Source organism: bacterium, from assembly GCA_036382775.1.
Lineage (GTDB): Bacteria > Hydrothermota > Tepidihabitantia > SM23-42 > JAOAFX01 > DASVHD01.
The window spans coordinates 1-57671 of record DASVHD010000007.1 but is presented as its reverse complement, the minus strand read 5'-3'; the positions used below and the strand labels follow the sequence as shown (position 1 = coordinate 57671).

50 protein-coding genes, 3 tRNA genes and 1 pseudogene (1 of these 54 running past the window's edge) are annotated in these 57671 nt (G+C 50.9%); 18 read left to right on the top strand and 36 right to left on the bottom strand.

Translation table 11 applies throughout. From position 1 onward, the window contains the following. The 10 genes and pseudogenes from VF399_01540 to VF399_01495 form a co-directional block, all read right to left on the bottom strand. On the bottom strand, positions 1-2730 hold the 5' portion of the coding sequence (locus VF399_01540; GenBank protein ID HEX7319021.1) for an FAD-dependent oxidoreductase. Its footprint begins 519 nt before the window's first position; 2730 of the gene's 3249 nt are visible here — the first part of the coding sequence; its start codon is at positions 2728-2730; the stop codon falls past the left edge of the window. Then, on the bottom strand, positions 2727-5927 hold the full coding sequence (gene nuoF / locus VF399_01535; protein HEX7319020.1) for an NADH-quinone oxidoreductase subunit NuoF: 3201 nt from the start codon (positions 5925-5927) through the stop codon (positions 2727-2729). The genes VF399_01540 and nuoF overlap by 4 nt, the downstream gene beginning before the upstream one ends. After that, positions 5924-6430 (bottom strand): NAD(P)H-dependent oxidoreductase subunit E, encoded by a 507-nt coding sequence (locus VF399_01530; protein ID HEX7319019.1) that lies wholly within the window; start codon positions 6428-6430, stop codon positions 5924-5926. The genes nuoF and VF399_01530 overlap by 4 nt, the downstream gene beginning before the upstream one ends. Then, a pseudogene (locus tag VF399_01525) lies at positions 6410-6793 on the bottom strand (FAD-dependent oxidoreductase). Before VF399_01525 ends, VF399_01530 begins: the two are co-directional and overlap by 21 nt. Before the next feature lie 90 nt (positions 6794-6883). Continuing rightward, positions 6884-7762, bottom strand: a complete 879-nt coding sequence (locus tag VF399_01520; GenBank protein ID HEX7319018.1) for a CoB--CoM heterodisulfide reductase iron-sulfur subunit B family protein — start codon at positions 7760-7762, stop codon at positions 6884-6886. Between the two features lies 1 nt (position 7763). Further along, positions 7764-8264: a 4Fe-4S dicluster domain-containing protein gene (locus VF399_01515; GenBank protein ID HEX7319017.1), complete on the bottom strand. Its 501-nt coding sequence runs from the start codon at positions 8262-8264 to the stop codon at positions 7764-7766. 88 nt (positions 8265-8352) lie between these two features. Further along, positions 8353-9144 carry a response regulator gene (locus VF399_01510; protein HEX7319016.1) on the bottom strand — a complete coding sequence of 264 codons (792 nt, stop codon included), beginning with the start codon at positions 9142-9144 and terminating at the stop codon, positions 8353-8355. After that, entirely contained in the window at positions 9141-10286 is a 1146-nt protein-coding gene (locus VF399_01505) for a response regulator (GenBank protein HEX7319015.1), read from the bottom strand. The genes VF399_01510 and VF399_01505 overlap by 4 nt, the downstream gene beginning before the upstream one ends. Continuing rightward, complete coding sequence (locus VF399_01500; protein ID HEX7319014.1) at positions 10283-10480, bottom strand: hypothetical protein; 198 nt, start codon at positions 10478-10480, stop codon at positions 10283-10285. Before VF399_01500 ends, VF399_01505 begins: the two co-directional genes overlap by 4 nt. Positions 10481-10708: 228 nt before the next feature. Further along, positions 10709-12076, bottom strand: a complete 1368-nt coding sequence (locus tag VF399_01495) for a sigma-54 dependent transcriptional regulator (GenBank protein ID HEX7319013.1) — start codon at positions 12074-12076, stop codon at positions 10709-10711. Positions 12077-12351: 275 nt separating this feature from the next. On the opposite strand from VF399_01495, the gene VF399_01490 reads away from it, so the two are divergent. The 13 genes from VF399_01490 to VF399_01430 all read left to right on the top strand — a co-directional run bounded on the left by VF399_01490 (position 12352) and on the right by VF399_01430 (position 26198). Continuing rightward, positions 12352-12648, top strand: a complete 297-nt coding sequence (locus VF399_01490) for a lipopolysaccharide assembly protein LapA domain-containing protein (protein ID HEX7319012.1) — start codon at positions 12352-12354, stop codon at positions 12646-12648. Then, positions 12645-13775, top strand: coding sequence for a tetratricopeptide repeat protein (locus VF399_01485; protein HEX7319011.1), 1131 nt, complete (start codon positions 12645-12647; stop codon positions 13773-13775). The genes VF399_01490 and VF399_01485 overlap by 4 nt, the downstream gene beginning before the upstream one ends. Then, the gene (locus VF399_01480; protein ID HEX7319010.1) at positions 13730-14509 is read left to right on the top strand and encodes an SPOR domain-containing protein; all 780 of its coding nucleotides are present in this window, start codon (positions 13730-13732) and stop codon (positions 14507-14509) included. The genes VF399_01485 and VF399_01480 overlap by 46 nt, the downstream gene beginning before the upstream one ends. Positions 14510-14660: 151 nt before the next feature. Beyond that, complete coding sequence (gene mutS / locus VF399_01475; GenBank protein HEX7319009.1) at positions 14661-17108, top strand: DNA mismatch repair protein MutS; 2448 nt, start codon at positions 14661-14663, stop codon at positions 17106-17108. Positions 17109-17589: 481 nt separating this feature from the next. Further along, positions 17590-19179 carry a TonB family protein gene (locus VF399_01470; GenBank protein HEX7319008.1) on the top strand — a complete coding sequence of 530 codons (1590 nt, stop codon included), beginning with the start codon at positions 17590-17592 and terminating at the stop codon, positions 19177-19179. Then, complete coding sequence (locus tag VF399_01465) at positions 19180-20523, top strand: hypothetical protein (GenBank protein ID HEX7319007.1); 1344 nt, start codon at positions 19180-19182, stop codon at positions 20521-20523. 108 nt (positions 20524-20631) lie between these two features. Continuing rightward, a complete protein-coding gene (locus tag VF399_01460) occupies positions 20632-21393 on the top strand; it encodes a YebC/PmpR family DNA-binding transcriptional regulator (GenBank protein ID HEX7319006.1) in 762 nt (253 codons plus the stop codon). A gap of 72 nt (positions 21394-21465) precedes the next feature. Beyond that, positions 21466-21939 carry a crossover junction endodeoxyribonuclease RuvC gene (locus VF399_01455; GenBank protein ID HEX7319005.1) on the top strand — a complete coding sequence of 158 codons (474 nt, stop codon included), beginning with the start codon at positions 21466-21468 and terminating at the stop codon, positions 21937-21939. A 47-nt stretch (positions 21940-21986) separates the two neighbouring features. Beyond that, positions 21987-22547 (top strand): Holliday junction branch migration protein RuvA, encoded by a 561-nt coding sequence (gene ruvA / locus VF399_01450; protein ID HEX7319004.1) that lies wholly within the window; start codon positions 21987-21989, stop codon positions 22545-22547. A 10-nt stretch (positions 22548-22557) separates the two neighbouring features. Then, positions 22558-23580 carry a Holliday junction branch migration DNA helicase RuvB gene (ruvB, locus tag VF399_01445; protein HEX7319003.1) on the top strand — a complete coding sequence of 341 codons (1023 nt, stop codon included), beginning with the start codon at positions 22558-22560 and terminating at the stop codon, positions 23578-23580. A gap of 183 nt (positions 23581-23763) precedes the next feature. After that, entirely contained in the window at positions 23764-24615 is an 852-nt protein-coding gene (locus VF399_01440) for a hypothetical protein (GenBank protein HEX7319002.1), read from the top strand. A 147-nt stretch (positions 24616-24762) separates the two neighbouring features. Next, positions 24763-24835: transfer RNA gene (locus VF399_01435), tRNA-Ala, on the top strand. Between the two features lie 139 nt (positions 24836-24974). Further along, positions 24975-26198 (top strand): radical SAM protein, encoded by a 1224-nt coding sequence (locus VF399_01430; protein ID HEX7319001.1) that lies wholly within the window; start codon positions 24975-24977, stop codon positions 26196-26198. A gap of 4 nt (positions 26199-26202) precedes the next feature. Here the strand turns inward: VF399_01430 and VF399_01425 are convergent, their stop codons facing one another. The 4 genes from VF399_01425 to dacB are packed head-to-tail and all read right to left on the bottom strand — an operon-like array spanning position 26203 to position 29727. Then, complete coding sequence (locus VF399_01425) at positions 26203-27075, bottom strand: membrane dipeptidase (GenBank protein HEX7319000.1); 873 nt, start codon at positions 27073-27075, stop codon at positions 26203-26205. A gap of 4 nt (positions 27076-27079) precedes the next feature. Beyond that, the gene (locus VF399_01420; GenBank protein ID HEX7318999.1) at positions 27080-28168 is read right to left on the bottom strand and encodes a metallophosphoesterase family protein; all 1089 of its coding nucleotides are present in this window, start codon (positions 28166-28168) and stop codon (positions 27080-27082) included. Positions 28169-28213: 45 nt separating this feature from the next. Then, positions 28214-28363: a hypothetical protein gene (locus tag VF399_01415; GenBank protein ID HEX7318998.1), complete on the bottom strand. Its 150-nt coding sequence runs from the start codon at positions 28361-28363 to the stop codon at positions 28214-28216. Continuing rightward, positions 28360-29727 carry a D-alanyl-D-alanine carboxypeptidase/D-alanyl-D-alanine-endopeptidase gene (gene dacB / locus VF399_01410; GenBank protein HEX7318997.1) on the bottom strand — a complete coding sequence of 456 codons (1368 nt, stop codon included), beginning with the start codon at positions 29725-29727 and terminating at the stop codon, positions 28360-28362. Before dacB ends, VF399_01415 begins: the two co-directional genes overlap by 4 nt. Here dacB and VF399_01405 point away from each other — a divergent pair. Beyond that, complete coding sequence (locus tag VF399_01405; GenBank protein HEX7318996.1) at positions 29726-30238, top strand: hypothetical protein; 513 nt, start codon at positions 29726-29728, stop codon at positions 30236-30238. The genes dacB and VF399_01405 overlap by 2 nt on opposite strands. A 5-nt stretch (positions 30239-30243) precedes the next feature. Here the strand turns inward: VF399_01405 and VF399_01400 are convergent, their stop codons facing one another. The 21 genes from VF399_01400 to VF399_01300 form a co-directional block, all read right to left on the bottom strand. Further along, positions 30244-31485: an asparagine synthetase B gene (locus tag VF399_01400; GenBank protein HEX7318995.1), complete on the bottom strand. Its 1242-nt coding sequence runs from the start codon at positions 31483-31485 to the stop codon at positions 30244-30246. A gap of 87 nt (positions 31486-31572) precedes the next feature. After that, positions 31573-32034: a PTS sugar transporter subunit IIA gene (locus VF399_01395; GenBank protein ID HEX7318994.1), complete on the bottom strand. Its 462-nt coding sequence runs from the start codon at positions 32032-32034 to the stop codon at positions 31573-31575. Positions 32035-32056: 22 nt separating this feature from the next. Beyond that, the gene (locus tag VF399_01390; GenBank protein HEX7318993.1) at positions 32057-32452 is read right to left on the bottom strand and encodes a hypothetical protein; all 396 of its coding nucleotides are present in this window, start codon (positions 32450-32452) and stop codon (positions 32057-32059) included. Positions 32453-32478: 26 nt separating this feature from the next. Continuing rightward, a complete protein-coding gene (hslU, locus tag VF399_01385; protein ID HEX7318992.1) occupies positions 32479-33867 on the bottom strand; it encodes an ATP-dependent protease ATPase subunit HslU in 1389 nt (462 codons plus the stop codon). 106 nt (positions 33868-33973) lie between these two features. Beyond that, positions 33974-36406, bottom strand: coding sequence for an anaerobic ribonucleoside-triphosphate reductase (gene nrdD / locus VF399_01380; protein ID HEX7318991.1), 2433 nt, complete (start codon positions 36404-36406; stop codon positions 33974-33976). Beyond that, complete coding sequence (gene nrdR, locus VF399_01375; protein HEX7318990.1) at positions 36385-36861, bottom strand: transcriptional regulator NrdR; 477 nt, start codon at positions 36859-36861, stop codon at positions 36385-36387. The genes nrdD and nrdR overlap by 22 nt, the downstream gene beginning before the upstream one ends. Positions 36862-37095: 234 nt before the next feature. Further along, the gene (locus VF399_01370) at positions 37096-37911 is read right to left on the bottom strand and encodes a YihY/virulence factor BrkB family protein (GenBank protein ID HEX7318989.1); all 816 of its coding nucleotides are present in this window, start codon (positions 37909-37911) and stop codon (positions 37096-37098) included. Then, positions 37908-39437 carry an amidohydrolase gene (locus tag VF399_01365; GenBank protein HEX7318988.1) on the bottom strand — a complete coding sequence of 510 codons (1530 nt, stop codon included), beginning with the start codon at positions 39435-39437 and terminating at the stop codon, positions 37908-37910. The genes VF399_01370 and VF399_01365 overlap by 4 nt, the downstream gene beginning before the upstream one ends. 18 nt (positions 39438-39455) lie before the next feature. Then, on the bottom strand, positions 39456-39725 hold the full coding sequence (locus VF399_01360; GenBank protein ID HEX7318987.1) for a tetratricopeptide repeat protein: 270 nt from the start codon (positions 39723-39725) through the stop codon (positions 39456-39458). Then, positions 39722-40408 (bottom strand): TrkA family potassium uptake protein, encoded by a 687-nt coding sequence (locus VF399_01355; GenBank protein HEX7318986.1) that lies wholly within the window; start codon positions 40406-40408, stop codon positions 39722-39724. The genes VF399_01360 and VF399_01355 overlap by 4 nt, the downstream gene beginning before the upstream one ends. A gap of 173 nt (positions 40409-40581) precedes the next feature. Continuing rightward, a complete protein-coding gene (locus VF399_01350) occupies positions 40582-41928 on the bottom strand; it encodes a potassium transporter TrkG (GenBank protein ID HEX7318985.1) in 1347 nt (448 codons plus the stop codon). Between the two features lie 3 nt (positions 41929-41931). After that, entirely contained in the window at positions 41932-42393 is a 462-nt protein-coding gene (locus tag VF399_01345; GenBank protein HEX7318984.1) for a ribonuclease HI family protein, read from the bottom strand. Between the two features lie 46 nt (positions 42394-42439). Continuing rightward, entirely contained in the window at positions 42440-43144 is a 705-nt protein-coding gene (locus tag VF399_01340; GenBank protein HEX7318983.1) for a C4-type zinc ribbon domain-containing protein, read from the bottom strand. 157 nt (positions 43145-43301) lie between these two features. Beyond that, a tRNA-Val gene (locus VF399_01335) sits at positions 43302-43377 on the bottom strand. A 274-nt stretch (positions 43378-43651) separates the two neighbouring features. After that, on the bottom strand, positions 43652-46471 hold the full coding sequence (gene uvrA / locus VF399_01330; protein ID HEX7318982.1) for an excinuclease ABC subunit UvrA: 2820 nt from the start codon (positions 46469-46471) through the stop codon (positions 43652-43654). 51 nt (positions 46472-46522) lie between these two features. Next, positions 46523-48016: a T9SS type A sorting domain-containing protein gene (locus VF399_01325; protein HEX7318981.1), complete on the bottom strand. Its 1494-nt coding sequence runs from the start codon at positions 48014-48016 to the stop codon at positions 46523-46525. Between the two features lie 98 nt (positions 48017-48114). Then, a complete protein-coding gene (locus VF399_01320; GenBank protein ID HEX7318980.1) occupies positions 48115-48627 on the bottom strand; it encodes an adenine phosphoribosyltransferase in 513 nt (170 codons plus the stop codon). 18 nt (positions 48628-48645) lie between these two features. Beyond that, on the bottom strand, positions 48646-48915 hold the full coding sequence (locus VF399_01315) for an acylphosphatase (protein ID HEX7318979.1): 270 nt from the start codon (positions 48913-48915) through the stop codon (positions 48646-48648). A 313-nt stretch (positions 48916-49228) separates the two neighbouring features. Further along, the gene (locus VF399_01310) at positions 49229-49687 is read right to left on the bottom strand and encodes a TIGR00725 family protein (protein HEX7318978.1); all 459 of its coding nucleotides are present in this window, start codon (positions 49685-49687) and stop codon (positions 49229-49231) included. 313 nt (positions 49688-50000) lie between these two features. Beyond that, positions 50001-50074: transfer RNA gene (locus VF399_01305), tRNA-Pro, on the bottom strand. A gap of 96 nt (positions 50075-50170) precedes the next feature. Beyond that, a complete protein-coding gene (locus VF399_01300; protein HEX7318977.1) occupies positions 50171-50830 on the bottom strand; it encodes a protein-L-isoaspartate(D-aspartate) O-methyltransferase in 660 nt (219 codons plus the stop codon). 203 nt (positions 50831-51033) lie between these two features. Here VF399_01300 and VF399_01295 point away from each other — a divergent pair, with 203 nt between their 5' ends. The 4 genes from VF399_01295 (at position 51034) to aspS (ending at position 56401) form a co-directional block, all read left to right on the top strand. Continuing rightward, positions 51034-51585 (top strand): HDIG domain-containing protein, encoded by a 552-nt coding sequence (locus VF399_01295; GenBank protein ID HEX7318976.1) that lies wholly within the window; start codon positions 51034-51036, stop codon positions 51583-51585. A gap of 22 nt (positions 51586-51607) precedes the next feature. Then, complete coding sequence (locus tag VF399_01290; GenBank protein HEX7318975.1) at positions 51608-52537, top strand: glycine--tRNA ligase subunit alpha; 930 nt, start codon at positions 51608-51610, stop codon at positions 52535-52537. Next, entirely contained in the window at positions 52534-54600 is a 2067-nt protein-coding gene (gene glyS, locus VF399_01285; GenBank protein HEX7318974.1) for a glycine--tRNA ligase subunit beta, read from the top strand. Before VF399_01290 ends, glyS begins: the two co-directional genes overlap by 4 nt. A 91-nt stretch (positions 54601-54691) precedes the next feature. Next, positions 54692-56401, top strand: a complete 1710-nt coding sequence (gene aspS / locus VF399_01280) for an aspartate--tRNA ligase (GenBank protein HEX7318973.1) — start codon at positions 54692-54694, stop codon at positions 56399-56401. 300 nt (positions 56402-56701) lie between these two features. On the opposite strand, the gene VF399_01275 is transcribed toward aspS, so the two are convergent. Beyond that, positions 56702-57671 (bottom strand): S8 family serine peptidase (locus VF399_01275; protein HEX7318972.1); only part of this gene is annotated, 970 nt, incomplete at its 5' end.

The window sequence follows — 57671 nt, the reverse complement described above, 5'->3', positions numbered from 1 at the left end:
GCGCAGGATCGGCTCGTTGACGGTCAAACGCAGTTTTCCACCGCTTGATTCAAGGACCGGTTTGGACGTATCATCATACCGGATAAAAACGACCCCGGCTTCGCGCGCCTTGCGGTAATAGTCCTCGCGCAGGCCGTAGGTCCTGACGTCGCGGTACAGAACATAGACATTTGCCTGCGGGTCCTGCTCCAGCATGTGCAGGGCATTTTTTACGGCCTGGAAGCAGCAGATCCGGCTGCAGTATTCGTGTTTGTCGTCACGGGACCCAACGCACTGGATCATGACGATGTTTTTGGCATTCTTTTTTTCCAGTGCCGCCGGATCGTTCAGCAGTTTTTCGAACTCCCGCTGGGTAACCACCCGCTCATTAGACCCGTACATGTACTCGGTGGTGATGTGTTCATCCGCCCCCGTAGCTACGATGACCACGCCGTGGACCACTGTTTCCACGCCGCCATCGGCCCTTTTTATCCGGGATTCGTAGTTGCCGACGAACCCTTTAAGCGATTCGACCTCAGCCCTGGTGAACAGTTTGATATGCTTGTGGGCTTTTACGTTCGCGGTGAGACGGTCGAGATAACCAGCGACATTCCGGCCTTCGATCGTGTGGTAAATGTGCCGCATGTGACCGCCCAGGTCAGGCTCGCGCTCTACGAGGAAAACCTCAAAACCCTGATCCGCCAGGGTCAAAGCCGATACCATACCGGTCGCGCCGCCGCCAATCACCAACGCCTTTTGCGTGACATCGAGCTCGACACGCTTGAGCGTCGTTAAAAGGCGTGCTTTGGCGACAGCCATCCGCACCAGGTCCTTTGCCTTGACCGTCGCCTCGGCTGGTTCCTGCATGTGGATCCAGGAACACTGGTCACGGATATTCGCCATCTCGAACAAATAGGGATTCAACCCTGCTTCCCGGATCGTTTCCCGGAACAGCGGCTCGTGTGTCCGCGGTGTGCATGATGCTACGACCACCCGGTTCAGCTGATGCTCTTTTATCATCTCTACCATTTTTTTCTGGGTATCCTGAGAACAGGTGTAGAGATTGTTCTCCACATAGACGACACCGGGCAGGGTTTTGGCATATTCCATGACCGCTTTGACATCAACGTAACCGCCGATATTAATACCGCAGTGGCAGATGAAAGCGCCGATCCGCGGCTCCTGTGCGCTGACATCAAGCTCCTTGGCGTACTGTTTCTTTGACACAAGTGTGTTTCTGACGCTGGCTAGATTTGTCATCGCTTCACCTGCAGCCGCCGACGCCTGCGTCACGGTCTCAGGAATGTCCTTGGGACCTGCGAACGCGCCGCAGACATAGATACCGTCCCGGATCGTGTCGACGGGCAGGAATTCGCTGGTCTTGCAGAATCCATGCTCGTTCAGGTTAACGCGCAGTTTTTTCGAAAGTGCCTTCATGTCATCCTTAGGGACCAATCCGACCGACAGCACCGCCATATCGAACTCTTCCTCTTTTATTTCACCCTGTTCGCTCTCGTAATGGATGATAACGTTTCTGGTGACCGGATCCTGGTCGATCTTCGAGACCCCGGCCCGCACGAACCGCACGCCGTACTCTTTTTCTGCCCGTTGGTAATAACTCTCGAAACCCTTGCCAAAGGTCCTTATATCCATGTAGAAGATCGTCGTATCCAGTCCTCCTTTGGCGTGTTCCTTGGCGATGATCGACTCCTTGATCGCGTAGGTACAGCATACCGAAGAACAGTAGCTCGCGCCTGCCTGCGGGTCGCGGGAACCGACGCATTGAATAAACGCGATCCTCTGCGGTTCCTTGAGATCGCCCGGTCTCTTGATATGACCCTGGAAAGGACCAGAAGCCGAGAGGATGCGTTCGAACTCCATTGAGGTCACCACGTTGTCATGGCGGCCATAACCATACTCGCTCTTTCTTTTGGCGTCGAATTCATCGAAACCAGGAGCCAGAACAATGGAACCGACGTTCAGGTCCATGACCTCTTCCTGCTGGTCATACTTGATCGCCTTGGCCTCGCAGAACTCCTCGCAGACCTTGCATTTGTCGGTCAGGAAATGAATGCATTTTTCTTTATCGATTATTGCGAGATTGGGAACCGCCTGGGGAAATGGTATCCTTATAACCGGCCTTGGCCTGAGTCTTTCATCGAACTCATCGAGGATCGATCTCGACGGCTTGTCGCTGATCTTCTTCAACCGTTCATTGGCTGTTGGGCATACCGCGTAACATGCGCCGCACACCATGCAGGTCCTTGAGTTCACCTCGAAAGGTGGCGCGATCTTCCTTTTATCGCCGCGTTTTGAAAAACCGATCGCGCTTCGGTCCATTCGTTCCTTGCACATGCGGATACAAAGACCGCAGAGCATGCAATCTTCGTCTTTGATATGATACGGGCTCTCCTGTACTCCCAATTTCCGCGCCACGTCAATGATCTGTTGTGATTTCGGAGCTCGCGCCATGATCAGACCGATCATCGTGCGCCTGATATTCTGCAATTCGGGCGAATTGGTGACGACCTCGATATCGTTGTCAGCCGGATACAGGCACGAAGCCTGGATGGTCTTCCTGCCGGCCCTGTTGATCTCCACCACGCATAATCTGCATGCGCCGTAGGGACTCAATGCCTTATGATAGCACAGCGTCGGGATATCGATATTCAGCTTTTTTACTGCCTCAAGGATCGTTTTCCCCTTTTCGATCTCGACCGGCGTTTTATCAATATGGAGTTTTATCGTCATTTTCGCTCCTTGCACTTTTTCACAAATTCCTGACCCTGCGTGGTCTCCAGATCGCAATGCAAACACCGCCGGGCTTCCTTGATCGCCATTTCCTCGGTGTAACCATTATCGATCTCGGGGAATTTATTGATCCGGGGGGATACTGCCAGGCCGGGCATTTTGACGCGCTGGTAATCGGCCATCTCCACTTCGGTCATGGCAACCGGCTCGACATAGATCGACGGCCGTGTCACCGCATGTTTCCGCATCCACGCAGCTTTTTTCAAATAACTATCGATCGATTCAGCGGCCAGTTTGCCGTCGCGGATCGCTTCGATCGCCGTGCTCGGCCCGCGGATCGCGTCGCCGCCCGCGAAGATCTGGGGATGGCTGCTCTGAAGGGTCTCCGCATTCACGTCCACCGTTCCCCATTTGGTTAGTTTAGCGTGTTTAGCAAGAAACCCGGTCTGCGGCTGCTCGCTGACCGCTGCGATTATCGTGTCGAATCCAGTGGTGAATTCAGAGCCCGGTATGGGAACCGGCTTGCGCCGGCCCGAGCTGTCGATCTCGCCCAACGCCATGCGTGAGCACGTAAAAAGAAGCTTGCCGTTCTGCTCCGCGATCTTTTGGGGCGCAACAAGGTACTGGATCTTGACGCCCTCTTCGAGTGCCCCTTCGATCTCTTCAGGAAAAGCGGGCATTTCAGACCTGGTGCGGCGGTAATAGATCTCCACCTCGCATCCCAGTCTCAGGGCAACACGGGCAGCATCGATCGCGGAATTACCACCGCCGATCACGCATACCTTGTTGCCCAGATCGACCTTCTGACCGGTATGGACCGCCCGCAGGAATTTCATGCCCGGCAAAACGCGCGGATGGTCTTCTCCCACAACACCCATCTTGATGCTTTCATGAGCCCCGACCGCTACGAACACCGCGTCGTAGCCCTGTTTCAGCAGCTCGTCGATACTAACTTGCTCGCCGATCCTCACGCCATTTTTAATCTCCAGTCCTGCTTTTTTCATGTTTTGGATATCGAAATCCAGCACCGGCCTGGGAAGCCGGTACTCGGGGATTCCGACCAATAACATGCCGCCGGGTTTTTGCTCCGAGTCGAAAACTGTGACCTTGTGACCTTTAAGGCAAAGGTAATAACCGGCTGTCAAGCCCGCCGGTCCAGCGCCAACAATGGCTATTTTCTTGCCGGTGGCAGGCGTTTTGCCTGGAGGCTCGATATTTTTCTTCGCTGCGGTTGCCCAATCGATGACGAACCTCTTCAGACCGCGGATATTTATGGGCTCCCCGATATCACCGGCGCGGCACGACATTCTTTCGCACGGATGATGACAGATGCGGCTCACCGACGCCGGCATGGGGTTGTCCCTGGTTATCACCTCGAGCGCCTGCTCGAACTTTCTGCTGGCGATATACGACACGTATAATTGAGCCTCGGTGCCTATTGGACAGGTATGCTGGCAAGGGGACGAAACGATCTCCTTGCAAACGATCGCCGGGCATCTTTTATGCTTGATATGTTCTTCGTATTCATCCCTGAAATACCTTATCGTGGACAGGACCGGATTGGCCGCGGTCTGCCCCAGCCCGCACATTGAAGCCGATTTCACTACCTTACCCAGGTTCTCCAGGAGATCGATATCGCCTTCCTTGCCTTCTCCCCTGGAAATGCGGTCAACGATCTCATACATCTCCCGGGTTCCTTCACGGCACGACGAGCACTTGCCGCAGGACTCATCCTTGAGAAACTCAAGGAAATATCTTGCGATGTCCACCATGCAGGTGCGTTCATCCATTACGATCATGCCGCCAGATCCCATGATCGATCCGGCTTCGGCAAGTTTTTCATAATCGACAGGCTGATTGATATGGCTTAAAGGCAGACAGCCGCCTGAAGGTCCGCCCGTCTGAATGGCTTTGAACTTTCGGTTTTTGGGAATACCGCCGCCCATCTCGATGATCTCATCCAGCTTCATCCCCATCGGCACTTCTATTAACCCTGTATTTTCTATTTTTCCGACCAGCGAGAACACCTTCGTGCCCTTGCTCTTTTCCGTTCCGATCCGGGAAAACCAATCCCCACCGCGGGCGATAATGACCGGGATATTCGCCCAGGTCTCCACATTGTTTATATTCGTCGGTTTTCCCCATAATCCGGATTCGGCCGGGAATGGCGGCCTTAACCTTGGTTCCGGCGACTTCCCTTCGATCGAGCTTATCAGAGATGTTTCCTCGCCGCAGACAAATGCGCCCGAACCCTGCGCCATCTTTATCTTGAAATTGAAATTAGTGCCCAGAATGTTGTCACCCAGCAGGTTACTTTCCTCAGCATCGCTGATCGCTTTTTTGAACCGTTCGATCGCCAGCGGGTATTCAGTGCGCACGTAAATGTAGCCCTCTTGCGCTCCGATGGCATAGGCGCCGATCACCATGCCTTCAATGACCGAATGCGGGTCTCCTTCAAGGATGCTCCGGTCCATGTATGCGCCGGGGTCTCCCTCGTCAGCATTGCAGATTATGTACTTTGTCTCTCCCTTTGATTTCCGGCACAATTCCCACTTCAAACCTGTCGGAAAACCCGCGCCGCCGCGCCCCCGCAGTCCGGATTTCTTGACATCGCCGATCACCTGGTCGGCCGAATATCCCTTCAGTACCTGCATCAGAGAAAAATAGCCGCCGCGCGCAATGTACTCCTCGATATCTTCGGGATTAATGAAACCGCAATTTCGCAGGGCGATCTTGAGCTGTTTTTTGAAGAACGCGATGTTGTTATAGAGTTCTATCGACCGGACCGCGTCCGGTAGATCACGGGCGACGAGAGACTTCTTCTCGTTCAATATCAACCATTCATCTTCATCAAAACGCCAGGCTGCGATACTATTGTTTATATGGTCTTTTTTCAGATCATCAAAGATGAGTTTAGCCTTTTCTTCATTAACTTTGGAAAAAGTCACCCGCGGTAAGCCAGGGATCAGGATATCGACCAGCGGTTCTTTCTGGCAAAACCCAATGCACCCGACCGGGACAAGGTTAAACTTGCCGTTAGAGTCGATCTCCTTGCTGAAATAATTGTAGACCTGTTCGGCGCCGGTCGCCAGTCCGCATGTCGCCATCCCGACACTGATCCTCACCTTGTCCGGATAGAGCTTCTTTATCCCGCTATCCTTAAGCTTTTGCAGGTCTTCTTTGTTCTTTAGCTTCATAGTCTGTACTTTCTCAATATATTGCCGATCTCATTTACCCTGACATTACCGTAGGTATTACGACCAATGCGAACTGCTGGTGCTATGCTGCAACACCCGATACACCGGACGGTCTGCAACGAGAATAAAAAATCTTCGGTCGTCCCACCGTCACTGATGCCCAGCTCCTGTTCGACCTTTTCCTGCAATCTGCCCGAACCGCGGACATGGCATGCGGTACCGCGGCAGAGCGCGATCGTATACTTTCCCTTCGGCACGAGGCTAAAAGCGTTGTAGAACGTCGCGATGTTATATATATGGCTTAAAGGTATATCCAATTCCCTACCGACATAGCGCAGCAAGTCCATCGGCAGGTAATTGTACGTTGCGTTTATCTTCTGGAGGATCGGCATAAGGCTGCCTTCCTTGGACTTGTAATCACTGATGATCCCCTGGACCTTGGCAAAATCCTCGGGTTGCAGCTGTATTGTCTCCTTGTCGATATCAGCGTATGCGATCTGCATTACCGGGCAATTCGCCATGCAAAGCCCGCAGCCCGTGCACTTATCCTCATCAACAAACCGCGGTTTTTTCTGCACGGTCACGACGAAATTGCCGGATTCACCGCCGAGTTTTTCGATCTCGGCGTTAGTGATGATCTTTATGTTCGGATGTCTCGCGACACTGACCAGCTTCGGCGCCAGGATGCACATCGCGCAGTCGTTGGTGGGGAATGTCTTGTCGAGCTGAGCCATGACCCCACCTATGCTTGGACCCTTCTCGACCAGATAAACCTTGAATCCGGAATCTGCCAGGTCCAGCGCTGCCTGTATGCCGCCGATCCCGCCGCCGACAACCATCACCGCGCCAACCTTTCCGTTACTCATGGATCCTCCGCTTCAGAAACTGGCTTTTGACATTTGGAATTTGGGATTCATTTGGATCTTGATATTTGGTATTCTGCATTTTGTAAGCCTTCATCTAATCTTCTCCATCAATGCTTTTGTGGACACCCTGTTCATCCTCAAGCCCAGAGCTTTTTCATCCAAGCCCATCGCCAGACCAAGCAGTTGAGGATAGTACAGGACCGGGATGGTGAACACTTCATTGAATTTTTGTTCCATCTTCCGCTGATTATCATCGAACATGACGCTGCAGAATGGACACATCAGGACCATTGCGTCCACTGAATTCCGCTTGAGCGCGGTCATTTTCGGGCGGGCAACGGAATACGCCAGGTCCTCGCTGATCGCCAGGAGGCTGGCACCGCAGCATCGCGTTTTCTCGTTGTAGTCCAAAGGCACCGCGCCCGTGACGCTGATCAGTTCATCGAGGGATTTTGGATTTTCCGGATCTTCTGGAGTTTGATAAATGTCGGTTGGTTTCAGGTAATGGCATCCGTAGTGCGCCGCGACCTTGAGATTGGTAAGTTTTTTCTTTATCAACTTCGAGATCTCCGGGATCCCGATATCCTCGTACAGGATCTTGACAAAATGTTTGACTACGATATTCCTGCTGAGTCGGTAATCGAACCCGGCTTTCTTGAGCAGCGCGAGGGTCCTGGTCTTTTCCGGGAAATCATCGGAAAGATGCTTGCTGACCTCGGTCAGTGAGCTTGTGCAGGCACTGCACAGCGTGCAGACATCGAGATCTTCGTTCTCGGCGGCCAGCAGGTTGCGCGCGGCCAGGAAAAATGCGCTCTCCTGGTGAACTGACTTGATCGGGAACCCGCAGCATTCGAAATCGGCGATGTCCGTAAACTCAAGTCCGGTCTCCTTCGCCACTGCCCGTGCCGCCATTTCATAGTTCCTGCCCCTGCCTAATACGGTACAACCCGGGAATAGTGCGTACTTCATGTTAGGTTTTCCTCGCCAGGATCTTGTCCAATCCTGTGATTTCCAAAAGTTTGCGCGTGAATCCCTTGGTCTTTTCAACCTTTGGCAATCCGAACGAGACTCTTTTGTTGTTGTCGAACTCATCGATCTCATACAGGCGGCCGAATTGCTTTAAAAGCTCGACCTGTTGAACGAACGCGGGATGAATAAACCCTTCTTTTACGGCCATGTTCTTGATCGCGTTCATGACATCCGTGAACCGTACCCCCTGCGGGCACCGTTCTGAGCAAGAATAACAGGTTGAACAAAACCAGATGAAATCGTTCTTCAAAACCCGGTCTTTCATGCCCAGCAGGACCATCCTTATGATCTGCCGCGGATTATATCGCGTATCGATCTCTCGAATAGGACAGCTCGCCGTGCAGATGCCGCAAGCATAGCAGGCTTTTATATTCTCGCCGCCGGGTTCTTTTGCCACTTCATATTTGAAATTTGGTGTAACCGATTGTTCTTGGCTTTTCATGGTTTTCTCTTGGTCATTAGACCCAGCTTTCCATCGCATTCAATCCCCTTTCATCGAGATGCGCGTTGCCTTAATAGCGTGCTGCGGGCTATCTGAACATCAGGTGCTTTTCGATCTTCTTAAGCAGCGCCGGGATTTCGACCGGTTTATCAATAAAATCATCGGCGAGATGGTCGATCGCGATCTCCACGCCGTACTCCGGCCTGGAAAGCTGCTGTCCGATCGCGGTCAGCATGATTATCGGTATGGGGCGGGTCTGTTGGTTCTTGCGCAGTTCAAAGCACACCGTGTAACCGTCCTTGCCGGGCATTATAACATCCAGCACGATCAGGTCAGGCTTCTCGTATTTTGCCTTGGCAATGCCCTCGTCGCCGTCCTTAGCCGTGATGACCTCGAACCGGTGCGCGGCCAGGATCTGCCGCGTGGCTTCAAGAAAATCAGGATCGTCATCGACCAGCAGGATCTTCGGCATGCTGCGCTCCTGTTTGGGCGCGGTTTTAACCGTTGCTAGAAGACCACGCACTTTTTCCAGAATGACCTGAGGCGACGATGGTTTTTCAAGGTACGCGTCCGCCTTGTGCTGGGCAGCGATGTTCTCGGTATAACTGCCCGGTTTTGAACCCAGGGCGGTCATCAGCAGGATCGGTATCACTGAGTACTTGGGATCTTCCTTGAGCTCCCGGCAAATGGAGAAACCATTGATATCCGGCAGGATGACGTCCAGAACGATCAGGTCTGGGTTTTCCTTGTGGACCAAGTCGAGCCCGGTCCGGCCGTTCTTCGCCATCATAACCTCGTATCCTGCCTGTTCGAAAATAACCTTGTTGGCTTGACAAAAGTCATTGTCATCATCGATCAACAAGAGTTTCACTTTTTTCATGATGCGCTCCTTTCTGATACAATTTCATTTTTTTCACGTGCTTTAGGCAGAACAATGCTGAATGTGCTGCCCAGATCGAGCCGGCTCTTGATCTCCAGCCGGCCTCCATGGATATCCAGAATTTTTTTGGCGATCGCCAGACCAAGGCCGGAACCGGCAGCTAGACCCTCACGCTTGGTCCGGTAAAATTCATCGCCAACCCGGGCGAGTTCCTCGTCCGGTATCCCGATCCCGGTATCGGTGATGTCAATGATCACTGCGTCTGCAGTTTGCATTGTCTCGACCGATAAACGTCCCCCCTCGTGGTTATATTTAATACCGTTGCTCATGATGTTCGTGATCACCTCTTTTATCATTTCGCGGTCGCCAAATACGGTATTAATGTCAGCGCCGGCAGAGGACACGAGTTCGATTTTTTTTTCCGCGGCGAGTGGTTTTACGAGTTCCAGGGATTCTTCGATCACCGGCTTCAAGTTGAATTTTGTGAAGCTATCCCGAACATCCGTCTCCTCGATCCGGGCAAACTTCAGCCAGCGGTTGACTAGCAAAAGCAGTTCATTCAGCCGGATCTTCATCCGGGTGATCACCTTCTCTTGCTCCGGCGGCATCGTTCCCAGGATCCCGCCGCTCAGGACCTCAAGGTACTGGATAACCGCGACCAGCGGTGTTCTCAATTCATGCGAGACCAGCGATATGAAATTCTGCCGCATATGCTCTTTCTCATTTTTCAACCGCTCGGCTTCAACCGTGATCCGATGTTTCTCGACCGCCCGCCAGGTGATAATGGCCAATTCCTCAGGCGTGAACGGTTTGGGCAGGAATTCTAAAGCGCCATGCTTCATTGAATCGACGGCAGATTCTATGGTCGCGTAGCCGGTGATCACCACGGTGACGATGTTCTTGTCGATCCCCCTGATCCGGTCAAGCACTTCGAGCCCGCCCATACCCGGCATCTTCAGGTCAACGAAGACAACATCGGGTTTTGATCCCTTCATTTTTTCCAATCCGGCAATTCCGTTATTCGCGGTTACCACCTCATATCCTTCATCGGTCAGAATCTGAGCGCAGGCATCGCATATCACCGCCTCGTCATCGATGACCATGATCCGCGCTGGTTCGGTCTTATCCGTTCCCTGTATCACAGTGATGGTCCTTCTGGAGCATCGTTGTCTTCTTCTTTCCCGACGATATCCTGCATTTTCTTTTTCTTTTTATTTTCATAAAAATCTATAAATACCGGGCATTCATGATAATCGCTTTCGCATGGACTCGGTGTAACCAAGCGATTGCTTGGGAGCATTTTTTTTACTTCACATGCAGTACAATACTGCATCATGATCTCTTCTAAAAAAGGGCACTTCATAACATGATTATTTTATGCAAATTCTGTGCCAAGGGCATTAATAAAAAGTATCGTTTTTTCAAAACATTATGACGATTGATTATACATCAGAATATTTTCAATGTAAATTTTTTAAACAACATTGTAAAAGTATGTTTTTTCAACACTTTTTGTGTTGAAATTTTAAACTATGTATAATTATTCAACACGAACAAAATAATATTACTCAGCTGTTTTTTTTAATTGATACAACTTAATTTTATTATAAAGCGTCACTCGATTTATACCAAGGATCTCCGCAGATCTTTTTATATTCCAATTGTTCGAATTTAATACATTGCTAATATATGCTTTTTCAATGTCGTTCAGGGACTGACCTGATGGCACCTGAACAGTCGGAGCAGCGGATCTGATTATCTGAGCTACTTGCGCGGGCAGATCATTCACTGTTATCTCTGTGCTGCTTGTGACTACGATCGCGTGTTCGATCGTGTTTTCCAGTTCACGGACATTGCCCGGCCAGTGATACTCCATCAATACTTTCATGGCATCTTCTGATACGCGCAGACCTGGTTTGTTCGTCTCCACCGAGTACTTTGTGAAAAAATGTTCGATCAGGATCGGTATATCTTCCTTGCGTTCCCGTAGAGGAGGGATGGTTATAGTTATCACGTTTAGACGGTAGTAAAGATCTTCCCGAAATTGCCGGTTCGCGATCATTTCTTCGATGTTTTTATTGGTGGCCGCGATAATGCGGATATCGACCTTTATCAGCTCTTTTCCCCCGATCCTTCTGAACTCCCTTTCCTGTAAGAACCTTAAGAGGTCCACTTGTGTTTTGGGACTTATATCCCCGATCTCGTCCAGGAAGATCGTGCCTTTATCCGCCATTTCTATCCTACCCATGTGCTGTGTTGTAGCGCCGGTGAAAGCGCCTTTTTCATAACCGAATAGCTCGGCTTCGAGCAGGGTTTCCGGTATGGCTCCGCAGGCGGCAGCGATGAATGATTCATTATTCCTTAAACTGAGCCCGTGGATCGCACGCGCCACCAGTTCTTTTCCGGTGCCGCTTTCGCCGCGTATGAATACGGTGGATTTAGTCGGCGCTACGGTCTTTATCATTTCAAAGACCGCTGCCATCTTCGGGCTTTTTCCGATCAGATCGCGAACCCTGTAACGTCTGGTGAGTTCGCGCCTGAGCATGGTATTTTCCTTAACCAGGCGCTGGTGCTCGGTCAACCGTTCAATGATTATGCTGATCTCATCGGGGTTGAACGGCTTTACGACATAATCAACCGCGCCTTCTTTCATTGCCAGCACCGCGCTGTCAACCGACGCGAAAGCCGTTATGATCACGACCGGTAGCCCGGGTTTAATTTTTATTAGCTTACGCAAGACATCGATGCCGTTCACGCGGGGCATTTTCAGATCAACCAGAGCAAGGTCTATTTCATGATCGGTAGCAATGGACCAGGCGGTCTCGCCGTTCTCGGCCGTCATCACTTCATACCCCTCGGCCGCGAGCCAATCAGCCAGCGAGCTGCGTACCGCTTCCTCATCGTCGACGACCAGAATCTTGCCTTTTTTCATTATAATCCTGCTTCTGCCTTTTGAATTATAGAACACTGCATAAAGTTACGATAGTATATAAATTATTACGCTTATTGTCAATAATATCTACACCATCCCGCCTGCCTGCTTGACACGCCAAGGGTAATTCGTATACTCATTGACAAATTATGATAAAGAAGAAACCATGGCTGGTGATCGGCCCTGGGGTTTCATCCGCCCCTCGGTCAAACCATAGATATTGACAAACCCCGATTGGTTAATATAATGATTATATAATAAGGTAAGGAGGTTGGATGCGTTTTTTGGGACTGATATTCGTCATAGCGGTCATCGGTTTCATGAGCGGTTTTGTCGTCCTTAATTCAAATACCAATGTGGACCTCGATATTTTCGGGCAGAAAGTTCCCGGCGTACCGGTCGCCCTCGTCTGTTTTTATTCGTTTATCGCCGGCATGGTATTCATTCTTATTTTCGCCCTGGCCGATGAGATCCGGCTGCGCAACAGCCTGCATAATGTGAAAAAAGAGAACGAGAACATAAAGAAAGAGCTCGACGCCCTCAGAAACATGCCCTTCGAGGAAGAAAAATGACCGCGCTGATAATAATCATCATTGCCCTGGTTGCGTTTATCCTCTACCTGCTTTTTTACCCCAGCAAGAAAAAGATCTTCAGCCATCAGCCGTATCTTGAAGCGCTTGCTGCCCTGCTCGATAATAACGACGACCTGGCCGTGAAAAAGCTCAAGGAAGCGGTCTATATCGATACCAACCTGGTGGATGCGTACATCAAGCTCGGGAACCTGTATCGTAAAAAAGGCAACCCGCAGCGCGCGATCCAGATCCACCAATCCCTCACGGTCAGACCAACGCTCAAGAAAGATGAAGAAAAAAAGGTCTATTATGCCCTGGTCGATGACTATGTAGCGGACAAACGCCCGAACAAGGCGACCTCTTTTTTAAAGGAACTATTAAAGATCGATAAAAATGACCGGCAGGCGAGGACCATCCTGCTGAATATTTTGGAAGACATGGGAAATTTCGCGGATTGCATCGTAACATACGAAGAAGGCAGCCCGGAATTCAAGGACGAACGCCGCCGGGCTTTCTATTATGCGGCGATGGCAAACAACCGGGCAAAAGAACCGCCTGGTGACGAGCCAGTGGATGAGAAGGAGATCGCCAATCTGTACAAGAAAGCCCTGAAGATCTTCCCCGATTCCATTGCCGGGTTATACTATATGGCCGAATATATGAAAACCACCGGCGATTTAAAGAAAGTAAAAGATTACTGTCTCAAGCTCGTACACCGGTATCCGGATTTTACTTTCCTGGTCCAGCACAACCTGGAAAAAGTATTCTATGACCTTGGTTCATTCGACGAGATCGTCACCCTATATGAACGGATATTCAACCAGAATCCCAGGAACTTCACCGTGGGGTTCGCGCTGGCCGACCTCAACGAAAAAAAGAACGAGATCGAAGCAGCCAAGGATATTTTCCGCAAGTTGGGAGATATCTATCCCCGCAGCTTAAAGCCAAAATTACGCCTGCTCAAGCTCACCGCCGAAGACAAGCAGTTGAAGAGGGAGCTTACCGACATCGACAAATCCATAGCCGACACCAAATACCTCTGCAACGTATGCCATTTGGAAGCCGGCAAGTTCACCTTCATATGTCCACGCTGCCACTCGCTCGAATCATTGTATCCTGCGCTTTAATCGCCCTTATCCCGCTGGCCGCAGCAGGGCAGGATATTGACGAGGCGATAAAGCTTTTCAACGCTTTGCAGTTCGATAAGTCGCGGGTCATTTTTGAAGACATCGTAAGGGCCGGGACCGACGCGCGCATCGCCGAGGCCTATTATTACGTGGCGCGGCTCTCGATCAACCCGGACTCGCAGGCCTTTTATTATGGGAAGGTCGTGTCCGATTATCCCCAGTCCAGATACGCGGACATCGCATGTCTGGAGATAGCCAAGATCAATATCGGACGGGAAGCTTATAACAACGCGATCCTGTCCTTACAGGGCCTGATCAAGAATTACCCCGACACCAAGATCAAGGATGAATACCTGTTCTGGCTTGGTGTTTCATACATCGCGGTCGGTCAGAACGATCAGGGTGCCAAAGCCCTCAAAGAGCTGATCAGCAGCTGTCCAAAATCGGCATGGAGCGAGCGCGCCCGCAATATCATTGCCAGCCAGGAGCCCCTGGTGACCGCTGATTACTATACGGTTCAGGTCGGGTCCTACCGCAATATCGATAATGCGCGCAAATACGCCGAGACGCTCAAAGCCCAGGGAACAGAAGTCCAGGTCGTGGAAGCAGTGATCAAAGGAATAACCTATTATCGAGTATGGGTTGGGCGGTTTACCACGAAAGAAGAAGCCAAGGCATTTTCGACTAAGCTTGAATCCCAGGGCATAAAGGGAAATGTCGTTAAAGGGTATTAAACCCGCAACGGCAGTAAGAATTAAGCTGATCGCACCTATCCGAACATACCATATAATAACAATAATTAGTTAAATGGTTAAAAGGTTAAATGGTCAAATGGCAGGAGAATTTAACCAGTTACCAATTACCATTTAACCAAATCGCATAGCTATGCAGCTTACGCCAATGCTGGAGCAGTACCAGCAGATCAAAAATAAACATAAAGATACGCTCCTCTTATTCCGCGTAGGCGATTTCTACGAATTCTATTACGATGACGCGAAGACCGCGAGCACGTACCTGGGCATTACCCTGACCGCCAAGACCATTCACAAGGGTGTGAAAGTACCGCTTGCCGGCGTTCCCATCAAGGCGAGCGAGAACTACATCGCCAGACTGGTGAAGGCCGGTTTCAAAGTGGCGATCTGCGAGCAACTGGAACCGCCGGACAAGACAAAAAAACTGGTCGCACGGGACGTCATCGAGGTCATCACCCCGGGTACGATCCTCCGGCCTTCCCTCCTTGATGACAGCAAGCCGCTCGTGCTCGCCTGCTGCCTGCCCGATGAGAAACGCTGCGGCATCGCCTTCTGCGACATAACCAGCGGCGATTTTTCCTGCGGCGAGATCGATGCGGATCAGCTTAACGAGATCCTGGCGCGCAAAGAGGTCAAGGAGCTGATCGTTCCGGAAGGGATCGTTGTGAAAACAAGCATCCCCCTCACCCTGCTCGACGGCTATCATTTCATCACCGACATCGCGTACCAGAAACTGATCCAGCAGTTCAATGTCGTGACCCTCGACGGGTTCGGGATCGAGAACTTGAAACTCGGGATCAGCACTGCCGGCGCCATGCTCTATTATTTGCAGGAAAATCAGAAATCGACCCTGCCGCAGATCACTCGCATCTCGGTTTTCAACGCTTTTGATTCTTTGTATGTGGACAGCACTACGCGCCGGAACCTGGAACTGATCGAGAACGCGCACGGTGAAGAGACGAAGACCCTGTACTGGGCAATGGATAGCTGCCTGACACCGTTCGGCAAGCGGCTGCTGAGAAGCGACCTCCTGGCACCCTTGATCCTGCCGGACAAAATCAACGAGCGCCTTGACGGCGTTGAGGAACTTAAAAACAAAGAATTTTTAAGGAGCGAACTGCGACAGCTTTTCAAGGACCTGCGCGATGTCGAGCGCATCACGACCCGGCTTCTATGCCAGCGCGTACAGCCCAGGGAGATGGTCGCTTTAAAAGAATCGCTCTGCCAGTACCCGGTGATCAAGGGCTTGCTTGAAGCCGGCACGTCCAATATCGTCAGTTCGATCCACAAGGCGATCGAGGATTTCAAGGACGTGACCGAGCTGATCGAAAACACCATCGTGCCCGAACCGCCCGCAACACTGGATAATACCGGCGTGATAAAGGATGGCTGCTCGAGCGAACTCGATGAACTGCGGTCGATCGCCCGTGGCGGCAAGGACTGGCTCGTCAAACTGCAGAACGAAGAGCGGGAAAAAACCGGCATCGGTTCGCTCAAGGTGGCTTACAATTCGGTGTTCGGCTATTACATAGAGATCACCAAGACAAATCTCGATTCCGTACCCCAGCATTACATCCGCAAGCAGACGCTCGCGAATGCCGAGCGTTTCTACACTCCCGAGCTCAAAGAATTCGAAGAAAAGATCCTGCACGCCGAGGAAAAGATCAAAACTCTGGAGTACGAGATCTTCACCAAACTACGCGACCAGGTGGCTCAGCGCGGTGAAGCGATATTGAAAACGACCAGGGCGATCGCGCTTTTGGACCTGCTCCAGTGCTTTGCCGAGAACGCGTCGGTCAATAATTATGTAAGACCCGTGATAAACGAAGACGATAAGATCGTGATCACGGACGGGCGGCACCCGGTCGTCGAGAAGATCCTGGAAAAGGGCTCGTTCATACCCAATGACACGTACGTGGACCGCGGCCGGGATCAGATCCTGATCATTACGGGACCCAACATGGCCGGTAAATCGACGTATTTGCGCCAGGTCGCCCTGATCGCGATCATGGCGCAGGCCGGAAGTTTTGTCCCGGCAAAAAGCGCATTGATCGGCATCGTGGACAAGATCTTTACCCGGATCGGCGCCAGCGATGACATCTCGCGCGGGGTCAGCACGTTTTTGGCGGAGATGATGGAGACCGCAAATATCCTCCACAATATCTCCAACCAGAGCCTGGTCATCCTCGATGAAGTAGGGCGCGGCACATCGACCTATGACGGGCTGGCGCTCGCCTGGGCAGTGGTCGAGGAGCTCCACGCGAATAAAAAACCCAGAACCCTGTTCGCCACTCATTTTCACGAGCTGGTGCGCATCGAGGATTTCCTGCCCCACGTGAAAAACTACAACTGCCTGGTCAAGGAATGGGGCGACGAGATAATTTTCCTGCGCAAGCTCGCGCCCGGACCCAGCGACCGCTCGTACGGCATCCAGGTCGCGCGGCTCGCCGGTCTCCCCCAGTCGGTCATCAACCGAGCCAAAGAAGTCCTGCGCGATTTTGAAGAAGGCGAGATCTTCAGCGTCCGTAAACTCAAAAAAACCAAACTCTCCCAGTCCGACCTGTTCGTAGACAAACAGTAATAAACCATACACTTCCAGACTGTCTTGTTTTGTATGGTTTCAATCTATTGTTCGAGCGAGCAGACTGAGTCGAGAACCACCTTGCCGGTCATTGCAAGCACTCTTCCCTTTTGTCATTGCGAGGAATCCCGCGTCCTTGGTTTTCTACAATAAAAAACGGGAGACGAAGCAATCTCATCCTTACAGTTCCTTTCTGTCATTCCCGCCCCTTTTGTCATTCCCGCGAATGCGGGAATCCAGATACCCAAATCTTGGGCTCCTGATTTCTCAGGAGTGACAGAAGATATGACTCCGTCATTGCGAGCGATCTTTGTGCGCAACCTTATGAAAAAAAATGCTGGTGTCCCGAGGAACGAGGGGAAACAATCTCGGCTTTTTCCTGTTTATGCACATTTTCAGACTGTCTGGTTTTGTACGATTTTCTGACTTGACTTATTCCTATATCTGCTTATCATTTGATTAGGTAATCGAGGGTATAATTATGAAACCGTGTTTTATATTATTTTTCGCCATATCAATCGTGTTCGCACAAGAAAATTCTGTTAATGATACTACTTCACAGCCTGTAGATTCAGTCAGGTTGGAGGAAAAACTAAACCAGCTTGAACCGGCGATCCGATTACCATCGGATTCAATTGAGCTAAAAGAAAAATATAATCAAATCGAGCTGCCAAGTCCGAAACCTGTTGATCTTGATTCAAACACACCTCCTGTAATGAGCGACTCACATCCACCCACCCTCCTCGATGAACAGGGGGAGCCAATCAAGGAAGGCGAGTGCTTCATAAAAGCACTTATTGATCTCGATGGTTCTGTATTGGATATTAAAATTACAAAATCCAGCGGTTATCCTAAACTCGATTCTACTGCAATCGAATTGGTTCGCCAATGGAAATTTTACCCGGCGAAACAGAATGGCAAACCGGTTAGGGTGTGGATAGGCGCGCCGGTGAAGTTCAAACTAGACGATTCCGACGCACCTAAAGATACCCTTCATCAGTCTAAGGTCTCTACACTATCATCTTACGTACTGGAAAAAGCTATAGATTCATTGAAACTAGAGATTGAAAAGAAGTCCAATGAATGGAAATTATATTTCGATCTAGGAGTTGGTTACACTGCGATCAGCAATTATACTGATGCATTACAGGCATTCAACCGTGCTTTAGAATTGAAGGGCAATGACAATGCGATAAAATACAAAATCGCATTTCTATACTATTGTATGGATAGCTTCGAGATCGCTAAATATAAATTCGAAGAATTAATAAATGATTGCCCAGATAAAATCCGCCTTTACGAATGGATTATCGATCTCTACGCCATTCTTGACAATAGTGAAGAATTAATAACAACCTATGAAAAATACTGCAAAATCAACGACATATATACTTCTACAGGATTCGGCATGATCTATGCATTGGCAGGTGATTATAAAAACGCGATAAAATATTATCAAAAAACTATAGATGTAAGATATAACTCCCGGTTGATGATCGCCATGCTATATTTGAATAGTGGAGATTCTGCGAGTGCAGATGAGACCCTTAAACAATACATTCAAGCTATTATCGATTACTACAATAAGCATGACGACTTGGCATTGTTAAATAATAAAGCTGTAGCTTATTATCGTATGAGCAGGTCAAGTAGTGCCTTACAAGCAGCCGACGATCTCGTTGCCAAAAATCAGACAGATGGCGTAAATATATTTAATTGTGGTGTTTTCAAAATTGCAGCCGGCGATACGTCGGGATTAACTGATATCAGGCGTGCCTGTAGTTTTGATACTACAGGCTTTGTAAAAGCAGTTTACAAAGCGATGCTGGCGATTCGAACAGATTCGCTGGCAATAGCGGAGAGTCTCTTAAGTCAAACTGGAATACGCTATTTAACTACATCAGGAATGGCCAACGGTTTATTAGCATATTGTCTAGAAAAACGAGGAAAACGGTTATTAGCATATAAACATTGGATCAACTGTTATGGTTTGACGCCGTTGGGAACCGACGTCGAATCGATCCGTAGTTATATAATCAAATTTATTGAAACACTGAAGTATAAACAATAAATGACAGTGATATTGTTAATAGCGACTATATTATTCGCCCAGGCGCCGGATACGCTGTGGACAAGAACGTATGGCGGCGCAGGTCAGGATTCATGCTGGTCAGCTCAATATACTGCCGATCATGGTTTTATTCTGGCTGGCTGGACCGATTCATACGGAGCTGGTGGCCATGATTTCTATCTTGTTAAAACCGATTTACTTGGTGATACAGTTTGGACAAGAACCTTTGGTGGCACAGATGTTGATGAATGCCTTGCTGTAATACAAACATTCGATGGCGGTTATGTTGCCGGCGGACGCACCTTGTCTTTCGGTACGGATTACGATGTCTGGCTTATCAAAACTGATGCTCAGGGTGACACACAATGGACAAAGACGATCGGTGGTTCTGGATATGATATGTGCCGAGGTCTTTATCAAACGTCGGATTCAGGATTTATCCTTACTGGAACTACCAACTCTTATGGAGCTGATAGTTTTGATATATACTTGATAAGAACGGATAAAAATGGTGATGCACTATGGACAAAGACGTTTGGTGGTCCATTGAACGAGAATGGATATACAGTAACCCAAACAATTGATGGCGGATTTTTGATTGCAGGTTGGACTCAATCATTCGGTGCGGGCAACTATGACGCCTATATAATAAAAATTGATCCGTCCGGTGATAGTTTATGGTCATTTTTATGGGGAGGGACCAGTATGGACAAGGGATGTTCAGTTATAGAAGCCAATGACGGTAGTTACATGATCGCTGGATGGACCTATTCTTTTGGACCGGATGTTCAGAATGCCTATCTTTTGAAAATGACAACCACTGGGGATACTGTATGGACGAAATATTATGGCGATGATGTTTATTCCGTTGTTTATTCAGTGCAGAAGACAACCGACGGAGGATATATTCTTGCCGGCACGACTGGATCATCTAATCCAACAGCAGATGTGTATCTTGTAAAAACCGATTCAATGGGTGACATGCAATGGTCTACTCGGTATGGTGGGAATGGCCAGGATTGCGGTTGGTCTGCCGAACAAACTGATGACGGTAGCTATTATATTGCCGGCTGGACGGGGTCTTTTGGCTCTGGTGGTGCGGATTTTTACCTTGTTAGAACCGGTCTTGAACAAAATATCTTGGAAGACAAAAAAATATGTCCATATATTTCGTTAAATTTAAAAACTGCAATTTTTTGTAGTCCTCTTCGCTTACCGGCAGGCAAGACCTATCGGGTCTTTGACATCACTGGCCGGGCAGTTATGCCCAATATGCTAAAACCCGGCGTCTATTTCATCGAGATCGACGGAGTGATAACAGGCAAAGTCGTTAAAGTCAGATAGAAGCCATTAAGACTTGACATATGCGTATTTATGGTTACAATAATAAGGACAGTTTTAGCAACTATTGAATTAAACTATTGAGTTTTGAACTAAATAAAGGAGTGATTTATGTCAGGACATTCTAAATGGGCGAAAATTAAACGAAAAAAAATGGGCACGGACGCTGCCCGCGGCCGGATCTTCACGAAATTGATCAGGGAAATCACGATCATAGCGCGGCATGGGGGCGGTGATCCCGATGCTAATCCGCGCCTGCGGACCGCGATCGACGAAGCAAAGGCAGCCAACATGCCCAATGAAAACGTGGACCGCGCGATCAAGCGCGGGATCGGCGCGCTGGATGACGGTCTGACCCTTGAAGAAGTGACCTATGAGGGCTATGGGCCCAACGGAGTAGCCATCCTCATCGAGGTGGTGACCGACAACCGCAACCGCACGACCTCGGAAATAAAGCACATCCTTTCGCGTCACAACGGAACCCTGGGCAGCCAGGGATCGGTCGCGTGGCAGTTCCATGCCAAGGGTATTATTCAGGTGGACGCCAAGAAATATAACGAAGACACGGTGATCAGCCTGGCGCTCGACGGTGGCGCGGCAGACGTAAAGACCGAGGAAGACACTTACCAGATCATCACCCCTCCCGAGACCTTCAACAAGGTAAAAGAACTGCTTAAGAGCAACAAGATCGACATCGTCAGCAGCGAATTGTCAAAAATACCCCAAAACTATGTACCAGTATCAGACAAGGACGCGGAAAAGATCCTTAAACTCTTTGAGGCGCTGGATGAATTAGACGATGTCCAGCACGTCTACGGGAACTTTGACATCCCTGACGCGGTCATGGAAAAAATAACCAGCCAGGGCACATAGCCAGACCTGTGCACGTCTTAATCACTGTAATCAATCCTTTCATCACCGTAATCGAACTCACAAAGTGAGTTGATGAAGGTTCTTGGGATCGATCCCGGACTCACCGCAACCGGCTACAGTGTCATAGAAAACAATAACGTGATCGAAACCGGCACCATCCGTCCCCATCTCAAAGACAGCAATGAAAAGATATTCGAGATATGTAATGGGATCCAGCGGGCGATCGAGCGCAACAAGGTGTCATTTGCCGTGCTGGAGAAAGCCTTTTACGAAAAGAACGTATCGAGTTTAATGCGCGTTTCAGAACTCAGAGGCGCCCTTATTTTCATGCTGAAAAGCAATAATATCGATCTTTATGAATACACGCCCACCCAGATCAAACTAACCACGACCGGGAATGGCCGGGCATCAAAAGGGCAGGTAAGGTTCTTCATTGAACGGATCATGCGCCGGCCCAAGACAAAGACCTCAAACCATGCGATCGACGCCATCGCCATCGCCTATACGGGCTCAAAGAAGTCATCATGCAAACCAGTATCACTATGATCTTTCTTTATTATCTCTGCAATCATTACTAAGCAAGGCGAAGCATTGTGATCGGACGTCTCTCCGGAAAAATCATCGAACTTACACCCCCCTCGCTCATCCTCGATATCCATGGCGTGGGCTATCAGGTGTACATGCCGACATCCTCGTTCAAAGAACTGGTAGCCGGTCAGGAAATAACGCTTTTTACTAAATATATCATCAAGGAAGAGGAGGCGTTCATCTACGGCTTCATTGCCAAAGAAGACAAAGGGACTTTCGAGCAATTGATCTCGGTACCGGGGATCGGCCCCAAATCCGCGCTTACCCTTCTTTCCAATTTTAAACCCCAGGAGATAGCCCGCGCGATCGAAGAAGAGAACATAAGTCTCCTGGCTTCGGTCCCCAAGATCGGGCAAAAACTGGCAAGCAAGATCGTGCTGGAACTCAAGGGTAAACTGGAATTCACCAAAGAAGCATCGACCTTTAGCCAGGCCGTGAGCGCCCTGGTCGGCCTGGGATTGACCCGGGTCGAGGCGATAAACCGCCTGCGTCAGCTCCCCGACAGCCAGAACCTGTCCGTGGAAGAAATGATCAAGCTGGCATTAAGAAATAAGCCCGCGCAATGAGAGATAAACCATGACAATCGACGGTGAACGCACAACCACGGGCGGACTCCTCGCCGGTGAAGAGATCTATGAGCTAACCTTAAGGCCTAAAAAACTGACTGATTTCGTTGGTCAGAAAAACACCGTGGAAAACCTGAAGGTATTCATCCAGGCCGCGAAGAAAAGAAAAGAACCGCTCGAACATACCCTGCTATTCGGCCCACCCGGTCTCGGCAAAACAACGCTCGCTCACATCATCGCCGAGGAGATGGACGTGAACATCTACCCCACCTCCGGGCCGATAATGGAGCGTCCGTTCGACCTTGCCGGCATTGTCAGTAATTTGAAGCGCGGGGACGTCCTGTTCATTGATGAAGTGCATCGGATCAACCGCGCCGTCGAGGAATACCTGTACCCGGCCCTGGAAGACTTCTGCCTGGACGTTATGCAGGACAAGGGCATGGGCGCGCAGGTCATCCGGCTTAAGCTCGAACATTTTACGATGATCGGCGCGACGACCAGGTCAGGTCTGCTCTCATCGGCCCTGCGTTCGCGCTTTGGCATAAATTTCCGGCTGGACTACTACCCGGCCGAGGACCTTAACTATATTATCAAGCGTTCGGCAAAGATCCTCGATATCAAGATCGATAATCCGGCGGCGATGGAGCTGGCAAGACGCGCGCGCGGCACGCCCAGGATCGCCAACCGCCTGCTCAGAAGGGTACGAGATTTCGCCCAGGTCAAGGGCAAGGAAATGATCGACGTTGAGATCTGTGATTACGCCCTGAAAAAACTGGAAGTCGACACGCGGGGCCTTGATGACATGGATAAGAAAATCATCAAGACAATAATTGAAAAATTTCAGGGCGGTCCGGTAGGCGTCAACAACCTGGCGGTCGCGGTGGGCGAGGACGCCCAGACCATCGAAGAGGTTTTCGAGCCGTTCCTGATAATGGAAGGATTCATCAAGAGGACACCGCGCGGCCGGGAAGCGACCGCGCTCGCCTACGAGCATTTCGGCATAAAAAAGAGCCCGGGTCCGCTGTTCCGATAATACACAATCTTAATCGTATCTTGTTAAGCCTTTGCTGTCATTCCTGCCCCGTATCGGAGTACGGGATAAACTCCAGCAGGAATCCAATCAGATCTAAAAGTACACTGGATTCCGTATCTAGCACGGAATGACAATGTTTATGGTTTTGTGTTGACATTTAGCCCCCCATATGTATAATTCCGTATGAAAAAAATATTGATAGTTTTCGCAGGAATTTTATGTCTATGCTGGGCTGATCAGACGCGCATGAACACGCTCATGGCTGGAGATTACATCGACGATCCGGTGAATATCTCCATTTTTCCGCAGCATATACCGCTGTATCAGAACTGCCTATACGGCGATATTTTCACTGGTCTGGATGATTTCGGACTGATCATCTCGCCCAAGACCGAAATCGGCGGTCTGGCGGTCTGGAACAACGGCGATCTCAACATCGGCTATGGTGTGACCGTGAAACGCTTCGACATTGGCCTGTACATGTCGCCGGTCAAGGACCACACGGCATACGGTTTTGGTATTGGCCGTGCCCATTTTGAGTCGCGTGGCGATGTCTCGTTCTTCATGTCCGACGCGGTAGACGCGAAATACTTCACTATCAATGCACGGTGCCTAAAACGCAAACTCGATTTTGTCATCATTCCCCGCTACACTTACGGTAATTACAGCGAACCAATGGAATACCAGAACCATCGCGGAGGGCTGATGATCCAGAGGCTCATCCTCAACGAGGGATTCATCTACCTCGCCGGCGATTATTCTTTCTACACGATCGGCAATATCAGCGATACGACCGGCATCTACGCTGGTCTGGAACTTCCCTTGAGCCGTCTTATATTGCTGCGCCTGGGCTGCAGGGAATTGTTCACAATGGACGATGGTTTTGTTCCTGCAGGAATAGCTGTCGAACCGGGCATATGCTTCCGCGTACGGGAATTCAACCTTGATTTTCACATTAACAAAGACCGGCTGTTCGATAAAGAGCTGACCTTTGTTAACTCGTTCGGCCTGGACTTAAATTTCGCGAAATTTTAATCAAGCACAGCCTGCCGGTCCTGACAGCGCAGGTAAAATATTTAATGCTAAATGAGTGAGACAGAACGCGGGGGGATTAAAGGTATCCATGAGGTTTTTGGATTGTCTAAAAACCGAATGGATAAAAGGGGGGCTCTGCCCCTCTTTGGGGGTGTAGCTCAGCTGGGAGAGCAATGGGTTTGCAACTCATAGGTCAGCGGTTCGACTCCGCTCACCTCCATTTCCCCTCACCCCAGCCATATCCTCTCCCTTAAAGGGAGAGGATATAGGTGAGGGCTTGATTACAGAGATATAGAACAAAGATTACGGCGACAAAAAATACAATTTTGAATCCATGTGATATTGCTAAAAAAGAGGATATGAATAAGCATAAAGAACAACAGACACAAAAAATCCATTTTGTCGAAGATGACAGCATTTTGATCCACGTGACGATAACGGGTCGCTGCAACGCCCGGTGCGAGGGCTGTATCAACAGCACGATAACCAATACTCACGCGCCGGGCCAGCCGCGGGACTCGATCACAACATTCCAGGAAGCTGATCCCGAACGCGATACCGCGATGATACAAAACCTGGCCTTGCGTTCTCCAGAACGCATGGTCACGGTCTGTTTTTACGGCGGAGAACCCCTGCTTGCGCCGGACAAAATGGAAAAGATCCGGGTCCGGCTCGACTCCTCTTCGATAAAAAACCGCCTGCGTTATATGATCTATACCAATGGCGAGTTCATTGAACAAACCCTGCGCCGATATCCCGACCTGATCTTGAAGACCTGGCTGATGTCCATTTCCATAGATGGCGACGCCGCGCAGCATAACCGCGTGAGACCCGGCACCGATCTGCGGCGCATGACCGAGAACCTTAATGCGCTGCGCAACGGAGCATCCTACAAGGGTCACGTGCTCATGTGGTCGACCCTGCGCGAGGGCCAGTCGCTTGGCCGCTGCTTTGATGAATTCATGAGACTGCATGAAAAGAGCCTGGTCGACCACTGGTTCTGGCATTGGGTCGAGATCAGGGAACCCTTTAATGATATCGATCAGTACTGCCTGCAGTACAAAGAAGATCTTACCGGTATAATGGACGCCTTCGCTGGCAAGCTTGAAACCGGCATCATCCTGCCGATCGCCCACATCAACGAACTGACGCTTTATCTGCTGACCGGCAAGGAACGCGGACACACTTGCTGCGGCGTGGAACTGGGCCGCAATTTTGACCTTGTCGACGGCACCGTGAGGATGTGCGTTGACTTTCCCCCGGAAACCGGACTTGGCGATATCAATGATGAAACCAACGTTTTCAAGCGCCGCGACCTCTTGGCTCTTACCGAATACACGAATGACCTCGGGTGCAGCAAATGCGGTGTGTACTTTTATTGCGGCGGCCGCTGCCCGGTCCAGGCGATCTATGGCGGCCTGGCGCGGACCCGGCAGTACTGCCGGGTCATGCGCCTGCATGTCGGAACGGTAAAGAAATACTTACCACGGATCAAAGCCGCGATGGCAGCGCGCAAAATTTCTTTGCAGGACCTTTACGACCGTTCCGCGTTCATAACGCGGTATACCGATGTGATCCCTTAGAAAATTACACTTTTTTTAATAACCGAAGAAAGTTGCTGCTGAAAAAACCTTCAATGACGCGATCGTTATAGCCTTTGTTTTTCGCCTCCGAGGCGATGGATTGTACTTCTGCCGGGTCGGCGAGCACGGCGTCATCGATGCCGTCAAAATCGCTGCCAAAAGCCGGTACGTGCTCGCCAAAGTTCGTCTTTAAATAATCGATGTGCTCAAGTGGCGTCCCGGTTCCCAGGTGATAGCGGGAAATGTTAATGCCCACAACACCCCTCCGGTCCGCGATCGAGCGCACTGCCTGATCATCGATATTTCTTAAAAAAAAGGGATTGAATACCCGGAGACAGGAATGGCTGGCGATCACTTTGCCTTCGTAACGCTCGCATATATCCTGCACTGTCCTGGTCGAAGCGTGGGAAACGTCAATGATCGCATCCAATGACGCCAGTACTTTCAACAGGTCCCTGCCGCGCGCGGTCAGGCCCTTGTTGTCGCTCTCGAGCGCCGAATGCGCCAGGCGGTTGGAATTGTTCCACGTGATGGTGAAAACGCGAGCGCCCATCTCAAACAGAATTTCGACCTGTTTTGAATTCCGGTCAAAAATATGGCCGCCTTCAACACCCAGGAGAATATTAAGACGGGAAGCCTCAAAATCCCCGTAATTCCTCATCAGGAAAACGTCGGGCAGACCATTGAGGTACTCCAGCGTCGAGGTCAACAGTTTCACAGCGTCGACAAAAGGCTGCTTTGATCCGGGCTCGACGAAATGCGCAAACACGGCCCCGCAATAGCCGTTATTTTTCAGCGTCGCCGTGTTCACGTGGCCAGATTTATGCTCGTGGATCTTTAAAGGGGTGTCGCAATGCAGGTCAAAGACCGGCGGCATGCGGCTATTTTTCCAGACGTAACGAATCGATGATCTGGCCCTCGGCAGTGATCGTTTCAAGGGCAAGTTTATTGCGCATTATCTTTATCCGGCACAGGTGGTGGATGCTCTGGGCGAACGCCGTCCACTCGCTCCGGCCCACCTCATACAATGGCGCGCCACCGCCGCCAATGATCATGTAAATGACGTTGTTGATAGGCGTCATCCGTTCGTAGTGATGGTCATGCCCCGAAAAAACCATGTCGACGCCGTACTTTTCGAACAACGAGCACCAGGCATCCCTGACGTCTTTCTGGCTGCCGTGGCTGCCGGCTGAATACGGCGGACGATGGAAGATAACGAAGATCCAATCGATAAGCGGGTCGTCGTCAGCCTTGATCAGGTCGTTGCGCAGCCAGTCTCCCTGAGCCCCCCTCATTTCATGCTGGGTGTCAAGAAATATCATATGGATATTGGCAAAATTCACCGAATAGAAGTACTCGGCATCCGGCAGGCTGAACAGCGTGTCGTACTGCCAGTACGGATTTTCATGGTTACCCGGAACCGGCATGTAAACGGTACTGGCAAGCAGCTCATCGGTCGTGTTGAAAAAAGTCACCCAGTCCGGAGTACTGGCTCCGCTTTTCACCAAGTCCCCGGTGTTGATGACGAACCGCGGACTGCATTCCAGGATGCGGTCGACCACGGCCTGATGCGCTGCAGAATCGCTCCGCGTATCTCCGTAGATCACGAAATCAAATGAATCCTGGTCTAAGGGGAAAGTGCGGAAAGTCCGGATATCGCCGTCCGGGATGATCCGATAGTAGTACCAGTGCCCTGGCCTGAGATCTGCCAGCCGCACATGGTGGTACGTAGTGACCTCGCTCAGCCAGACCGTATCCTCAAGCTGCGATGATCCGTAAGCCACTCGAGAAGATTCGGGAACCGCCGTATTCCAGTTAACCCACATTGAAGTGGTGGGTGAAGACGTCGGGGTCAGATAAGGACCGCTGTTAAAGGGCTGGAATCCCGGCATCAGGAGCGTAGGTATCTGGCCCGACAAAAGGGTGGCGGAAAAGATGGTGATCACGGCCGCAGTTAAAATCGTCTTCATGCGTTTTAGTATAACATAAAAAAAATCAAAGTCAATAATATCCGGTTACCGGACCATGAACCTGTACAGCACGTAGATGACCGCGATCGTTACGATGATGCCGACGCCGACAAACCTTAAAGGCCGGTAGTGTTTTCTCCGGACAAAATACTTTCTTTCGACCGCGGTCCGTCTCGACGTAAAGCTTAGGCTCACGGCTGCGCCCTCAGGTACTCGGCCAGGGCACTGATGATCCCCTCCTGAATGGTCATGATCTTCTGGAGCCCGCACGTGTAATTGTTGAACATCAGCGAAAAACAGCAGTCGATGCCATTCACACTCAGGTAACCGCTCAGGCATGAGACCGCGTGAATGGAGCCGGTCTTGGCGTGCAGCGAATCCTTGAAACCGTTAAAGCGGTACTCCAGCGTGCCGTTGCCCGGGGAAGCGAGCGATCGATAGTAACAATTGAACAGGCTGTCATGATACATGTGCTGAAGGACGCGCGCGATATCAACGGGCGCGATCAGGTTATGTTTGGAAAGCCCCGAACCATCCCATAATGAAACCTTAGTCGTTTCGATATTGCAGCTCGTGAGGAATTTCTTGACCGCCGAGATGCCGCCGACAAAACTCCCGGTTTTCATTTTTTCGGCGCCCATGGTCTTAACGAGGATCTCCGCGTAGAGATTCTCGCTTTCCTGGTTGGTCTCCTGCACGATCGTGTCCAGCGAAGCCGACACCACCGAGTCCAGCATTATTACGATCGTGCTGTCCAGGACCACGGTGTTGTTCCTTATGACCGAGCCGCGTATCGCGATCCCCATGGCGGTAAGCTTTTCCTTGAGCAATACGCCGGTAAACAGCGCCGGGTCTTTGACTGACACGTCAATGTCGCGCTGCCGGCGGATACTTACCGCGCCGTCGACGTAGATGACATTGGCTTCCGGTTTCCGGTATATGATAATGCTGTCATTGCCTTCTTTCGTCCTCATCTGACTGACCAGCTTCACGTAGTTTGTCTGCGGTTCAAAGGTCACGTCCGCGAATTCGCCGACCTTGGTCGGCCGCATGATCACGTTAACGCAATTTTTGTTGATAGACAGCGCCGATATCTCCGCGGCGTATTTTGCGTCCAGGTAATGCCAGGACCAGCCGACCGGCAGACGTTCGTCCACGAAATAGTTGTCCACCACCACGACATTGCCCTTGACCGAAGCTATGCCATACTGCTTCAGGATCAAAAAAAAACGGTCCAGGCAATCAAGCCCGAGCGTGGGATCCCCGCCGCCGATCAGCATCAGGTCGCCGTCGAGTTCGGCGCCATTAAGCTTTCCCTGGTAGCCCAGCCGCGTCTTGAACCGGAAATCCCTGCCCAGCAATGACAGCGCCGCCGCGGTCGTGACGAGCTTCATGTTGGATGCCGGGATCAGAACTTTATTGCTATTGTAACTATACAGGACCCTGTCATTATCAAGACGCCGGATATAAATACCATAGTAAGCGTTTGACAATTCGGGCTGTTCCAGGATCGAGTCAAAGGACAGCGCACTGACGATAAAGAACAGGACGATCGGCATGGCCTTATTTCACCTTGAAGATCTCACTTTTGTTTTTCCGGCAGTGACACAGACCCTTGTTGAGGTTCTTGCCGCATACCGGGCACAGACCAAGGCAGCCGTCCTGGCAAACGGGCGCCACAGGCAGGGTAAAGATAATCGTCTCCCTGATGCCAACGCCTGCGTCCAGGAAAAAACCATCGTAGTAAACACAGTCTATTTCACCCGGCATCAATTCTACTTTTTCGGTCCTGGAAAAATGGTCGCTCCCCTTGACATATTCGAGGTGCAGTTTTCCGCGAAACTCTTTGCGCAACCGGTCCAGACATCGCACGCATTCCATGCCCGCGGTGAAGCGCACGTCAAACCGGGCCAGGATGCCCAACGTGGTCTTGGTCAGCTTGACCTTGGCGCTGATCGCCTGGAGATCAACACCATCAAGGCATTCGATCCCCAGCTCGGCCGGAACAACCTCCTGGTATTCCAGCTCCAGGTCATCTTCGATCTCGGTCTGCGGGACATGGAATCTTGACCGGTTTATGTTTTCAACTCCTTTTTCCGTGCCGCAGGGAACAGCACGTTATTCAGGATCAAGCGGTAACCAGGCGAATTCTTATAATTCCGCAGGTCGGTGGGCGGGTCGTTCACCATATGCTGATAGTCCTCGGGATCGTGACCCGCGAGATACGTGAACGTGCCCTTCTCGTAGCTGCCGTGGAGGTATTTAACCTCTTCGGTCCCGGACACGTCGGCGAGGATCACGACCGATTGTTTCACGGTGGTCCGGCGGAACCCCGAGCACTGACCCAGGAATTCCTTGACCAGGGCAGTGTGGTCCTGTACCAGCATGCATGGGACCGGGTCGAACTTCGCGGAGAAATCGAACAGCGATATATAGGTGTTTGGTCCCCGCGCCTGCGCTTCGTAGTGGCAGTCGATGCTCGAGTGCTCGTAGACCAGCGGATCGAGCATCACCTGGTAGTTCTCGAACGCCAGACCCCGCTTGTAGTCAAGCTTCGCGTTCGCGTTATTATCGAAAGGATCGCCGTCGAAGACATTGTGGCAAATATCGGTATTCTGCGCGGCCAGCCCGACATCGTAGGTGTCGCACGCCGAGCACATGGAAAAAATGAACCCGCCGTTCCTGATATAATCCTTTATGGCCAGCGCGACCGCCAGTTTCAAGCCGGACACTTTTGTAAAACCCAATTTCTTTGCCATGTCCTCGTTCGTCTTGACCTCTTGCACATACCATTCCACATTATGGTAGGTCCCGTAGAATTTGCCGTACTGCCCGGTGAAGTCCTCGTGGTGCAGATGCAGCCAGTCATACTTATCGAGCTTCCCCTTCAGTACGTCCTCGTCCCAGACATGGTCGTAGGGAATACCGGCGTATTCAAGCGCCAGGGTGACCGCGTCATCCCATGGTTCGAAATTATCAGGGATGTAGACCGCGATCTCCGGCGCTTTTTCCAGTATGACGGTCTCCATGTTGTTGTCTTCGATGGTCCGGTAGATATCCAGCACGTTCCCCGGCGGTACGATCTCCCATTTGACCCCGGCGATACCGCAATCGACCTCGGTCTTGGGATCGTAGTCCATGAGAAAAGAACCGCTGCGATAGTTCAGCAGCCATTCGACACTCTGCCCCGATTCCAGCGCGCGGTATGCGACGCCGTACGCTTTCAAATGGTCGGTCTGCGTCAGGTCCATGGGAATGAGGATCTTGTTTGCAGAAAGAGAACACAATAATGCCGCGACTAAAACTGCAATGCGCATTACTGATCTTTTCGGTTTATCAAACATCCCAACCTCAACTTGCCAACTATTCCTATTTCCTAACTTAAACCCTGTTTCTATCCTTGATTATTCTTCGTTCTTCCTTATGATCTCAAGCACATCATTGGACGCCGGCGCGTTCAGCAGCTGATCCCGCACCAACGGCCGCCGCAGCAACCTTGAGAGTTTGGCCAGGGTCATGATGTATTCGCTCTTTTTGTTCTCGGGCGACGCGATGAGAAAGATGATATGAGACGGTTTCCCGTCGATCGCCGAAAAATCGACCCCTGCCGATGACCGCGCGAACACGAGCACCAGATCTTCGACCGCGTCGGTGCGCGCATGCGGTATCGCAATGCCCTCACCGATGCCGGTCGACTCAAGGTTCTCGCGCTTGGCCAGAGCGTTGAACAGCTTATCATGATCCTTGGCGATCTTCCCCTTGACCATTAGTTCTACGAGTTCATGGAGCGCGGCCAATTTCTCCTTTGAGTGTATATCCATCACAACGCCTTCCGGTTTTAAGAAGTTGGATAACTTCAGGTCCATTACACCCCCTTACCTAGTTATTTCATAACCCGATAACCGGTACGTTTGCCGAAATGAAGACTTTCTTGGTCTCTTCACGTCTTCGCATCAAGAGCATCTGAATGTCATACGCTTCCACAAATTTTTTTATCGCTTTCAGAACCTGGCCCTCTTCAAGATGGAGCGATGTCCTGACACCATGATCAACTGCCTCATCCTCGACCAGATAAAGCATTTCCCATCCTTCCTCTTCGATCCGCTGCCTGATCGTATCCACTTTTTCGTGGGTGAGGGTCGCGAGCTTGGAAATACGGCTGTCCTCCAGAACGAACAGGACAAATAACTGGCTTTTGAACATCTTGCATACCTGGACCACCTGCGAAAATATCTTCTGGTCGCCGTGATCGACCAGGTATAGTAAAACCTTCGATATTTCCATTCTCGAAGCCAACCTATCTTCCATTTTCATAATATATACCTTGACAGATCAACATTTTTGACGATCCCGCTGAGCTTTTCGTTCACGTAAGCGCTCGTTACGTTAACATCACGCTCGCTGACATGCGGAGCCATAAAAAGCAGGCTCTCGAGCAGCTTGGTCATGATGGTGTGAAGCCGGCGGGCTCCGATGTTCTCCGTCGATTCATTGACCTCGGCGGCAATGGCCGCGATCGCATCGAGCGCGTCATCGGAAAAACTCAAACGGATCCCCTCAGTGCCGATCAAGGCAACATACTGCTTGATCAGGGAATTTTCGGGCTCTACCAGGATCCGGCGGAAATCCTCCCGGGAAAGCGCGGACAGCTCCACCCGGATCGGGAACCGACCCTGCATTTCGGGAATAAGGTCTGACGGCTTCTTATTATGGAACGCGCCGGCGGCGATGAAAAGAATATGGTCGGTCTTGACCAGGCCGTACTTGGTCATGACATTAGAACCCTCAACGATCGGCAGGAGATCCCGCTGGACACCCTCCCGGGACACATCCGGTCCGGTCGTTACGCCGCTGCCCGCGATTTTGTCGATCTCATCAATGAAAACGATACCTGAATTCTCGGCTCTTTTCCTCGCCTCGCTTATCACTTCTTCCATATCAATGAGCTTTTCGGTCTCCTCGTTCTGAATATGGCGCAGCGCTTCCTTCACGAGCAGTTTGCGTTTTTTCTTCTTCTTGGGCAACTTGTTACCAAGCGCCTCTTCGATGGCGAAACTCAGGTCCTCGACCCCAGCCTGGCTGAACACTTCGATGAACGGCATTGACGGTTTTGCCACGTCGATCTCGACGACCCGGTCGTCGAGCTTGCCCTGGTGGAGCATCACCCTCATTTTCTCGCGGGTCGCCTGGGCCGTCTCCTCAGGTTCATGATCTTTTCCGTCCACGCGGTTGGACCTGTTTGACCCGGGCAGGAGGATATCCAGTATCCGTTCTTCGGTGAACTGCCGGGCTTTTTCCTCGACGCTCTTTGTTTTCTCGTGTTTGACCATGTTGATCGAGATCTCTATGAGGTCGCGGATCATCGATTCCACGTCGCGGCCCACATAGCCGACCTCGGTGAACCGTGACGCCTCGACTTTCAAGAACGGCGCCCTGGCTATCCCGGCCAGCCGGCGCGCGATCTCGGTTTTGCCGACACCGGTCGGTCCAATAAGAATTATATTGTTAGGGTATATTTCGTCCCGGATCTCGCCTGGCACGCGCTGACGGCGCCACCGGTTACGCAGGGCAATGGCAACCGCCTTTTTGGCGTCGGACTGTCCGATTATGTATCGGTCAAGCCGGGCAACGATCTCTTCTGGAGTTGGGAAAGTATCAAGATCACCAGAGGAATGCTTGGTTAGAGCTCTTTCCTCCATCGTCACATTATATGAATTATTCCAGAAATGTCAAGGGAGCCGTGACAAATATGCAGCGCGCTCAAGATTACAGCGATCACAAATAGATGACGGAGATATTTCAGTATTACAGGCTTGAGCGGAACCGGTCTTTCAGCTCCGCGCGTTTGCCCTTGTTCCAACCCGAAACCTTGCTGAAATAACCCGTCACCCGCGTGATATGATCGATATTCTTACTGCCACATAATGGGCAGGTATCCTGGAGACCCCGCGACGTGCGCAAGCAGCTGTTGCAGGTCGTGAATTCCGGCGAGAACGCGATCTGGGCGTTCCGTGAATTACGGAACGTCTTGACCACGAAATTCGCGATGGACTCCTTAGGAGGCTGGGATTCACCAAGCCATACGTGGGTCAGGGCGCCGGCCTCGATCATGTCATGGAACTTGCCTTCCTGGCATACCCGCTGTATCGGGTCGATCGGTATGCCCACGTTGAGATAGGTCGAATTCGTGTAATACACCGAATTCGTCGAAACATCACCTTTCACGACCGATTTGGTGTAGTTCGGGAAGTGTTCCAGGTCCAGCCGGGCGAACCGATGCGCTGCCGACTCAGCCGGTGTCTGCTCCATGACGAGCCGCATATTATGTTTTTTCGACAGTTCCTTTATGCGCAGGTACATGTGCGCCAGCACTTTCAGACCATAACGCAATGCCTCATCGCTTTCGTGCATCTGCCTACCCGTGTGGTACTGCACGAGCTCGTTCAAACCCAGCAAGCCCACCAGGTAAGTGGCGCGATGGAGCCGCAGATACGGTTCTCCATCCTGTTCCATGGTCAGCAGGGCCAGTGGCCCTTCTGTCTTCAGGTTGATCAGTTTCTCGATGAACGCCTTTTTCTGTATATGGGCCTCGACCGCGTAATCCATGAGCGAGTTGAGTTTTTTGAACATCAAATCCTCGTTGCCCTCGGCAAGGTACGCCGCCCTTGGCAGGTTCAGGGTTACGTTCTGGAGTGCCGAATAGCGCATCTTCCATGGTGTACGGGCGTCGTCCAGATCGCTCTGCTCAAGCTTGAACGACAGCCGGCAGCATTCCGAGATCTTGGCGGTCTCGCCCCGGTCAAAGACATAATACGTATTACCACGGCGCGATGACACTTCAGCGATATGGTTGAGGAAATCCTCCCAGCGCGGCGTGCGGAAAAAATCCTCGGTGATGTGGACCAGGGGTTTGGGGAAGAAGAACGGCCGGCCCGTTCCGTCGCCGTCCTGATACGTGTCGAACAAAGCCCAGGCGAATTTCTGGGCTTCTTCCATGTAATCACCATATTTCTTGCCCGTGTAGGCGCCGCCGGGACCGATCGCGTCGACATCGCGGAAATGCTTCGGGATCTCCCAGTAGATGTTCAGATCGGAAAAGATCGCCTGGCCACCTCTGGCGACCGACTGCTGGGAATATTCAAAGACCATCATCTGGGCGAGCTGATGAATATCCCGGTCCGACATCCCGGTCAGGAAGGGGGCGAAAAAGACGTTTATCGCGTCCCAGCCAATGGCGCCCGCAAAATGGCCCTGTAGCGCGGCCGAGAACTTCACCATGTGTGCCAGCATTGTATCGGCGTGTTTGGCGGGTCTTGCTATGGACAGGGCGTTGGGCAGGTTAAGACCGAACTTCTTTACGTATTCCAGGGACTGTCCCGAGCAGTACGGACGGTCGCCGAAACCAAGGTCGTGGAGATGGATATCTCCCCGGATATGGGCATCCGCGACTTCCCGGCTGAATATCGTCGACAGCATGTATTGTTTTTTTATTGTTTCCGCTAGGGTCATATTGGTCGCTTCGGGGTTGTGAGGGATATTGGCGTTCTCGCGGTTGGCGAACAAAATGATCTTTTCCGCGTCGTACAGGGGGACGCCCAGCCGGGTGTGGCGCAGCCTCATATTCTCCAGCCCCTGTTCCACTAGCTTCATGTTAACGATCTCGCGGATCAGCGAAGACGAAACCAGCTGGACATTGGAGTTCAGGATCGTTTCCTCGGCTTCCGAAGCCACTTTTTCGGCTCGCTCCTGCTCAAGACCCGTCTCGTTCACGAGGGCGGTGACGATCTTGGCCCGGTCCCAGGATACAAAATCATCGTCTGAGGTCCGCACGAAAAGGGCGAAATCCGTGGTTTCCCGTTCTTCCGGCTTCTTCTTGAGTTGGCGCTTCTTCCTCAGTATCTCGCGCTGTTTCCGGTAAAGGATATAAGCCTTGGCGGTCCGCGCGTGCCCGCTTTCGATCAGTATCTTTTCCACCGCGTCCTGGATCTCCTCGACGCCGGGTGTCTTTTCGCCCTTGAGCGTGTACAGAAAAAGTACAACCTCGTCGGCCAGTGCGTCCGCGAGCTTCTTGTCAGCCCCGCCGACCGCCTTCGCGGCTTGGAAGATCGCGTTGGCGATCTTGGTTTTGTCAAAGGATACGACTGTTCCGTCTCTCTTGGTCACGAACTGAAAAATCTTGTCCTTCGGGATCTCCTCGTGCAGACCGATCCCGATCCTTACTGTCGTTTTTTCTTCCATTTTCGCTCCTTCTTTAAGTTCGACAATTCACGTGCAAAATTATCGATATTCCTGAATTTCTTATAAACCGAGGCAAAACGGACATAGCTCACTTCATCGAGCTTGAAAAGCCTGTCCAGCACCATTTGCCCAATGTCCGAGGACTTGATCTCGGTCTGGTAATGGTCAGACAGGCTGTCTTCAATATCATTAACGATCGTCTCGAGTTTTTCCACGGATATCGGCCGTTTTCGGCACGCCGTGGCAATACCATTTAAAAGCTTCATGCGGTCGTACGGTTCTCGCGTGCCGTCCCGCTTGACGATAACCAGAGGCATGCGCTCCACGGTTTCGTACGTTGTGAACCGAAACCGACACTTACCGCACTCCCTTCGCCTCCTGATAACTGATCCCGCCTGTGAATTGCGTGTCTCCAATACGCGGTCACTGTCCTTGCCGCAGCGAGGACACTTCATAATGAATCGTTTAACGTTATACGGCGCCGCAGCTCGTTTGTTCTTTCGCGCTGTTTCTTTTTGTTCGCTTTCATCGTTTCACCATGCCGGTTTACCATACGGGCTGCCATGCCCTATAACGTAAAACTTTATCGCAATACACTATATATAGAGCCATATTACTCATTATATACACAATTAGATTATTGTCAAGGGGTAAGACGCAATTGACGATAACTGATCGCCAACGGCTGTTTAAGATCCGATATTTTCCCCTGCCGCCTTTGTTTCGGAGGCAAGGGATGCATATGCGTAACCGAGTTCGGCGCCGAACAGAAAAATATAAGCTGAATAGTAAAGCCAAAGCAATAGAATTATTATTGCGGTCAAAGAACCAAAGATCTTCGAATAGTCCACGACCCTGGTGACGTACAGGGAAAAAAGATCCTTGGCCAGTTCCCAGAATATCCCGGTGAACACCGCGCCGGCCAATGCCTCCCGCCACCGCACCTTCAGGTTCGGAAAATACCAGTAGATAAGGCAGAATATAGCGATACTTACTATGCTGCTGACAAAGGGGAAGAACCGCATGAACCCCTTCAATCCCAGGGCATTGGTCCAGATGGCTATGCCGAAGGATGCGATCAAAAGGACCCACGACAGAAAAGCCCATCCAATGATGATCAGGCTCTTCTTGAAAAAAGAACGGTCTTTCGGCGCCTTCCATATCACGTTGAGGCTCGATTCGATCGCGCCAAAGATACTGGCCGATCCCCATAAGAACCCGAGTAACCCGACGACCGCCACGATTATCGATGTCTGTTTGATCGCGCGGATATTTCTGAGGATATCTTCCAGCCCAATTGGCACCGCTTGTTTAAGGATGGGCAGGATCCGGTCGATGATCGTATTTGATGAACCGAGAATAAAAAGCGAGAGCGAAAGGATGCCAAGCAACAACGGGAAAAGACTGAAGATCGCCGCGTTGACCAGGGCCGATGCCAGCAAGGGACAGCGGTCATCGTTGAATTTTTTATAAGCCTCAGCAAAAACCGCCAACACGGTTTTCATTGTCTCTGCCCCTTTACCTTATCCCCGGAATAAACGATCTTCCCTGCCAGGAAGACCGTCCGCACTTTCATGTGGCCGATGTTTTGTTTTTCTAAAGGGTTTTTATCAAGCAAGACCAGGTCAGCGAAATATCCCGGGGCGAGAGCGCCTTTTTTTGTTTCATCGAATGTCCCATAAGGACCGGCTGTTGTATAATAGTAAAGCGCTCTGGCTGGCGAGAGCCGGCCGCATTCAAAGGGATGATCGACCGCGCCGGTCAGTCCGAATAGCGGGTCAAGGGGCATAGAATCCGAACCAAACATAAGCTTAAACCCAGCCTTTGCCAGCGTGGCAAAAGCGTTCATGTACTGGTAGCGGCTCCCCATCCGCTGCTCATACATACCACCCGGTTTCTGCCACCGCGCCACGAAGTTGGGTTGCATGGACAGAACCAGGTTTAGATCCGCAATCGCGGCCATTGTACGCCGGTCTATGTATTCAAGGTGTTCGACACGGTGCCTTAGTGTGTTATTACGGAGCCCATAGGATCTAAATGCATCCGTGATCAGACGCGCGGCACGGTCCCCGATGGAGTGCAACAAAATCTGCAGGTTGTTTTTTTCGGCTTTTCGGAGCATCTCAATAAGCTGCTGCTTTGTTATCAACAGCTTACCGAGGTTGCGTGTTCCTTCAAAGGGCTTGCTCAAGGCAGCAGTCCGCGCGCCAATCGAACCATCCAGGTAGTACTTGACGCCCGCAAACTTCAGCATATCATCACCCAGCCCCGATGACAATCCAACCCTGACTACTTCGTCCAGCTGTTCCTGAAGATAGACCGCTATCCTGATCCTTAGTTTGGACCGTAAAAGCTGCAGGGTCTTGAAGCCCTCAGGTCTGACGATCTCATGGATTGAGGTAACGCCGCGCGACAGGGCATCATCGGTTGCCAGTTCCAGCCCTTTCTCGAACATCTCCGGGCTGGGTTTGAAGATATCGTTCAGGTAAAGCGCCGCATCCTCATAAAGATAGCCGTGCTTGCGGTCAATAATCCTCCAGTGCGGAGGGATCATCCCAAGCGCCCGGGAATTGCATATGGCAAAATGACCGCATATCCTGCGCATGATGATCGGCACTGACCGCGACAGCCGGTCCAGATCATGCCTGGTCATATCAATGGTCGATCCGGTCGCCCAGGCGCTCTCATCCCAGTTGACGCCAAAAACCTCTGCGCCTGTGCTGCTGATCCGTTCCCTCAACCGTTCCAGGCACTTGTGAGCCGAAGCGCAGGTGCTGAGGTCTACCCGCTGGAGTTCTATCCCATGGGCGAGCAGGTGCGTGTGGCTGTCGCTGAATGCCGGGATTATAAAACAACCACGGGCATCATGGACAATGTCTTTTTTTAATGGTTCTTTGTTATCAAGGTCAATGCGTTCAATGCAACCATTGTTGATGTTTATCATGGCTTTCCGGGCAGTATTTCTGCCGGGATCCACGACTGTGCCGTTTATTATTGAACGTATCGCATTGCCAGGCTTGTGTGCTGACAAGTGTAAGCGGTCGTCAGGCTATTGACCGACCAGTTTTGCCAGGTGCTCCTGGGCTGCCTTGTATTTGGCATCCAGGGAAAGCGCCTGGCGGAATGATGTGATCGCCTTGTCCCGTTCGTTCAGCGCCTCGTAAGCGACACCGAGGTCATAGTACAGTTTCGGCTCAAGGTTACGCACCTTTTCAGCTTTCCGGAAGATCTTTATCGCTTCTTCGTATTTCTGGCTGATAATATAGAATTCACCGAGCTCAAGCATTTCTTCGAAACTGTGCTTATGGGTTTTTTTCATAACTTTTCTATTTTATTAAGATCCTTGTATTTTCCGAGAAGGATCAATATATCTCCGGGCTGTATCTCATCCAACCCGCCTGGACCGATTATGATCTCTTCCTGGAAATCCGGGGTCCCGTCAGGTTTGGTATACGGAACCTTGCGCTTGATCGCGATAACGCTTATCGCGTATTTTTCTCTTAGCTTAAGTTCTCCCAGTGTCTTGTCACACAACTTTTTGGGTGATACTATTTCCAGGATCCCGTACTCGGTCGACAACTCAATGAAGTCGAAGATTTTTGGGCTGGCGAGACTTTCGGCCAGCTTTTCACCCATTTCCTTTTCTGGGAAAACGATCTTGTCGGCGCCGACCTTCTGAAGGATCTTGGCATGCAACTCGTTATGCGCTTTCACGATGACCTGTTTTATCCCCAGGTCCTTAAGCAGCAGCGTGATCATTATGCTGTCTTCGATATTTTCCCCCATGCTCACGATCGCCGAATCGAAGTCCTTAATACCCAGTTCCTTCAATCCTTTTTCATCGGTCGCGTCCATAACGATGGACTGGGAGACCAGGTCCTGCACCTCACGTACTTTTTCCTCTACCCGGTCAATGGCTAAAACCTGAAAACCCTTTTCGCTCAAAACCCTGGCAATGCTCGACCCGAACCGACCTAGACCTATAACGACAAATTGTCTCATGATTTCATCTCTTTTTTTGGTTGTTTTTGTTATCCGTTAACTGGTTTGGCGGCTGTGTTTAATGAATCGCCGGTCTGATTATACTCAGACAGGTATGTATATTCGAACATTATTTTTGCCATATGCGATTATACACAAATATCTATAAAAGTCAATACGGAGCCGACTATGAGTTATCCGACTATGATAGGTTCCTTGGGATATTGAAATTCCATGACCCTTGGTTTTATAAGCGCGTTGCTCAGGGTAATTGTGCCTACTTTGCCTGCCACCATGACCAATATGATCATTAGTTTGCTGATCCATGTAAAATCAAAGGACAGACTGCATAGCGGGTTCAATGGTGAACCTACTGATAAACCGACAGTGCCGAAAGCGGAAACGATCTCAAAGACAATTCCTAAAAGTGTCGATTTTTCAAGCAAAACAATGATTACAAAGGCAATAAAAATAAGAATAGCCGCTGATATTGCGACCGATGCTGCCCGCCACGCCTGTTCCTTTGGTATCCTTTTTTTCATGATCATGACATCGTCATCATACCGGCCTAAAAACAGCCCTTTGATCCACATCAGCAGCAGTACGAATGTCGAGGTCTTAACGCCGCCGCCGGTTCCGCCCGGTGAGGCGCCGATGTACATCAAGACGATTATCATTACCAGGGTGATCGGTGAAAAAAGTCCGATCGAGACCGTGTTATAGCCAGCTGTCCTTGGCGTCACCGACTGGAAGAACGAATGAACCAGCTTTTCCCAGAACGTGTAATGGGACAAACTGCGCGGCCCTTCATACAACAGGATGAAACACGTACCGGCCGCGATCAGCAGTAACGTAGTGCGCAGCACGATCTTCGTGTGGAGGGCCAATCCCCTTCTTGCCTTTTTTATCAGCACGAGGTAAAGGTCCGAGATGACGATAAAACCGATCCCGCCGACGATTATCAGCAGCGCGATCACGATGGGTGCGGCCAGGATATCCGAACACTCCACGAGGTTATTGGAGAACGTTGAAAACCCGGCATTGCAGAATGCGGAGATCGAATGGAACAGGGCATGACCGGCGGCCTGTACCGGCGGGAATTTCTGGACAAAGGATATATAAAGCAAGACGGCGCCCACCAACTCGGCGATCACGGTGATCCTGAATATCCGCCATGCCAGCCTGCCCATACTGTCGTAAGTCAGCAGATTCGCCGATTCTTTGAACAGCAGCCGGTCGCGCAGCGATATCTTGCCGCTCAAAAAGTAGAAAAAAGCCGTAGAAATGGTCATGTACCCGATCCCGCCGATCTGGATCAAACAGAGGATGATCAGTTTGCCGTAGATCGTGAAATCAAGGGCGGTATCTTTGACGATCAACCCGGTAACGCATACCGCTGAAGTGGTCGTATAAAACGCATCGATCAGCGACAAGCTGCGAGAGGCAAAGGGCATGAGCAGCAGAACGGCTCCGATCGTGATCAGGCCCAGGTAGCCGATCACCACGAAACGCGCGGGGTTCAGGATCGATGTATCTCTCATTAACTATGCTCCGTTGTCCAGGGCTTTCTTCTTTTTTGCGTTTTTAACCTCTTCCTTGGTGACCTTCTGGGCCAGGCGGTTGGCGTAATTATTTTCCTCGCGAGGGATAAGCCGGATCGACGTGTTCTTTGCCTGGCTGAGCAGATTCCTTACGCGGTTGACGAGATGAACGATATGACTGACCTTGATCCGGTACTCGCCGAACACTTGTTTGTAGACCAGCTCTGAATCCACGTTGATCACCGCCTGGACCGGTTTGGTCTCGACCAGCCATTTCAGGGCATAAAGCAGAGCCTCGTACTCGGCGACGTTGTTGGTCGCGTTACCGATGGATCTTGAAAATTCGAACCGCGGAGCCTCCGGTTCTTTATCATCGGCGTCAAAGACCGCCACGCCGATCCCGGCGGGACCGGGATTGCCCCGCGAAGACCCGTCGACATAGATAACAAGTCTGGAAGGCATCATGGGCGGTTTAGATCGCTCCTTTTATGCTATATGACCTGAATGTTTTTTATTTTCGACGATGGATAAGGATGCGGCCGCAGCTTTCGCATAATATGATCCGGTCACGCTTTTTCAAATCATTTAAGAATTGGTGCGTCAGGTTCGCGTAGCATCCGGTGCAGGTATTGTCGGTCACAAGGCAGATCGCGTTCCCCCGGGCCTTGGCAATGCGCTCATAGACCTTTCTTACGTCCACAGGCAGCTTCTTAAGATCATCCTCGTATGCATAGGAAGCGATCTTTTTCTTTTCCTCGAGCTCCAGGCTCTTTTTTTTCAGTGCCTCGATCTCGTTGTTTCTCTTGCCGACATATTCCTTTGTCTCGCGCTCGTACTTGTCGATCTCTCTTTTCAACTGATCTTCTTCCTCCAGCAGCTTCATCATTTCATCTTCGGTTTTTTTGTTGTTTTGCTTTAAAAATTCGATCTCGCTCAGGATCGCCCGGTACTCTTCGTTGGTCTTGACCGAGAACACTTGCTGGTTGAGCTTTTTCGCCTTTTCCTCGTTCTCGGCAATATCCCCTTCCTTCATCTTGTATGTCTTCTTGATCTCCTGAATGCGGTTCTTCTTATCCGCAAACGACGCGTTGGCTTTTTCTATCTCTTTTTCCAGCTTGGCGATCTTTAAGGGTATGCCGTCGAATTCAGCAGTGGTCTCTCTGATCTCCTCGGTCAGACTTTGGATCTTTACCAGGATCTCGAGAGTCTCGTCCATTGGGACCTATAAAACACGCAAATCGTTATTCGCTGTACGGCGTCGCTGCCCGTATGGTTATTCGTTTTACGTTTATCGTTCTGAATCATTTATCTATGCCCTATGACGATACCAGCATCGATGCCCTTCAACGAAAAACGATAAACTGTGTTAACTATGGGCGGTACTGGACTTGAACCAGCGACCTTCTGCATGTCAAGCAGATGCTCTAACCAAGGCTGAGCTAACCGCCCGGGGAGCTTCGCTCCGGTTAATTGCTTATAGCTTACAACTGATCGTAGCATGACATATTCTATTGAAAAAGCGGACAAAGTCAATACTATCCCTTTTTCCTTTCGTCCCTTGGGATTTAAGCCGTGAGGCTTTTATAAAACAATACTATCCCTAAAAGGCAGTAAATGGTAATTAGGTTACTGGTAATTATGTTATTATGTAATTAAACAATTCAAAGGTTTGATCTTTATCCGTTAATTACGTAGTTACATAATTACATAATTATTCAGTTATCTATAGGATTTCTTTAAGAAACTGCCCTGTATAGGAACTTGCGTGTCTTGCGACCTGCTCGGGCGTGCCGGTGCAGACGACCTCCCCGCCCTCATCCCCGCCTTCAGGACCAAGGTCGATTATCCAGTCCGCGCACTTGATTACCTCGAGGTTGTGCTCGATGACAATGACGGTATTGCCCTTGTCGACCAGGCGGTTCAGGACACCCAGGAGGAGTTTTACGTCCTCGAAGTGCAAGCCCGTAGTCGGCTCGTCCAGGATGTACAGCGTCTTTCCCGTGGCGATCTTGGCGAGCTCCTTGGCTAGCTTTATACGCTGAGCTTCACCGCCGGATAAAGTCGTCGCCGACTGTCCAAGCTTGATATAACCAAGCCCGACATCGAACAATAACTGCAGCTTTCTCTTGATTTGGGGAATATTCTTGAAAAAATCCAGGGCCTCGGTCACTGACATGTTCAGGACTTCGCTGATATTTTTCCCCTTATATTTTATATCCAAGGTTTCGCGGTTGAAGCGTTTGCCCTGGCAGGCATCGCAAGTGATATGAACATCGGGCAGGAAATGCATCTCGATCCACAGGATACCGCCGCCTTCGCACTGCTCGCAACGGCCTCCGGGAACATTGAAAGAAAACCGGCCTACGCCATACCCCCTTACTTTGGATTCGGGCAGGGACGCGAAAAGATCACGGATCGGCGTGAAGGCGCCGGTGTAAGTCGCAGGATTAGATCGCGGGGTCCGGCCGATCGGCGACTGGTCTATATTCACGACCTTATCGATTAGTTGCAGCCCGTTTATCCTTGAATGCTCCCCAACCGGATATTTCGAGCCGTAATATTCGCACGCCAGCGCCTGGTATAGAGTGTCCACAACAAGCGTGGATTTACCCGAGCCCGAAACGCCGGTCACGCAAACGAATATACCCAAAGGTATCTCCACATCGATAGCTTTAAGATTATTAGCCTTCGCCCCCTTAATGACCAGGCTGTTTTTCTGCGGCTGACGCCGGGCTCGCGGTATTTCGATCTTGTTCACCCCGGCAAGATACAGCCCGGTGATCGATCTTTTGTTTTTTGTGATCTCTGCCGGCGTGCCCGTGGCGACGACGTAACCGCCCGCCTCGCCCGCTCCAGGTCCGAGGTCGATGATATAGTCGGCGCTGTGCATGGTCTCGGCGTCATGTTCCACGATCAGGACTGTATTGCCGATATCGCGCAGGTGCTCGAGCGTGTCCAGCAGCCGCCGGTTGTCCCGCTGGTGCAGGCCGATCGACGGTTCGTCGAGAATATATAGAACGCCGACCAGACCCGACCCGATCTGCGTTGCCAGTCTGACCCGCTGCTCCTCGCCGCCGGCAAGGGAATCGGTCTTGCGGTCGAGTGTCAGGTAATCAAGTCCGACCGAATTGAGGAACTGAAGCCTCCTCATGATTTCCTTGATGATCTCGCCGGCAACCGCCCTTTGTTTCGATGTAAGATCCAATTTTTTAAAAAAAGCAAGCGCTTCTTTGACGGAAAACCTGGTTACATGTGATATATTATGGGTGCCGATCTTCACTGAAAGGCTTTCCGGTTTCAGACGCCTGCCTTCACATGTCGGGCAGGGCGTAATGATCATGTAATCTTCGATCTCCTGCCTTATCATCTGCGAAGTGGTCTCCCGGTAGCGCCTCATCAGTTCCGGGATCACGCCCTCAAATGTTTCCTTGAACTCACCGCGGCCCGAACCGTCTTTCCTGACATACTGGATATCGATAGGCACTTCGCTGCCGTGCAGGATTATCTCCTTTATTTCCTCGGGCAGTTTCCGATAGGGCGTATCAAGACTGAATTTGTATTTCCGGCTTAAGCCCTGCAGCATGGCATTACGCCAGGTGCTCGGCATGCCGTAAGGCTCGATCGCTCCGGCCGAGATGGCAAGCCGATCGTCCTTGACCACTCTCAAGGGATCGATCTCCATCTTCGCACCCAAACCGTCGCACGTTTCGCAGGCGCCGTAGGGAGAGTTGAACGAGAACATCCTGGGCGATAGTTCAGGGTAACTGATCCCGCAATGGACGCAGGCAAGTTTCTGACTGAATATTACCTCTTCTTTGGAATCAAACACCACAACCAGGATCCCTTCGCCTTCTCGCAATCCCATTTCGACCGAGTCTGCCAGCCGTTTTCTCATCCCATCCTTGATCACCAGGCGGTCAATGATGATCTCGATGTCGTGCTTTTTATAACGCTCGAGATCCGGCACCTGTTCAATGTCATATATCTTACCGTCAACGCGGCAGCGCACGTAACCGCGGCGTTTTAACTTTGTCAGGAGCTCCTTGTATTCGCCCTTGCGACCCCGGACGACCGGCGCGAGGATCTCGACCCTGGTGCCTTCGGCATGTTTTGATATCGCGTCCACTATCTGGTCAACGGTCTGCGACTCGATCTTTCTTCCGCAATTATAGCAATAGGGCGTGCCCACGCGGGCGAAGAGCACCCTTAAATAGTCATATATCTCGGTGACCGTACCCACGGTCGACCTGGGGTTCTTGGAAGCGGTCCTCTGTTGGATCGCGATCGCGGGCGACAGCCCGGAGATCTCGTCGAGATCGGGTTTATCCATCATGCCCAGGAACTGCCGGGCGTACGCGGACAGTGATTCCACGTAGCGCCTCTGCCCCTCAGCGTACAGTGTGTCAAAGGCAAGCGATGACTTACCCGAACCGGAAATGCCCGTTATTACCACCAGCTTGTTGCGGGGTATGAAAACGTCGATATTTTTAAGGTTGTGGACGCGCGCGCCCTTGACTAAAATGCCATCGCCAGCATCAGCCATGGGGTAATACTATTCAGAAGACACGCTGTGTCAATGTACAGCTAGTTTTCTTTATTCAGTCTTTATCAATTTTACTGTTACAGCCTGCCCTCCTTGGCGCATAGTACAGAAATACACGCCCGGCGTTAAGGGATTGCCAAGATCGTCGGTTCCGTCCCAGATGATTTGATAAATTGGTTGAATGGTTAAATGGTTAAATACTTTAACAGTCCGACCCGCCGCGTCGTAGATTGCCATCGATACTTTCGGTTCACGCCCCCCCTCCTCAATCCTCCCCCTCGAGGGGGGAGGGAAAGGGTGGGGGTGTGTCTGATCTTTTGCATTCATTTGTAATTTGTCATTTGAAATTTGAAATTTAATGATAGTCCGATTAGTAAAGGGATTTGGGCGCGCAGCTAAACTATATCCCTCACTGCTTGCACTGTATCCCGCCCCCTCTTCCACTCCTCCCACCCACATCTGGCTGCCGCAGATATCCCAGTCGCCGTTCCGGTCGGTCTGCCAGAAAACCCAGATCCGCCAGTCACCGCCCGACATGCAAGGCAAAATATCCTGCGAAGGATTCGTATCAACAGCAACGGTATCCCAGCCGTAATAACCAGATAGCGTATAAATATCAGAACCACCGTTTCTGCTCGTACTGAACGCGACAGAAGCTGGATCACCACGGCCTATTAAAGCTATAAAATCAAGCGGGCTTGGCGCGTAATCCAAAGAATCATTGAAAGTTACTCGACGATTTACGCTAAACGTATCCATCGCCGTCGAATAGATCTCACAATTTCCGTCCCGGTCTGAGTACCAGAATATCCAAGCGCCTGCAAATCCAGATCCACCGAGCGGGTAACTCTGTACTGCAATCTCCGGTTTCATGTCGGATCCAGGATCTGTTGTAACGGGCATGGGGCTTTGCCAGATGCCAGCAATACATTCGCTGAAGTAAATATCATCGTTTTTTTCCCATACGACCAGCGGATGATCGTAATGCCCATTTATTTTCGGTCGCGTATTGTTTACAAGCGTGTCATTTGTAATGGACACGGGTGGCGACCATATCGAACCGTCATAATAAGCGGCAAATATATTAAACGCTTGGCCTGTCCATTTGTACCACGCCAACCATACCGTGTCCTGGATCACACAGACCGAGGGCTCTGCATCAAAAGACGAATCATTAGTAACCCGAGTCGGGACAGACCAACCGTTAGTCAAATCGCCATCGCTTATGAAGATATCCATACGGGTGTTGTCAAAACCCATCCAGGCGCACCAGTAGCATTGTCTTGCTTCATCATACGCGATAACGGGATTATAATCGTCGCCCGTATTATTTGTTATCCTGAATGTATCGGTGTACAATGGCAGACTTGGAATTAAAAACCTCGAAAAGATCTCCCAGTCACCGCCGATATTCGACTCCCAGACCAAACATGTATGATCAGCCTGCCATCTGACCGACTGGGGATACATATCATCGACACCGGGTATGCTCAAATTTACCGCAGGCGACCAGGATAGCAACAATACAACGGTAATAAAATACATAGAAACCTCCTTCCCCCTCACCCTTACCCTCCCCCTCGAGGGGGGAGGAAAAAGGAGGGGGTGTATTTTCGCCACAAAGGGCGAAACCTTTAATGTCTTTAATACTCTACCACTGAAAAGATCTTATAGTCTTTAAGTTTTTCAAAACCTTTAAGATACGTCAAATTCGCTAAAAATGAACAAGCCACAACTTTTCCGCCCAGCATTTCCACCAGTTTGCAGGTGGCGAGCATTGTGCCGCCGGTCGCGAGCACGTCGTCGAAAGTCAAAACCTTTTCACCTTTTTTCAAACTGTCTTTATGGATCTCGATCACGTTCTTGCCGTACTCCAGGTCATATTCCAGTTTAATAACATCTGCCGGCAGTTTGCCTTTTTTCCTCACCGGTACGATCCCGCATCCCAGGTTATACGCCATGGCGCCGCCGAATATATATCCGCGCGCTTCTACGGAAACGATTTTATCGATCTTTTCTTTCTTAAAATTTTTTACCAGTGCATCAATGACGTATTTGAAAGCCTGCGGCTCCTTGATCAGCGTGGTAATATCCCTGAATATAACGCCTTTTTGGGGAAAATCCGGGACGTCACGGATGTATTTTTTCAGGTCCATGCATTCTCCTTTTTTGCGTCAATATTCCAAACCGAAATCATTATAACCTTCTTCTTCCTCAGACCACTTCACGTCGACCGCCGTAACTTCCGAGCCGATCGGTCCGATCTTAAGTTCTTTTATCAGGTCACTCAATAATCCCTTGTCACCTTCCGCGATAACCTGGACTGTGCCGTCTGGCATGTTGCTTACATGTCCTGTTAATCCCATCCTGGTTGCTGTGCCATAGACAAATGAACGGAAACCGACGCCTTGCACCAGGCCCTGCACGATTATACTGGCATGCATTAGCATGTCCTTTGCTTACTTATCTGTCATTGCGAGCGATCCAGTTCTTGTCATTGCGAGGAATCCCGCATCCCTGGTTTTTAACAATAAAAAAGCGGGAGACGAAGCAATCCCATCTTTTCTGTCACTCCCGCCCCGTATCTTTGTACGGGATAAACTCCAGCAGGAGTCCAGTATTCAAGAAATCTGGATTCCGTGTTAAACACGGAATGACAAAGATTACTCGCAATGACAGCACCCACCCTCACCCCTCCCTCTCCCTTCAAGGGAGAGGATAAAGGTGAGGGTTTCATATTATCATTATCTCTATGAGTCATCTAGTAATAAGCTCGAATGCTTTTTTTACGGCTTCTTCCGCGGTTTCCACGTGGTGGATGGGAGCATCGACCTGCCACGTGTCTATCCCGATGACCGGTATCGTAAACATCAGGCAATAAGCGATCTCGGATAAAGTCCCGTATTTGCCATCGATCGCGATCGCGCAGTCGCAGGTACGCGCGATGATGATGTTGCGCGCTTGGTTCATGCCGGTCACTATCGGGATATCGACATACTGGTTCGCGCTGTTCTTGTCGGTTGTGGGAATAACGCCGATCACAAGACCGCCTTCTTTCTTGGCTCCCCGCGATGCCGCTTCCATCACACCGCCCATGCCGCCGGTGATAAGGATCGCGCCCTTACGGGCGATCAACTGGCCGACTTCCTCGGCTATCTGGAGATTTTTCTTGGTGGTTTCCGCGCCGCCAATGACCGCGATGATCTTTTTTCTCATAAAATCTAGTACCTGACGCCTACTCCTACTAGTTAATTTCGAGGTCATCCCGTTTGCTGTAAACGACAACAGCAACGGGATGTTCCCTACAGTTCTTCGAACTATAGGACAAGCAATTCGGCAATCACACTCACAGGCACTTCGTTTTGTGCCTGTGAGTCGAATTGACATCGGGGCGGTGGGATTTGGCGAGTCCCGCACTATTTATGCGGGACGCAGATCCTGTTTCTGCCTTATTAAACAAAAGAAACAGGGAACCCACGACTGCCCAAACATAACGCCGTGCGTCTTTGATAAACCATATGCCTTCACATCGGGGCGGTGGGATTTGAACCCACGACCTCTTGGTCCCGAACCAAGCGCGCTAAGCCGCTGCGCTACGCCCCGGTTTACGGCGAAACATCGAAGTTGAGAAGATGGGAAGATATGAAGTCATGATAAAAAATCCCCCTCGTATCCTCTTAGCTTCCTAACCTCATAACCTCAATCTTTATCCCCCCAGCTCTTCTTCCCGACAAGTTTTACGAATGTGCAGTCAAAGATCTCTTTCCTGTAAATATGTCCTTTGTGCTTCTTTATCTGATTCAAAACCTGGTAATGCTCCCCGCCGATCGGGATGATAAGCCTTCCCTTATCCGCCAGCTGGTCGACCAACGGCGTCGGCAGATCAGGCGCGCCTGCCGTCACAATAATGCCGTTATACGGAGCATATTGGGGCCAACCACAGGATCCATCACCAACGAAAAAAGAAACGTTGCGTATCTCGAGCTCATTGAGCACCTTCCGCGCGATGTTGCTAAGTTCCATTATCCTTTCTACCGTATAGACTTTTGCGCACAACAGTGAAAGGATCGCGGTCTGGTAGCCCGAGCCGGTCCCGATCTCCAAAACCACGTCCTTATTGTTCAGCTCGAGCAATTCTGTCATCGCGGCCACGATATACGGCTGCGATATAGTCTGCCCCTGTCCGATCGGCAAAGGATAGTCATTATGCGCCTGATGATAATAAGTCTTTTCCACGAACATATGCCTCGGAACGGCAGTCATGGCGCCCAGTACTCTTTGGTCCTTGACCCCCCTGGCAGCGATATGTTCTTTTACCATCCGCTCCCGTTCCAGTTTCCATTCCTTCACCTCGATCATCGGACGATAAAGAATAACGAAAAACAACAATAAGTCAAGACATAGAATGGTTGATCGTTATACGGCATGGCGGCTCGTATCGTTATACGTGCTTCGTTTATCGTCTTTTTTTCCTAATTGTTAAACGGGCGGCGATGCCCATTAACGACTGACGATCCTTTAGGGTGTTGACTTTTTTATAAAAATGTGCATAATATTTTTCTATGGCTTTAACTAGAGACGAAGCACTGAAGATGCTAAGCGAAAAGCTGAAAAATCGTAATCTTTTCAAGCATTGCCTGGCAACCGAGGCCTGTTTGAAGGAATTAGCCCGACATTTCGGCGAAAATGAGGATATTTGGGGTGTGACCGGGCTTTTACATGACATCGATTACGAGGAAACCGCTGCTGAACCGATCAGGCATGGCATTATCGGAGCAAATTATCTGGAAAGCAAAGGATTAAATTCCGAGGTCGTATACGCGGTTAAAGTCCATGCCGGACACCAGCCGGCAAAGTCCAAATTAGACTGGGCATTGTTCGCGACCGACCCCCTTACCGGGCTGATCGTAGCCTCTGCCCTGATGCATCCGGACAAGAAACTCGCTTCACTGGATATTGAATTTATTGTGCGCCGGTTCAAGGAAAAAAGGTTCGCGGCGGGCGCGAACCGCGACCAGATCAGCACCTGCACTAACCTGGGTCTGGAACTGGAGCCGTTCATCGGTATCGCCCTTAAGGGAATGCAGTCCATAGCCGGTGACCTCGGGTTATAGAACCTACGGAGTTTGATTGAAAATGAAACGGCGCCCGACATTTGAAAATATTATTTTTGATCTTAAGCGGTACTGGCAAAGCAAGGGATGCCTTATATTTGAACCGTATAATTCCGAAGTGGGAGCCGGTACTTTTAATCCAGCGACTTTTCTCAGAGTCCTTGATAAAAAACCATGGAACGTCTGTTATGTGGAGCCGTCAAAACGGCCCCGCGACGGCCGGTACGCGGAAAACCCGAACCGGGTCCAGCAGTTCTACCAATTCCAGGTGATCATGAAACCCGCGCCCGAAACCATCCAGAGAATATACCTTGAATCGCTTGAAATGCTTGGCTTCAAGCTCAGCGAACATGAGATCCGTTTCGTGGAAGACGACTGGGAATCCCCGACCCTGGGTGCCTGGGGTATCGGATGGGAAGTGTGGCTTGACGGTCTTGAGATCACGCAATTCACTTATTTCCAGCAGTCCGGCGGTATCAACCTTTCGCAGACGCCCATCGAGATAACTTACGGCATTGAACGGATCTGCATGAATATCCAGAAGGTCGATTCGATCTTTGAGATCAAATGGAATGACCGCCTTACCTGGGGCGATGTGTACCGTGATAACGAGATCGAGTTCTCGGCATACAATTTCGTGCACGCGAACCAGAAAATGCTCCATGAGCTGTTCGATCGGTACGAAACCGAAGCCCGGAACCTTTTTGACCACAAGCTGATCCTGCCTGGATACGACTATACGATAAAATGTTCCCATGTTTTCAATCTACTTGAAGCCAGGGGCGCGATCAGCGTTTCGGAGCGGGCGAAGATGATAGGCCGTGTCCGGGCGCTGGCGAGCCGGGCTGCTCAGCTCTATGTTGAAAAACACGACGCGGAAGACACCCAAACTCATACTAAACCTGAACCGGTTCCTGATAAGGTAGAACCGCAACCAGGACCCGAACAATGATCGACTTTCTGATCGAGATCGGGTTCGAGGAATTCCCGCCGTCGTTCCTGCCCGTATCTGCCCATGAGCTGACCGCTAAGATCGAAGCGCTCCTAAAAAAGGAGAAGATCTTTTACCGTACGATCCGCACTATCTACACGGCGCGCCGCATGGGCGCGATCGTCCTGGGATTGACCAGAAAACAAAAACCCCAGGTAATCGAAGTGCAGGGGCCGCCCGCCAGGATCGCGTACGATAAAGAAGGCAAACCCACTGAGATGCTTGCCGGCTTCATGAAGTCCCACGACCTCAAACCCGGTGATGTCAAAACCGTCAAGACCGCCAAGGGTGAATACATCGTGGGCACGAAGCACGTTGCCGGCAAAACAACGGAAGAGATACTGGGCAGTGAACTGCCCCAGATCATCAGGTCGCTGGAATTTTCCAAGACCATGGTATGGAATGACAGCGGGGACCGGTTCCCGCGGCCGGTGCGATGGATCGTCGCCCTGCTTGACCGCAAGCCGATAAAGTTCAAGATCGCGGGCATCCAGTCAGACCGTTATTCAATACCCAATTTTCATTTTTCGTTCAACCCGATCCGCCTGGAAAAACCGCGGGAATATCTCACATCGTTACGGCACGGCGGCGTGGTCGCTGATCCCAACGAACGGAAAAAGATCATCCAGAAACAGATCAATGATCTGGCGGCGAAATTAAAGGGCGAGCCGCTCTTTGACGCGGCAATGATCGAAGAGATCAACTGCACGATCGAATATCCGGACGTGGTCAGCGGCGAATTCGAAGAACGCTACCTGGAACTGCCGCCGGAAGTGCTGTTCACCACCCTGAAAGCCCTGGGAAACCTTGTCTGGATCAAGGACACAAACAAATTCATCTGCGTTTTCAGCGCCAAGCGCCGGGCCGCGGACAACATCGGAGCCGGATACGGCAAGGTCCTGCGATCCCGCCTTTACGATGCTCACTTCTATTACCAGAACGACCTAAAACTGACCATCGATGCGATGTTAAAACATAGCCAGAGTATGCTCTGGCTTAAAGATTTCGGCAGTATTGCCGATAAAGCAAAGCGTCTAGCCCGGTTCACCGCAACCTTTGAGGCTCCCGGGATCGATCCTGATGCTTTAAAACAAGCAGCCGAATTCTGTAAGGCGGATCTGCTCTCCAATATGGTGCGCGAAAAGGAATTTACTTCTTTACAAGGAATAATGGGGGGATACTACGCTCAAGCTGCTGGCAAAGGCGACAAAGCCGCACTCGCGATCAAAGAACATTACTTACCCCGTTTTATCGGAGACGATCTGCCAAGCACGATCGAGGGCGTTATTTTATCGATCGCTGACAAGATCGACAATGTCGCCGCCGCTTTTCACACCGGGCAAAAACCTTCCAGTTCTTTTGATCCATTTGGCATCCGAAGGAATGGCTACGCAGTTGTTAATATGATCGATGCCAATGCTTTGAATATTTCGATAAAGGATGCGATAAAAAAGTATGTCGGTCTGCTGCCATCACCATTAGAGAACGTGGCGGTCGCCCCGATCATAGAATTTTTCGATGAGCGGATCGACCGTTACCTTGAAGATCTGGGCTTCCGTTACGATGAGATCAAAAGCGTGCTGCCGGCCTCAAAGGGTAATGCCTATGATGCCCGGCGCCGGTGCGAAGCGCTCAAAAACTACCGCGACAAACCTGAATTCGAGCAGCTCGTGATCGGCCAAAAACGCGTAAGGAACATCCTTAAAGGCAAACCAAAACAGGACAGCGTGAACCCGGAACTGCTGCAGGAAAAAGCGGAGAAAAAGCTTTATGAGCAGGGGCAGGAGATAAGCGGAGCGATACAGCCCCTTATCGAAAAGCAGGAATATGCCACCGTGCTCGACCGGCTCCTGTCCATGAGGCCGGACATCGATAAGTTCTTTGACGATGTCCTGGTGATGTGCGAGGATATGAATTTGCAGAAGAACCGCCTGGCGTTGGTCAGTTTCATAAACCAGCTTTTCATTCAATTCGCCGATCTATCGCAGATCGTGATTGGAACTGAGGATAAAAAGGGAAAATAATGCCAAATTACAAAATCTCCCGATTTCATCATTCAACTCCTTTATACCAAGGAATCGGGATCCCGTTTCACGGGACAAATTTGAAAAAGCAATGAAGAAAACCTCATTATCGCAAGTGCAAAAGGACGCCGTTGGCAAGACCATTGAGACCTGCGGCTGGGTGCAGCGGATCCGAAACCTTGGCAGCCTGCTTTTCATCGAACTCAAGGACCGCACTGCGGTCCTGCAGCTTGTCATCGATACCCAGAAACACAAGGGCGCGGCAGATCTCGGCCTTCAGGACTGCATCTGGGTCAGCGGTGCAGTGCGGGAACGGCCGCAGAACCAGAAGAACACGAAGATGATGACCGGCGATGTGGAGCTCGTCGTGGAAGACCTTAAAACGCTGGCGAAGTGCAAAACGCCTCCGTTCGTGGTCGAAAATGACGTAAAGGCGGGCGAGGAACTGCGACTGCGTTACCGTTACCTCGACCTGCGGCGCGAGGTTATGCAGAAAAACCTCGTTTTCCGGCACAAGGTCGTGACCGCCATCAGGGAATACCTTAACAGCCGCGATTTCCTCGAGATCGAGACGCCGATCATGACCCGTGCCATGCCCGAAGGAGCGCGCGACTATCTGGTGCCATCGCGGCTTTACCCCGGCAAGTTCTACGCGCTCGCCCAATCACCCCAGATGTACAAGCAACTCCTGATGGTCGCCGGATTTGAACGTTATTACCAGATCGCGCGGTGCATGCGCGATGAAGACCCGCGCCACGACCGCCAGCCCGAACACACGCAGATCGATATCGAGATGTCGTTCGTGAACGAAGAGGATATTTACCGCCTGGTCGAAGGGTTGTTCAGTTTCATATTCAAAAAAGCGCTGGGTCAGGACCTGGTGATACCTTTCCCCAGGTACGCGTTCCTGGACGTGATCGCTAAATACGGATCGGATAAACCCGATATCAGTTTCGGGCTCGAGATCAAGGACTACAAAGAAGCATTCCAAAACGTTGATTTTGCTCCGTTCCGGAACAAGCAGAACACCAGGGGCATAGTCATCCCGGAAGCGTCGAAGATATCAAGGAAGATCCTTGAGGAATTCGGCGCGCTTGCTAAAACCAAGGGGCTGGAGAACATATACTGGGTCAGGAAAGAAGAAAATTTCAGCGGCAGTATCGCCAAGATCATCGACTGGAACGTGGTAAAAAATATCGATCTGATGAACGGCAGTTTATTGATACTGGCCACGGGCGACGCCAGAGTGTTCTTGCTGCTCGGGGAACTGCGCAACCGGATCGCGGACCAGCTCGACTTAAGGCAAAAAGGCTTTCACTTCCTCTGGGTTCACGATTTTCCGCTCTTTGAGCGAGACGAAAAGACCGGCACGATCGTTCCCTGCCACCACATCTTTACTCAACCCAAGGAAGAAGACCTGCAATTTATTGACACTGATCCGGTCCGGATGCGCGGCCGGCAGTACGACCTGGTATGCAACGGCAACGAGCTGGCTTCGGGCAGCATCAGGAACCACAACCGCCAGCTTCAGGAAAAGCTGTTTTCGATAATCGGTATTGACAAACAGACCGCGGGGGCGAAATTCGGCCTGCTCCTGGATGCGCTGGAGTACGCGGCGCCGCCGCACGGCGGCATCGCGCCGGGTATAGACAGGATCTGTATGGTGCTGGGTAATATCCCTAATATCAGGGAAGTGATCGCGTTCCCGAAAACAACACAGGCTCAAGGGCTGCTGGAGAACATACCGGATGTCGTCGATCCCCAGCAGCTCAAGGATTTACACCTCAAAATAGAAGAATAAATCCTTGATTCCAAATTGCAAATGCCAAATGAATTACAAATAAATATAAATGCTTAATGTCAAAATCACACCTCTCCTTTTTCCTCCCCCTCAAGGGGGGAGGGTAAGGGTGGGGGTGAATATTTTCTGTTTACAAAATTTGGAATTTTACCTTGATTTGAAATTTGTTATTTGATATTTGGCATTGCTAGCCCTGATTTGTCACTCCTGTGTAAACAGGAGTCCAGGATTTAAAACATATGGATTCCCGCCTTCGCGGGAATGACAGAACAGAGTTTTTTCGGACTACGGTCTACAATCCTACCTTATCACCGCAATCTTGGTAATATCATTCCCCATACCGCGGGTCATCAGCACGCAGTAGTACAATCCGCTGCCGGCATCCAGGCCATCATCATCTTTTCCGTTCCACATGAAAGCAGCGTTCGGTGACAGGGGATCTGTGTCGGCATAGATCCCGGGGCCAAGCTGTCCGGTCCCCACGGGACGCTCTTCTTTTATCACTAACCGGCCATTGACCGCATAAATACGGAATTCAACGCTGGTCGCGTTTTCCAGTTTAAAGGGCAGGTAAATGAGCGGCTGCTGGGTGATGATAAAGGGGTTGGGGAACGGCGTCAGGAAATGATTTCCCGTTACCGAATCCCAGTGCGGCGGGCTTTTATAGAACGCGGCCAGCACATCGGGCCAGCCATGCCCCATGCTGTCATTCGGCGTTTCGGCCAGGCTCGCGGTCGAGCAGAGCGCGTTAGTCACCGAATCCGGCGTCCAGTTTGGATGTCCCTCGAGCAGAAGCGCGCACATGCCGGATACCAAGGCTGCAGCGCCCGATGTCCCGAACGAGTAAAGGTAAGAATTCTGGGAATCGGGGTCCACGACCACCGGTGCGGCGCACAACGAAACTATCTCCGGTTTCCTCAGGGTCTGGTCGCTTGTCGAATACCCGGCATAGGCGATCGTACCCTGGCTTTCCCATTTCGCGTGGTTGAACAGCGTATCAATGCCGCCGACCGTTATAACACCCTCGGCATCGCCCGGTACGACGATCTGCGGCGGCGTGGGCTGGGCAAAATTACCCGAAGAATTAACAATGATGACGCCGCGTTTCACGGCTTCCGTCGCGGCTATCGACGCCGCCGATGTCCGACCGTCATAATCTTCAGGCCACTGATACCAGCTGGTGTATCCCAGGGAACTGGATACGATATCGGCTCCCTGGCTTTCGAGCCACTCCAGCCCCGCGATCCACGTGTCCTCCTCGGCCGAGAAT

Excerpts from the sequence above, each read along its gene's own strand:
- nuoF (HEX7319020.1), bottom strand. The coding sequence starts at position 5,927 with ATGAAGCTAAAGAACAAAGAAGACCTGCAAAAGCTTAAGGATAGCGGG.
- VF399_01530 (HEX7319019.1), bottom strand. The coding sequence starts at position 6,430 with ATGCAGATCGCATACGCTGATATCGACAAGGAGACAATACAGCTGCAA.
- VF399_01520 (HEX7319018.1), bottom strand. The coding sequence starts at position 7,762 with ATGAAGTACGCACTATTCCCGGGTTGTACCGTATTAGGCAGGGGCAGG.
- VF399_01515 (HEX7319017.1), bottom strand. The coding sequence starts at position 8,264 with ATGAAAAGCCAAGAACAATCGGTTACACCAAATTTCAAATATGAAGTG.
- VF399_01510 (HEX7319016.1), bottom strand. The coding sequence starts at position 9,144 with ATGAAAAAAGTGAAACTCTTGTTGATCGATGATGACAATGACTTTTGT.
- VF399_01500 (HEX7319014.1), bottom strand. The coding sequence starts at position 10,480 with ATGATGCAGTATTGTACTGCATGTGAAGTAAAAAAAATGCTCCCAAGC.
- VF399_01495 (HEX7319013.1), bottom strand. The coding sequence starts at position 12,076 with ATGAAAAAAGGCAAGATTCTGGTCGTCGACGATGAGGAAGCGGTACGC.
- VF399_01490 (HEX7319012.1), top strand. The coding sequence starts at position 12,352 with ATGCGTTTTTTGGGACTGATATTCGTCATAGCGGTCATCGGTTTCATG.
- VF399_01485 (HEX7319011.1), top strand. The coding sequence starts at position 12,645 with ATGACCGCGCTGATAATAATCATCATTGCCCTGGTTGCGTTTATCCTC.
- VF399_01480 (HEX7319010.1), top strand. The coding sequence starts at position 13,730 with ATGTCCACGCTGCCACTCGCTCGAATCATTGTATCCTGCGCTTTAATC.
- mutS (HEX7319009.1), top strand. The coding sequence starts at position 14,661 with ATGCAGCTTACGCCAATGCTGGAGCAGTACCAGCAGATCAAAAATAAA.
- VF399_01470 (HEX7319008.1), top strand. The coding sequence starts at position 17,590 with ATGAAACCGTGTTTTATATTATTTTTCGCCATATCAATCGTGTTCGCA.
- VF399_01465 (HEX7319007.1), top strand. The coding sequence starts at position 19,180 with ATGACAGTGATATTGTTAATAGCGACTATATTATTCGCCCAGGCGCCG.
- VF399_01460 (HEX7319006.1), top strand. The coding sequence starts at position 20,632 with ATGTCAGGACATTCTAAATGGGCGAAAATTAAACGAAAAAAAATGGGC.
- VF399_01455 (HEX7319005.1), top strand. The coding sequence starts at position 21,466 with ATGAAGGTTCTTGGGATCGATCCCGGACTCACCGCAACCGGCTACAGT.
- ruvB (HEX7319003.1), top strand. The coding sequence starts at position 22,558 with ATGACAATCGACGGTGAACGCACAACCACGGGCGGACTCCTCGCCGGT.
- VF399_01440 (HEX7319002.1), top strand. The coding sequence starts at position 23,764 with ATGAAAAAAATATTGATAGTTTTCGCAGGAATTTTATGTCTATGCTGG.
- VF399_01430 (HEX7319001.1), top strand. The coding sequence starts at position 24,975 with ATGAATAAGCATAAAGAACAACAGACACAAAAAATCCATTTTGTCGAA.
- VF399_01425 (HEX7319000.1), bottom strand. The coding sequence starts at position 27,075 with ATGCCGCCGGTCTTTGACCTGCATTGCGACACCCCTTTAAAGATCCAC.
- VF399_01420 (HEX7318999.1), bottom strand. The coding sequence starts at position 28,168 with ATGAAGACGATTTTAACTGCGGCCGTGATCACCATCTTTTCCGCCACC.
- VF399_01405 (HEX7318996.1), top strand. The coding sequence starts at position 29,726 with ATGGCCTTATTTCACCTTGAAGATCTCACTTTTGTTTTTCCGGCAGTG.
- dacB (HEX7318997.1), bottom strand. The coding sequence starts at position 29,727 with ATGCCGATCGTCCTGTTCTTTATCGTCAGTGCGCTGTCCTTTGACTCG.
- VF399_01400 (HEX7318995.1), bottom strand. The coding sequence starts at position 31,485 with ATGCGCATTGCAGTTTTAGTCGCGGCATTATTGTGTTCTCTTTCTGCA.
- VF399_01395 (HEX7318994.1), bottom strand. The coding sequence starts at position 32,034 with ATGGACCTGAAGTTATCCAACTTCTTAAAACCGGAAGGCGTTGTGATG.
- VF399_01390 (HEX7318993.1), bottom strand. The coding sequence starts at position 32,452 with ATGGAAATATCGAAGGTTTTACTATACCTGGTCGATCACGGCGACCAG.
- hslU (HEX7318992.1), bottom strand. The coding sequence starts at position 33,867 with ATGGAGGAAAGAGCTCTAACCAAGCATTCCTCTGGTGATCTTGATACT.
- nrdD (HEX7318991.1), bottom strand. The coding sequence starts at position 36,406 with ATGGAAGAAAAAACGACAGTAAGGATCGGGATCGGTCTGCACGAGGAG.
- nrdR (HEX7318990.1), bottom strand. The coding sequence starts at position 36,861 with ATGAAGTGTCCTCGCTGCGGCAAGGACAGTGACCGCGTATTGGAGACA.
- VF399_01370 (HEX7318989.1), bottom strand. The coding sequence starts at position 37,911 with ATGAAAACCGTGTTGGCGGTTTTTGCTGAGGCTTATAAAAAATTCAAC.
- VF399_01360 (HEX7318987.1), bottom strand. The coding sequence starts at position 39,725 with ATGAAAAAAACCCATAAGCACAGTTTCGAAGAAATGCTTGAGCTCGGT.
- VF399_01355 (HEX7318986.1), bottom strand. The coding sequence starts at position 40,408 with ATGAGACAATTTGTCGTTATAGGTCTAGGTCGGTTCGGGTCGAGCATT.
- VF399_01350 (HEX7318985.1), bottom strand. The coding sequence starts at position 41,928 with ATGAGAGATACATCGATCCTGAACCCCGCGCGTTTCGTGGTGATCGGC.
- VF399_01345 (HEX7318984.1), bottom strand. The coding sequence starts at position 42,393 with ATGATGCCTTCCAGACTTGTTATCTATGTCGACGGGTCTTCGCGGGGC.
- VF399_01340 (HEX7318983.1), bottom strand. The coding sequence starts at position 43,144 with ATGGACGAGACTCTCGAGATCCTGGTAAAGATCCAAAGTCTGACCGAG.
- uvrA (HEX7318982.1), bottom strand. The coding sequence starts at position 46,471 with ATGGCTGATGCTGGCGATGGCATTTTAGTCAAGGGCGCGCGCGTCCAC.
- VF399_01325 (HEX7318981.1), bottom strand. The coding sequence starts at position 48,016 with ATGTATTTTATTACCGTTGTATTGTTGCTATCCTGGTCGCCTGCGGTA.
- VF399_01320 (HEX7318980.1), bottom strand. The coding sequence starts at position 48,627 with ATGGACCTGAAAAAATACATCCGTGACGTCCCGGATTTTCCCCAAAAA.
- VF399_01315 (HEX7318979.1), bottom strand. The coding sequence starts at position 48,915 with ATGCATGCCAGTATAATCGTGCAGGGCCTGGTGCAAGGCGTCGGTTTC.
- VF399_01310 (HEX7318978.1), bottom strand. The coding sequence starts at position 49,687 with ATGAGAAAAAAGATCATCGCGGTCATTGGCGGCGCGGAAACCACCAAG.
- VF399_01300 (HEX7318977.1), bottom strand. The coding sequence starts at position 50,830 with ATGATCGAGGTGAAGGAATGGAAACTGGAACGGGAGCGGATGGTAAAA.
- VF399_01295 (HEX7318976.1), top strand. The coding sequence starts at position 51,034 with ATGGCTTTAACTAGAGACGAAGCACTGAAGATGCTAAGCGAAAAGCTG.
- VF399_01290 (HEX7318975.1), top strand. The coding sequence starts at position 51,608 with ATGAAACGGCGCCCGACATTTGAAAATATTATTTTTGATCTTAAGCGG.
- glyS (HEX7318974.1), top strand. The coding sequence starts at position 52,534 with ATGATCGACTTTCTGATCGAGATCGGGTTCGAGGAATTCCCGCCGTCG.
- aspS (HEX7318973.1), top strand. The coding sequence starts at position 54,692 with ATGAAGAAAACCTCATTATCGCAAGTGCAAAAGGACGCCGTTGGCAAG.